48 protein-coding genes, 1 riboswitch and 1 other annotated feature (1 of these 50 running past the window's edge) are annotated in these 57671 nt (G+C 36.2%); of the genes, 39 read left to right on the top strand and 9 right to left on the bottom strand.

Translation table 11 applies throughout. The features are described 5' to 3' along the window. Window positions 1–1290 carry the end of a DNA-directed RNA polymerase subunit beta gene (rpoB, locus tag I6760_RS00240; protein WP_196592533.1) on the top strand. 2445 nt of this gene lie to the left of the window's left edge, so only the last 1290 of its 3735 coding nucleotides appear in the window; its start codon lies beyond the left edge, outside the window; the stop codon is at window positions 1288–1290. Between the two features lie 17 nt (window positions 1291–1307). Continuing rightward, complete coding sequence (gene rpoC, locus I6760_RS00235; protein ID WP_196592532.1) at window positions 1308–5270, top strand: DNA-directed RNA polymerase subunit beta'; 3963 nt, start codon at window positions 1308–1310, stop codon at window positions 5268–5270. Window positions 5271–5389: 119 nt separating this feature from the next. Here rpoC and I6760_RS00230 read toward each other — a convergent pair whose 3' ends face one another. Then, window positions 5390–5980: a peptidoglycan recognition protein family protein gene (locus tag I6760_RS00230; RefSeq protein WP_196592531.1), complete on the bottom strand. Its 591-nt coding sequence runs from the start codon at window positions 5978–5980 to the stop codon at window positions 5390–5392. A gap of 266 nt (window positions 5981–6246) precedes the next feature. Next, the gene (locus tag I6760_RS00225; protein WP_196592530.1) at window positions 6247–7170 is read right to left on the bottom strand and encodes a metal ABC transporter solute-binding protein, Zn/Mn family; all 924 of its coding nucleotides are present in this window, start codon (window positions 7168–7170) and stop codon (window positions 6247–6249) included. A 123-nt stretch (window positions 7171–7293) separates the two neighbouring features. Between I6760_RS00225 and I6760_RS00220 the strand changes: the two genes are divergently transcribed. From I6760_RS00220 to I6760_RS00200, 5 genes are all read left to right on the top strand, one after another. Beyond that, window positions 7294–7974, top strand: a complete 681-nt coding sequence (locus I6760_RS00220; RefSeq protein WP_196592529.1) for a metal ABC transporter ATP-binding protein — start codon at window positions 7294–7296, stop codon at window positions 7972–7974. After that, window positions 7961–8761 carry a metal ABC transporter permease gene (locus tag I6760_RS00215; protein WP_196592528.1) on the top strand — a complete coding sequence of 267 codons (801 nt, stop codon included), beginning with the start codon at window positions 7961–7963 and terminating at the stop codon, window positions 8759–8761. Before I6760_RS00220 ends, I6760_RS00215 begins: the two co-directional genes overlap by 14 nt. A 35-nt stretch (window positions 8762–8796) precedes the next feature. Beyond that, window positions 8797–9225 carry a Fur family transcriptional regulator gene (locus I6760_RS00210; RefSeq protein WP_196592527.1) on the top strand — a complete coding sequence of 143 codons (429 nt, stop codon included), beginning with the start codon at window positions 8797–8799 and terminating at the stop codon, window positions 9223–9225. 88 nt (window positions 9226–9313) lie between these two features. Beyond that, window positions 9314–9486: riboswitch (M-box (ykoK) riboswitch) on the top strand. A gap of 121 nt (window positions 9487–9607) precedes the next feature. Then, window positions 9608–11344 (top strand): ABC transporter permease, encoded by a 1737-nt coding sequence (locus I6760_RS00205; protein WP_196592526.1) that lies wholly within the window; start codon window positions 9608–9610, stop codon window positions 11342–11344. A 17-nt stretch (window positions 11345–11361) separates the two neighbouring features. Continuing rightward, window positions 11362–12654 carry an ABC transporter ATP-binding protein gene (locus I6760_RS00200; RefSeq protein WP_196592525.1) on the top strand — a complete coding sequence of 431 codons (1293 nt, stop codon included), beginning with the start codon at window positions 11362–11364 and terminating at the stop codon, window positions 12652–12654. A gap of 71 nt (window positions 12655–12725) precedes the next feature. On the opposite strand, the gene leuS is transcribed toward I6760_RS00200, so the two are convergent. Beyond that, the gene (gene leuS / locus I6760_RS00195) at window positions 12726–15194 is read right to left on the bottom strand and encodes a leucine--tRNA ligase (protein ID WP_196592524.1); all 2469 of its coding nucleotides are present in this window, start codon (window positions 15192–15194) and stop codon (window positions 12726–12728) included. A gap of 42 nt (window positions 15195–15236) precedes the next feature. Next, window positions 15237–15496 (bottom strand) — a binding site (T-box leader). Window positions 15497–15679: 183 nt separating this feature from the next. On the opposite strand from leuS, the gene I6760_RS00190 reads away from it, so the two are divergent. The 3 genes from I6760_RS00190 to I6760_RS00180 all read left to right on the top strand — a co-directional run bounded on the left by I6760_RS00190 (window position 15680) and on the right by I6760_RS00180 (window position 21143). Beyond that, complete coding sequence (locus I6760_RS00190; RefSeq protein WP_196592523.1) at window positions 15680–19096, top strand: DNA polymerase III subunit alpha; 3417 nt, start codon at window positions 15680–15682, stop codon at window positions 19094–19096. Window positions 19097–19196: 100 nt separating this feature from the next. After that, entirely contained in the window at window positions 19197–20816 is a 1620-nt protein-coding gene (locus tag I6760_RS00185; protein ID WP_196592522.1) for an MBL fold metallo-hydrolase RNA specificity domain-containing protein, read from the top strand. An 18-nt stretch (window positions 20817–20834) separates the two neighbouring features. Further along, window positions 20835–21143, top strand: a complete 309-nt coding sequence (locus I6760_RS00180) for a DUF1292 domain-containing protein (RefSeq protein ID WP_196592521.1) — start codon at window positions 20835–20837, stop codon at window positions 21141–21143. Between the two features lie 7 nt (window positions 21144–21150). Here the strand turns inward: I6760_RS00180 and I6760_RS00175 are convergent, their stop codons facing one another. Further along, window positions 21151–22392, bottom strand: coding sequence for a tRNA(Met) cytidine acetate ligase (locus I6760_RS00175; RefSeq protein WP_196592520.1), 1242 nt, complete (start codon window positions 22390–22392; stop codon window positions 21151–21153). A 137-nt stretch (window positions 22393–22529) separates the two neighbouring features. Here I6760_RS00175 and I6760_RS00170 point away from each other — a divergent pair, with 137 nt between their 5' ends. The 11 genes from I6760_RS00170 (at window position 22530) to rnc (ending at window position 31685) form a co-directional block, all read left to right on the top strand. Next, entirely contained in the window at window positions 22530–23033 is a 504-nt protein-coding gene (locus I6760_RS00170) for a YceD family protein (protein WP_196592519.1), read from the top strand. A 180-nt stretch (window positions 23034–23213) separates the two neighbouring features. Next, window positions 23214–23390, top strand: a complete 177-nt coding sequence (rpmF, locus tag I6760_RS00165; RefSeq protein WP_196592518.1) for a 50S ribosomal protein L32 — start codon at window positions 23214–23216, stop codon at window positions 23388–23390. Window positions 23391–23645: 255 nt separating this feature from the next. Beyond that, window positions 23646–24671 carry a phosphate acyltransferase PlsX gene (gene plsX, locus I6760_RS00160; protein WP_196592517.1) on the top strand — a complete coding sequence of 342 codons (1026 nt, stop codon included), beginning with the start codon at window positions 23646–23648 and terminating at the stop codon, window positions 24669–24671. Continuing rightward, window positions 24655–25656, top strand: a complete 1002-nt coding sequence (locus I6760_RS00155; RefSeq protein WP_196592516.1) for a beta-ketoacyl-ACP synthase III — start codon at window positions 24655–24657, stop codon at window positions 25654–25656. The genes plsX and I6760_RS00155 overlap by 17 nt, the downstream gene beginning before the upstream one ends. A 1-nt stretch (window position 25657) precedes the next feature. Next, window positions 25658–26605, top strand: coding sequence for an enoyl-[acyl-carrier-protein] reductase FabK (gene fabK, locus I6760_RS00150; RefSeq protein ID WP_196592515.1), 948 nt, complete (start codon window positions 25658–25660; stop codon window positions 26603–26605). A 47-nt stretch (window positions 26606–26652) separates the two neighbouring features. Then, the gene (gene fabD, locus I6760_RS00145) at window positions 26653–27597 is read left to right on the top strand and encodes an ACP S-malonyltransferase (protein WP_196592514.1); all 945 of its coding nucleotides are present in this window, start codon (window positions 26653–26655) and stop codon (window positions 27595–27597) included. Between the two features lies 1 nt (window position 27598). After that, window positions 27599–28342, top strand: coding sequence for a 3-oxoacyl-[acyl-carrier-protein] reductase (gene fabG, locus I6760_RS00140; RefSeq protein WP_196592513.1), 744 nt, complete (start codon window positions 27599–27601; stop codon window positions 28340–28342). Between the two features lie 32 nt (window positions 28343–28374). Further along, window positions 28375–28605 (top strand): acyl carrier protein, encoded by a 231-nt coding sequence (locus tag I6760_RS00135; RefSeq protein WP_196592512.1) that lies wholly within the window; start codon window positions 28375–28377, stop codon window positions 28603–28605. A 152-nt stretch (window positions 28606–28757) separates the two neighbouring features. Further along, on the top strand, window positions 28758–29702 hold the full coding sequence (locus tag I6760_RS00130) for an NAD(P)H-dependent flavin oxidoreductase (protein WP_196592511.1): 945 nt from the start codon (window positions 28758–28760) through the stop codon (window positions 29700–29702). Between the two features lie 20 nt (window positions 29703–29722). After that, window positions 29723–30964, top strand: a complete 1242-nt coding sequence (gene fabF, locus I6760_RS00125) for a beta-ketoacyl-ACP synthase II (RefSeq protein ID WP_196592510.1) — start codon at window positions 29723–29725, stop codon at window positions 30962–30964. Window positions 30965–30977: 13 nt separating this feature from the next. Further along, window positions 30978–31685: a ribonuclease III gene (gene rnc / locus I6760_RS00120; RefSeq protein WP_196592509.1), complete on the top strand. Its 708-nt coding sequence runs from the start codon at window positions 30978–30980 to the stop codon at window positions 31683–31685. Between the two features lie 199 nt (window positions 31686–31884). Here the strand turns inward: rnc and nifJ are convergent, their stop codons facing one another. From nifJ to I6760_RS00100, 4 genes are all read right to left on the bottom strand, one after another. Further along, entirely contained in the window at window positions 31885–35409 is a 3525-nt protein-coding gene (gene nifJ / locus I6760_RS00115; protein WP_196592508.1) for a pyruvate:ferredoxin (flavodoxin) oxidoreductase, read from the bottom strand. A gap of 87 nt (window positions 35410–35496) precedes the next feature. Beyond that, the gene (locus I6760_RS00110; protein ID WP_196594694.1) at window positions 35497–36450 is read right to left on the bottom strand and encodes a TIGR01212 family radical SAM protein; all 954 of its coding nucleotides are present in this window, start codon (window positions 36448–36450) and stop codon (window positions 35497–35499) included. Continuing rightward, on the bottom strand, window positions 36447–38189 hold the full coding sequence (locus tag I6760_RS00105) for a B12-binding domain-containing radical SAM protein (protein WP_196592507.1): 1743 nt from the start codon (window positions 38187–38189) through the stop codon (window positions 36447–36449). Before I6760_RS00105 ends, I6760_RS00110 begins: the two co-directional genes overlap by 4 nt. A 50-nt stretch (window positions 38190–38239) precedes the next feature. Then, window positions 38240–38854: a phospholipase D family nuclease gene (locus I6760_RS00100; protein ID WP_196592506.1), complete on the bottom strand. Its 615-nt coding sequence runs from the start codon at window positions 38852–38854 to the stop codon at window positions 38240–38242. A gap of 203 nt (window positions 38855–39057) precedes the next feature. Between I6760_RS00100 and I6760_RS00095 the strand changes: the two genes are divergently transcribed. The 18 genes from I6760_RS00095 to sdhB all read left to right on the top strand — a co-directional run bounded on the left by I6760_RS00095 (window position 39058) and on the right by sdhB (window position 57464). Beyond that, window positions 39058–40713 (top strand): DUF4127 family protein, encoded by a 1656-nt coding sequence (locus tag I6760_RS00095; RefSeq protein WP_196592505.1) that lies wholly within the window; start codon window positions 39058–39060, stop codon window positions 40711–40713. Between the two features lie 204 nt (window positions 40714–40917). After that, entirely contained in the window at window positions 40918–43179 is a 2262-nt protein-coding gene (locus I6760_RS00090; protein ID WP_196592504.1) for a DNA topoisomerase 3, read from the top strand. A 172-nt stretch (window positions 43180–43351) separates the two neighbouring features. Further along, window positions 43352–44701, top strand: coding sequence for a hemolysin family protein (locus I6760_RS00085; RefSeq protein WP_196592503.1), 1350 nt, complete (start codon window positions 43352–43354; stop codon window positions 44699–44701). Window positions 44702–44854: 153 nt separating this feature from the next. Further along, window positions 44855–45817, top strand: coding sequence for a 6-phosphofructokinase (pfkA, locus tag I6760_RS00080; RefSeq protein WP_196592502.1), 963 nt, complete (start codon window positions 44855–44857; stop codon window positions 45815–45817). A 336-nt stretch (window positions 45818–46153) separates the two neighbouring features. After that, complete coding sequence (locus I6760_RS00075) at window positions 46154–46561, top strand: acyl-CoA thioesterase (RefSeq protein ID WP_196592501.1); 408 nt, start codon at window positions 46154–46156, stop codon at window positions 46559–46561. 29 nt (window positions 46562–46590) lie between these two features. Then, window positions 46591–47400 (top strand): glutamate racemase, encoded by an 810-nt coding sequence (gene murI / locus I6760_RS00070; protein ID WP_196592500.1) that lies wholly within the window; start codon window positions 46591–46593, stop codon window positions 47398–47400. A 16-nt stretch (window positions 47401–47416) separates the two neighbouring features. Further along, a complete protein-coding gene (locus tag I6760_RS00065; RefSeq protein WP_196592499.1) occupies window positions 47417–47956 on the top strand; it encodes a hypothetical protein in 540 nt (179 codons plus the stop codon). Between the two features lie 21 nt (window positions 47957–47977). Then, window positions 47978–48631: a coenzyme F420-0:L-glutamate ligase gene (locus I6760_RS00060; protein WP_196592498.1), complete on the top strand. Its 654-nt coding sequence runs from the start codon at window positions 47978–47980 to the stop codon at window positions 48629–48631. A 114-nt stretch (window positions 48632–48745) separates the two neighbouring features. Continuing rightward, window positions 48746–49249 carry a macro domain-containing protein gene (locus tag I6760_RS00055; RefSeq protein ID WP_196592497.1) on the top strand — a complete coding sequence of 168 codons (504 nt, stop codon included), beginning with the start codon at window positions 48746–48748 and terminating at the stop codon, window positions 49247–49249. 433 nt (window positions 49250–49682) lie between these two features. Next, complete coding sequence (locus I6760_RS00050) at window positions 49683–50471, top strand: metallophosphoesterase (protein ID WP_196592496.1); 789 nt, start codon at window positions 49683–49685, stop codon at window positions 50469–50471. A 78-nt stretch (window positions 50472–50549) separates the two neighbouring features. Then, window positions 50550–51296 (top strand): ribonuclease PH, encoded by a 747-nt coding sequence (gene rph, locus I6760_RS00045; protein ID WP_231036007.1) that lies wholly within the window; start codon window positions 50550–50552, stop codon window positions 51294–51296. A 1-nt stretch (window position 51297) separates the two neighbouring features. After that, window positions 51298–51888, top strand: coding sequence for an RdgB/HAM1 family non-canonical purine NTP pyrophosphatase (rdgB, locus tag I6760_RS00040; protein WP_196592495.1), 591 nt, complete (start codon window positions 51298–51300; stop codon window positions 51886–51888). A gap of 11 nt (window positions 51889–51899) precedes the next feature. Beyond that, window positions 51900–52370 (top strand): metallophosphoesterase family protein, encoded by a 471-nt coding sequence (locus tag I6760_RS00035; protein WP_231036005.1) that lies wholly within the window; start codon window positions 51900–51902, stop codon window positions 52368–52370. Between the two features lie 169 nt (window positions 52371–52539). Beyond that, window positions 52540–53382 carry a fumarate hydratase gene (locus I6760_RS00030; protein WP_196592493.1) on the top strand — a complete coding sequence of 281 codons (843 nt, stop codon included), beginning with the start codon at window positions 52540–52542 and terminating at the stop codon, window positions 53380–53382. Between the two features lie 23 nt (window positions 53383–53405). Next, window positions 53406–53963 carry a Fe-S-containing hydro-lyase gene (locus I6760_RS00025; RefSeq protein WP_196592492.1) on the top strand — a complete coding sequence of 186 codons (558 nt, stop codon included), beginning with the start codon at window positions 53406–53408 and terminating at the stop codon, window positions 53961–53963. Between the two features lie 330 nt (window positions 53964–54293). Next, window positions 54294–54914 carry a succinate dehydrogenase gene (locus tag I6760_RS00020; protein ID WP_196592491.1) on the top strand — a complete coding sequence of 207 codons (621 nt, stop codon included), beginning with the start codon at window positions 54294–54296 and terminating at the stop codon, window positions 54912–54914. A 34-nt stretch (window positions 54915–54948) separates the two neighbouring features. After that, the gene (sdhA, locus tag I6760_RS00015; protein ID WP_196592490.1) at window positions 54949–56706 is read left to right on the top strand and encodes a succinate dehydrogenase flavoprotein subunit; all 1758 of its coding nucleotides are present in this window, start codon (window positions 54949–54951) and stop codon (window positions 56704–56706) included. A gap of 5 nt (window positions 56707–56711) precedes the next feature. Continuing rightward, complete coding sequence (sdhB, locus tag I6760_RS00010; RefSeq protein ID WP_196592489.1) at window positions 56712–57464, top strand: succinate dehydrogenase iron-sulfur subunit; 753 nt, start codon at window positions 56712–56714, stop codon at window positions 57462–57464. A gap of 59 nt (window positions 57465–57523) precedes the next feature. On the opposite strand, the gene ruvX is transcribed toward sdhB, so the two are convergent. Continuing rightward, the coding region (gene ruvX, locus I6760_RS00005) for a Holliday junction resolvase RuvX (RefSeq protein ID WP_196592488.1) at window positions 57524–57671 on the bottom strand (148 nt) is incomplete at its 5' end.

Here is a 57671-nt window from a genome sequence, read left to right as displayed (position 1 = left end):
CTTGTAGGTAAAGTTACACCTAAAGGAGAAACTGAACTTACGGCAGAAGAAAGATTATTGCGGGCAATTTTTGGTGAAAAAGCACGGGAAGTGCGTGATACTTCATTGCGTGTACCTCATGGTGAAGCAGGTAAAATTGTCGATGTTAAAATTTTTACCAGAGAAAACAATGATGAGTTACCACCGGGTGTAAATCAATTGGTACGTGTTTATATAGCGCAGAAACGTAAAATATCAGTTGGCGATAAAATGGCTGGCCGTCATGGAAATAAAGGGGTAGTATCCCGTGTAATGCGTGAAGAGGATATGCCATTTTTACCAGATGGTACACCAGTTAATATTGTTCTAAATCCATTAGGGGTGCCATCTCGTATGAATATTGGGCAGGTACTGGAAACACATTTAGGCATGGCTGTCCGTGAGCTTGGTATGCAGATTAAAGCCGGAGATCCGACAGTTGAAAAACGGTTACGGGAAATAGGATATGACTATGATGCCTATGGAATGCCTAAACCAGATGAAGCGGGACTTCATATTGCTACACCAGTTTTTGATGGGGCAAAGGAAAATGAAGTATTTGAAACATTACATGCATCAGGTTTTTCTGATGATGGTAAGACGATACTTTATGATGGCCGTACAGGTGAGCCGTTTGAAAATCCAGTAACAGTTGGCTGTGTTTATATGCTTAAACTGCATCATTTAGTTGACGATAAAATTCATGCTCGCTCTACAGGTCCTTATTCCCTGGTTACACAGCAGCCGCTGGGTGGTAAAGCACAGTTTGGTGGTCAGCGTTTTGGGGAAATGGAAGTATGGGCCTTGGAAGCATATGGTGCAGCATATACATTGCAGGAAATTTTAACTGTTAAATCTGATGATGTTGTAGGTCGTGTAAAAACTTATGAATCAATAGTCAAGGGGGAAAATATACCTGAACCAGGGGTACCGGAATCATTTAAAGTTTTGATAAAGGAACTTCAAAGTATTGGTCTGGATATAAAAGTCCTTTCGGAAGATGCACAGGAAATAATGATTCATGATACTGATGATGATCCTATTGAGCCTAATGCGGATAAATCAGCGGCTCCAGGGCTTCCTTTACCTCATGAGCCAGCAGTAGGACATGATGATAAAAAAACTGATAATAAAGATTCTGATGACAAAAAAGAAGATTTAACTGATGATGATATCATTGCGGAACTTGGTAATATGACTAATGAAGAGGATTTGAGCAGCACTGATAAAGGTAATTCATCAGATAATGATAATGACGATTATAATGAGTAGAGGGGAGTGACTACCCTTTGTTGGATGTCAATAATTTTGATTCCATGCGCATAGGGATTGCTTCACCAGAAAAGATAAGAGAATGGTCTTATGGTGAAGTAAAAAAGCCGGAAACTATAAATTACCGTACATTGAAACCGGAACGGGATGGCTTATTCTGTGAAAGAATATTTGGGCCTACACGTGACTGGGAATGTCATTGTGGTAAATATAAACGTATTCGTTATAAAGGTGTTATATGTGATCGGTGTGGTGTTGAAGTTACGCGAGCTAAAGTACGCCGTGAACGTATGGGGCATATTGAACTGGCAGCACCTGTATCACATATTTGGTATTTTAAGGGTATTCCAAGCCGCATGGGGCTTATTCTTGATGTATCACCTCGTTCTTTGGAAAAGGTATTGTATTTTGCATCATATATAGTTCTTGATGCCGGGGATACACCACTTATGAAAAAGCAGCTTTTGACTGAAAGTGAATATCGTGAGTATAGTGCAAAATATGGCAGTAATTTTAAAGTTGGCATGGGAGCTGAGGCAGTCAAGCAACTTTTGCAGGAACTAGATCTGGATAAGATGAGTGTTGACTTACGGGCTGAGCTGCATTCTTCTAGCGGGCAACGCAAAGTAAGAGCTATTCGCCGTTTGGAAGTTGTTGAAGCTTTTCGTAAGTCAGGCAATAAGCCGTCGTGGATGATAATGGATGTAGTTCCGGTAATTCCTCCAGAGCTACGTCCAATGGTACAGTTAGACGGCGGAAGATTTGCCACATCCGATTTAAATGATTTATACCGTCGTGTTATAAATCGTAATAATAGGTTGAAAAGACTGCTTGACTTAGGAGCTCCGGATATTATTGTCAGAAATGAAAAACGTATGTTGCAGGAAGCTGTTGATTCCTTAATTGATAATGGTCGTCGGGGTCGTCCAGTAACAGGACCGGGAAATCGTCCTTTGAAGTCATTAAGTGATATGCTTAAAGGTAAGCAAGGACGTTTCCGCCAAAACTTACTTGGTAAACGTGTTGACTATTCAGGTCGTTCGGTTATTGTAGTAGGACCGGAACTGAAACTGCATCAATGTGGTTTACCAAAAGAAATGGCGTTAGAACTATTTAAGCCGTTCGTTATGAAGAAACTTGTTAATGCTGGTATTGCTCATAATATAAAATCAGCAAAGCGTATGGTAGAACGTGTACGTCCTGAAGTGTGGGATGTTTTGGAAGAAGTTATTAAGGAACATCCGGTTCTTCTTAACCGGGCACCAACACTGCATCGCCTTGGAATACAGGCTTTTGAACCAGTTTTGACAGAAGGACGTGCGTTAAAGCTGCATCCTCTAGCATGTACAGCTTATAATGCCGATTTTGATGGTGACCAGATGGCTATTCATTTACCTTTATCTGCTGAAGCACAGGCAGAGGCGCGTATCCTAATGTTGGCTGCAAATCATATACTGGCACCTAAAGATGGACGCCCGATAATTGTTCCTACCCAGGATATGGTTTTGGGGTCATATTATCTTACGATATTAAGACCAGGTGCGCTTGGGGAGGGTAAAATTTTTACTGGTATTAATGAAGCACTGTTGGCTTATCAGGAAAAAGTTTTGGCACTGCAAGCAAAGATAAAAGTGCGTTTTAAAAAGTATGGAATGGTCAATACTTCACTCGGACGAATGATATTCAATGAAATACTGCCAGAACCGTTACAGTATTTTTATAAGGATAAAAAGACTGATGAATGGTGTTTGGGTATTCGGATGGACAAAAAAGAGCTTGGTAAACTGGTAGCAAAATGTTATAAAAAATTAGGCGGCAGCCAGACAGCTGTTGTTATTGATGGCGTTAAAAACTTAGGTTATCATTATGCATGTATAGCCGGTATGACAGTTGCTATTTCTGATATAATTGTACCACCAGAAAAGAAGAAAATTATCACAGCTACAGAAGGCGTAGTAAATGGGGTAGAACGTCAGTTCTCTCGTGGATTGATAACGGAAGAAGAACGCCATAAAAAGGTCTGTGATCTCTGGACTAAGGCAACTGAAGATGTAACAGATGCTATGATGAATAATATGAGTCCGTTTAATCCTATATTTATGATGGCTGATTCTGGGGCTCGTGGTAATAAACAACAAATGCGTCAATTAGCAGGTATGCGCGGACTTATGGCTGATCCGTCTGGGAATATTATTGAACTGCCGATCAAAGCTAATTTCCGTGAAGGGCTAACGGTATCTGATTACTTTATTTCATCACATGGTGCCCGCAAGGGGCTGGCAGATACAGCACTTCGTACAGCTGATTCTGGTTATCTTACACGTCGCCTTGTTGATGTGGCACAGGATGTTATAGTACGTGAAGAGGATTGTGATGTCGTAGGCATAAATCTTGTACGCGAAAGGGCAAAACTTGCTACATCATCGTCAAATGCTGTTTCTATGTTGGCACCTACTCTTGTGGGGCGTATACTGGCACAGGATGTGGCAGATCCCAAGACGGCGGATATTTTGTTCAGCGCAGATACAGTTCTTGATAATGCTATGCTCAAATCAATTGGCGAACATGGTGTATCACAGATAACTGTAAAAGGTTCATCGAATGCAGACATTTGTGGTAGTGCAGCATCCAGTGAAATAATTTCGCTGGGCGCGCCAGAAGAACATGCCCGCGCAGCTATTAAAAAAGCTATGATGCGGGAAATGCTCGGTAAAAAAATAACAAAAGATGTTTATACGGGAAATGGGGATGTCCTGGTTTCAGAAGGAACGGCCCTTACAGAAAAAAATATAGAAACTATATTACAAAGTGATGCTAAAGAAGTAAAAGTTCGTAATAATAGTATTCGCGGTATTGAAGTTGAAGCAATAAAAGAAGGCAATGGCGTTATCGAGCCATTAAAAGAACGTATTGTTGGTCGTGTACTGGCAGAAGATATAGTTGATCCTAAGACAAATGAAAAAATAGCTTCATTAAATGAAACTATTACAGATGAATTAGCAGATAAAATATGTGCTGTACGGGAAAAAGTTTCAATACGAAGTGTACTGACATGTAAATCACAATTTGGTGTCTGCATAAAATGCTATGGTCGTGATTTGGCTAATGCGACTGAAGTTAATATTGGTGAGGCTGTTGGTATTATTGCAGCACAGTCTATTGGAGAACCAGGAACACAGCTGACTATGCGTACATTCCATACTGGCGGTGTGGCAGGTGAAGATATAACTCAAGGTCTGCCGCGTGTCGAAGAATTATTTGAAGCACGTAAACCAAAACATCATGCGATTATTGCTGAAATAGCAGGAGATGTAACTATTACAGAAGATAAGGGTATGCGTGTTGTCGTTATAACGCCGGAAGAAGGAGAACCGCGTGAATATCAGATACCTTATGGGGCACGCTTGGTAGTTCGTGATAAATCTACAGTAAAACCAGGAGACAAGCTTACTGAAGGATCTATCAATCCGCATGATATTTTACGGGTGTGTGGCTTGAAAGAAACACAGCGGTATCTTGTTTATGAAGTGCAGAAAGTTTATAAATCACAAGGTGTTGAAATAAATGATAAGCATATAGAAGTAATGGTAAGACAGATGTTGCATAAGGTAAAAATAGAAGACTCTGGTGACACTGAATTTTTGCCAGGGGAATATGTTGATATAAATACATTTGAGACAGCTAATGCCAAGACAATAGAAAATGATGGTATGCCAGCTGTAGCACATCCTATACTGTTAGGGATAACTAAAGCTTCGTTAGCAACGGATTCATTCTTGTCTGCAGCTTCTTTCCAGGAAACGACACGCGTTCTTACTGATGCAGCCATAAAAGGAAAGGTAGATCCTCTTATTGGATTGAAGGAAAATGTAATAATTGGTAAACTTATTCCGGCAGGAACGGGCATGAGTCGTTATCGCAATATTGAAGTAAAAGAGCTTGATAAGATCGATGATGCAGCTAATACAAATACTAAATAGTTTTATTGTAGATATATTTAAATGTAAAAGCCCTCTAGCTGTAAAATTCACAGCTAGAGGGCTTTTACGCATTTGTTTAAGCAAGAAAATCCCAAAGGTTATCAAAATAGTGTCTTATCCTATAACAGTTTAAAAACATTTTGGCGAAAATCGTCTAATTGGGCATAAAAATTTTTCCCCGGGCATAAAGTTTGGTTAAAATCTTTGTGTCCAAAGATAATATTATCACTGGGGGATAAGCGATAAAACTGACAGAGAAAGGCAGTTAACTGTATCGCTGACGCCAGTTGCGGCTGAGTAGGAAAGAAGCGTTCAAAATCTCCTACGATATTGATGCCGACAGATGTTTCATTGTGTCCATAACAATGGGCTCCAATAGTATCACGGGGACGACCTCTTTCTATTGTTCCATCTTTGCGGATAACATAATGATAACCAATTCCTGCCCATCCTCTAGCAAGATGCCATTGATGGATTTCTGCAGCAGATACGTCTCTGTTCGTATCTCCAATATGATGGAGAATAATCATATTAGTTTCGGTACGGTTTTCTAACGGCATGACAAATTTTAAATATGTTTCTTTTACATAAGGAGAAGATACCATATGGCTGCTTGAAGCAAAAGCTTTGGCAGTAAAATGTGAATTTGATGCTATTAGCAAGCCAGTAAGGGAAGATAGTGCATAATAGATAAATTGTCTACGATTCATAAATTAAAAACCTCTTAGGATTTCTGCGGAAATAACCAGTGCAGATTTTTAAGTAAATGATACTGATATTTTATTGACAAAACATACTTGTTAATTATATTATGTCTAAAGTGTATCTTACTACTATATATGATAATAAAACAAAAAAATAAAATTATCAAATATAATTTTATTTTTGTATAAAATATGGTGTCATCATGAAACTTAGAAATTTTGATGACACCACATTTATGTTTATATTATGAAAATTTTATTTTACAAGTAAGTTAATTCAAGCTTTTATATATTTGTTCCAAGTCATACCGCAGGGCGTCTATATAACTGAGTTTATCAGGAGAGCTTTCCAAGGTGTAGATTTTAACGGCCTTGGCATTAACTTCTTTGGCTAATGTTTCTGAGACTTTAGGGCTTACCATATCTTCAACAAATATTGTAGTGACTTGATTCTTTTTACAGTAATCAGTCAGTTCTTTTAATTTTTTAGCACTGGGTTCTCCTGAAAGAAGAGCATCAGATATACTTTTTTGTTCTAACCCAAAATCTTTTGCCAGATAACCGAAGGCAGCATGACCGGTAACAAAATCTTTTCTTTTGGAATCAGCAAATTTTTTACTGTATTCTTTTTTCAGAGATTCAAGTTCATTATAAAATGTTTGGTAATTTTTTTCATAATCTGCTTTGTTTTTAGGATCTGCTTTAACCAAGGCATCTTTTATATTTTTAGCTTCAAGCTCAGAACCATTAATACTTACCCAAAAATGTGGATCATCAACATTTTTTCCTTTATATTCAGGGGTATTAAGTAATAATGGTTTTCCCCCTTTTGAAGCTTCTACTAATACAAGATCCTTGTTATCCGATGCAGCATTAGTAACTTTATTCAGCCATGCATTTTCTAGTCCAAAACCATTGTAGATAAATAATTTTGCGTTGTGAAGTGCCATTAAATTTTTTACAGTTGGCTGGAAATTATGTGGTTCGCTGCCGTCAGGAATTACAGATTCAACAGTTATGTGATCTTTGCCAATAGCTTCAGTTAGTCCTTTCATAGCTTGAAAAGAAACGGCTACTTTCAATTTATTGGAATCAGGAGTAGCTGCTGATTCTGGTTTGGAATGATTTAAGGAACAACCGGATACCACAAAGAGAAATAATGCCGAAAGGGCAAAAATGAGTATCTTTTTTTTCATTATTGTGTTTCCACCTTTCAAATTATACATAATATCAGTTAATGCAAATAATTCGCATTTGCGTTAACACTAATATAAAGATATAATAATAAAAAAGAAATGTCAAGATTAATGGGGGATTTTATGTTAAAAATAGAACATTTATATTTTTCCTACAGCAATAAACCTAATTTATTAAATGACATAAATTTTACGCTGCAAACGGGAGAATATGTTTCAATATTAGGTGTAAATGGTTCAGGTAAAAGTACTTTAATACGTTTAATTTTAGGGCTGATAATACCTACATCAGGAATAATAAATAGTGATTTTAAAAATATTGCTTATGTACCGCAACGGTTTAATCAGTTGAATACGCATTTTCCCATAACAGTTCGGGAAGTTTTATACTGCTATAAGGCAGTAAAGAAAAAAAGAAATTATAAAAATATATCACAAGTTCTAAAATTACTTAATTTGGAAAATGAACAGGAAACTCTTATTGGGCAGCTTTCCGGTGGTCAATGCCAAAAACTGTTTATTGCCCGCGCTCTTTTAGGTAATCCTGATTTGTTGATTTTAGATGAACCATCGAATGGAATAGATAGTATAAGCCGCACAGAAATATATAATCTTTTAGCTGAACTAAACAATAAGCAAAAAATGACAATCATTTGTGTGGAACATAATTTGCGGGCAGCTGTGAAAAATTCTACTATAATATATCATATTGAAAAAGGGCGAGGACATTTATGCCTGCCTAAGCAGTATATAAAGGAAAATATAAAAAATAATTTAGGAGACATAACTGATGTTGACTTATAATTTTATGCAAAATGCGTTTCTTGTTTCAATTTTTATAGCGGTCCTGTGCCCGGTAATTGGGATGTTTCTTGTATTAAGACGATATTCGATGATGGGGGATACATTATCGCATGCTTCTTTAGCAGGAATTTCGGTAGGAATGTTATTCCAGCAAAATCCAGTGTTAAGTGCGTTTGTAGTTGTTTCTATTTTTAGTGTGATAATTGAGTGGCTGCGTAAGCATTTTAGAACTTATGCTGAATTAATCCTGGTGGTTATTTTATCTCTTTCGATCGGTATAGCAATTACTTTACTAAGTTCTGGTATGGTACATGCAAATATTGATTCATTGATGTTTGGCAGTGTTTTGACGGTTACGAAATCTGATTTTTATTGGGTACTGTTTTTTAGCATTATTTCCCTGTTTTTAGTTTATCGTTATTATTATGAGCTAATGTTTATTGTATTTGATGAAGAAGGCGCAACAGTAGCAGGTGTGGATGTAAAAGTAATAAACTATCTGTTTGCCATTTTGGTTGCGGCAACAATTTCTATCTCTATAAGGATCGTAGGTATCCTTGTAATTAGTTCATTGATAGCATTACCTATTGCCTCGGCATTGCAGCTAGAAGTCAGTTTTAAGAAAACCTTATTATATGGTATATTATTCAGCTATATAGATATATTTGCTGGGATAATTATATCTTACTGGATAAATGCAGCTCCAGGTGGAATAATAGCACTGAATTCTGTACTTTTACTATTGATAGTTTTATTTTATAAACATAAAATAAAGAAAAGAAGTTAATTATATTTTTGGTAGTGTGTTAAGGAAAGGTAGATATGGGCGATTATAAAGAATATCTTAATAAAAATGGGATGAAAAGTACAAAACAACGCAATTTACTGTTGACTATTTTAAAAAATAGTGAAAATCCTCAGACCGCAGAAAATATTTATCTACTAATGAAAAAAAACGATTCTTTAGTAAATTTATCCACAGTATATAGGATTCTGGAAAAGTTTACAGCAAAAGCAATTACGGTGAAAACATCATTTTTTAATGAAAAATCTGTCTATGGATTGAAACCTGTTGCACATCGGCATCAGTTAATATGCCTGCGCTGTAAGAAAGTTATTTTTTTAAAAAATTGTCCCTTATATGATTTTGAAAAAGAAGTAGAACAAGATACACAGTTTTCTGTAGTGAGCCATCGTTTGGAGTTATATGGATATTGCAGGGAATGTCAAAAAATCATAGCTGGTTCTTAAAGTTAATTTATGGTTAAATTTAATAATTGTTAAAATTTAGCTTGCATTTTATTTTTTCTGGTGGTAATATGAATCGACATCAAAAATTGCATAATTTTGTTAGGTGAGGTTCCTGCAATAAACACAGGCTATTGCCCGGAAACATCGAGAGATGCCAATGGGTAGGACAGGTATTATCGAAATAAGGTATTACCCAAGATAGCTGAGTAATTTATTTACTCTACGTTATGCAGTGCTAAAGCTCTTACGATTGAATTGAGGGATTACTGAACCTTTCTGCGCTTTTGTAGAAGGGTTTATTTTTTTGGGAGGTGAGTAAATATGGAGGATGGCGAGACCTGGACTAAAAATTTTATAATATTTTTCTGGGAGGAGTGTAAAAATGTTTACTCAAACCTTGGTAGAACGAAAATTTACTGCAATGGACATTGTAGTATTAGCTGTTGTCTTTATGATTTTTTATATTGTTTTAAAGTTAAGTATGGGGATGGATATCCCATTTTCCCTTGATACCGATATCTCCATAAGTCTATCACCTGAAATGCTTCCCTATTACGCGGGAAGATCATTGCTGCGAATGTTCATTGCGCTAGGTTTTTCTTTTTTATTTACATTTATTTATGGTTATATTGCAGCTAGAAGTAAATGGGCTGGTAAAATAATGATTCCTCTTTTAGATATTTTGCAGTCAATACCTGTTTTGGGTTTTTTGTCAGCGACAATAGTTGCCTTTATGACGATATTTCCCAATACTTTGTTAGGTGTGGAATGTGCTTCAATCTTTGCAATTTTTACTGGGCAGGCTTGGAATATGACTTTCAGCTTTTATCATTCGTTGACGACACTGCCTAAGGATTTAGAAGAAGCATCACAAATGCTTCATTTTAATAAATGGCAAAAATTTACCAAACTGGAATTACCTGTTAGTATGATAGGATTAATATGGAATGCGATGATGTCATTTGGCGGCGGTTGGTTTTTTTTGGCGGCCAGTGAAGCTATAAGTGTTCTGGGAAAAGATATTCATCTTCCCGGAATAGGCTCTTATTTGGCTGTGGCAGCAGCTTCAGGTAATATAAGAGCTATGGTATACGCAATGCTTACTATGCTTATAATGATTTTATTAGTGGATCAGGTTTTTTGGCGGCCGCTTGTTGTATGGGGACAGAGATTTAAATTAGAATCTTCAAAGGGAAATGAACAGCCGACATCATTTGTTTATAATCTGTTATATAGGTCATTTATAGTTTTCTGGATATATAGAAAAATTTTTATGCCTATAGGTCGGTTTATAAATAAAAAAATAGTAAAAACATCTGATCGAATAGAAAATAGCCTGGATATATATAAGAAAATAAAAGTTAGTGCTTTTTTCCAGGCAATAATAAAAATATTTATTTTAGCAGCATTTTTATATGAAATATATATACCTGTAAAAGATGCAGTATATATGCTGTATGAGATGGGTTTTGACCAATTATGGCATGTTTTTAACCTGGGATTGCTTACAGCTGCCCGTGTTTTTATGGCAATTTTACTGGGAGCTATTTGGACAATACCAGCAGGAGTAAAGATAGGCATGCAACCGAAGCTGTCACAAAAAATTCAGCCTTTAGTACAGGCGGCATCTTCTTTTCCAGCTAATATGCTGTTTCCTTTTATTACAATGCTTTTTATTCAATATGGCATAAATTTTCAATATGGGTCGATAGTGTTAATGATGCTGGGAACACAATGGTATATTTTGTTTAATGTTATCGCGGGAGCAGCCAGTATCCCTAATGATTTAGTAGAGGCTGCTGCTGTTTTGGGAATAAAAGGATGGAAAAAATGGAGGGTGCTCATACTGCCAGCCATTTTTCCCTATCTGGTGACAGGATTCATAACTGCCTCTGGTGGGGCATGGAATGCTAGTATTATTTCTGAAATAGTAAAATGGAAACAAATCGTTTTGACTGCTTCCGGTATAGGGGCATATATAAGCATGGCAACAACTCTTGGTGATTGGAGTAAAATTTTGCTGGGTATAATTGTAATGTGCATTATGGTTGTAGTAATAAATCGTTTTATTTGGCATAGATTATATTATATAGCGCAGACAAAGTATCATGTTGATTGAAAGAAGGATGGCAGATTATGAAAAATTTACTGGAATTAAAGTCAGTAGGTAAAAATTTCCCGATAAAAGGCAGTGACGATGCTGTAGTTTTGGAAAATATTAATCTTCAGGTAAAAGAAGGGGAATTTCTGGCTGTCTTAGGACCATCAGGTTCTGGGAAGTCAACATTGCTGCGCATAATTGCTGGACTGATTCCCAGTTCAAAAGGAACGGTATCATACCTTGGTAATGAAATTAATGGTGTGAATCCCGGAGTAGCAATGGTTTTTCAATCATTTGCGTTATTCCCGTGGTTGACTGTTTTAGAAAATGTGATGCTTGGTTTAGAAAAAAAAGATATTTCTTTAGAGTACAAGAAAGAAAAATCTATGCAGGTTCTTGATATTGTGGGACTGGATGGATTTGAGAATGCATATCCTAAGGAATTATCAGGTGGTATGCGCCAGCGTGTAGGTATTGGCAGAGCTTTAGTTAGTGAACCAGATATTTTGCTTATGGATGAAGCTTTTTCTGCACTTGATGTATTAACGGCAGAAAATTTAAGGCGTGATTTGTTGGAATTGTGGTTAGAAAAGAAAATACCTACAAAATCGATAGTTTTGATTACACATGGGATCGAAGAAGCTGTATATATGGCTGATAGGGCAATTATACTTTCTTCGGGACCAGCGACAATAATAAGAAATATTGATATAGCTCTGCCACGTTGGCGCGATAGAAAATCAATAGAATTTTTAAAGTATGTAGATGAAATTTATTCAATAATGACTAAAAAGAAAACAGTGATAGAAGAAACTGCACTTCAGGTTAAAAAGGACATGATTATTCCTCAGGTATCTGCTGGAGCACTTACTGGTTTTTTAGAGTTACTGGAAGATTTGAATGAAAAAGTAGATCTATATAAGCTTGCTAACCGTTTTGCTATAGATATGGAGGACTTTCTGCCACTTATAGATGCCTGTAGTCTGTTGCATTTTACTAAGGTCACTGAGGGTGATATTGAGCTTACAGCTTACGGTATAGAATTTGCACAGGCCACAGTTCTCGAGCGCAAAAATTTATTTAAGCGGCAGATTATGAAACATGTTCCCTTTGTAAAAAAAATGATAAGTATTCTGCAATCAAAGTCGAATCGACAAATGAATATAGATTTTTTTGAAGAATTATTGGTACAACCTTTAGGAGAAGAAGCGGCAAAAAAACAATTAGATTTACTTATTGGTTGGGAACGATATGCTGAGCTTATAGAATATGATGATAATAAAGAAATAATCTATTTGGAAAAATCCATGGAAGGGGTAACTATCTGAAAATCCCAAAAGGGGCTGTCGTACTTTTAATGTACGACAGCCCCTTTTGGGATTATTTTAGCAGAAATAAGTTATCTGATGACAATATTTACTATTTTTTTAGGCACATAAATAGTTTTTATTATATTTTTTCCTTGGATTAATTTCTGGATGCGGTTTAATGTTTGAGCCTGTTTTTTTATTTCATTTGGATCTGTTTGTGCCACAATGGTCATTTTATCGCGAACTTTGCCGTTTATCTGAACAACTATTTCCAATTCGTCGGCAGCAAGTGCTTTTTCATCATATTTAGGCCATATTGCTTTATGAATACTACCCGGGCGACCTATTCTCTGCCAAAGTTCTTCTGTGATATGCGGAGCAAAGGGAGCTAAAAGCAGTAATAAGGAGTTAATAGTTTCATTTATAAGACCCGGTTGTATTTTTTCTTCTCGTATGGAATAAAAGGCATTTACTAGTTCCATAATGGAACTTATAGCTGTATTGAAGTTGGAACGGACTGCAATGTCTTCAGTCACTTTTTTTATAGTTGTGTGGACAATACGGCGCAGGTCTTTTTCTTTATTATTTAAAATGGCAGTATTAATGGCAGGGTTATCTTTTACCATATTTTCATAATGGAGGACTATGCGCCAAATGCGATTTAAAAATCTCCACGCACCTTCAACACCTTGGTCACTCCATTCGAGATCACGTTCTGGCGGAGCAGCAAACAATATAAATAAGCGGGCGGTATCAGCGCCGTATTTACTGATTATTTCTTCTGGAGAAACAACATTGCCGAGCGATTTACTCATTTTAGAACCATCTTTTATAACCATACCTTGAGTTAAAAGGTTGGTAAAAGGTTCATCAAAGTTTACCAGCCCGGCATCTTTTAAAACTTTAGTAAAAAATCTGGAATAAAGAAGATGCAAAATGGCATGTTCTATGCCGCCAATATATTGATCTACAGGAAGCCACTTATTTACGATGTTTTTATCAAATGGAGCCGTAGTGTTTTTGGCATCGGCAAAGCGCATGTAGTACCAGGAGGAGCATATAAAAGTATCCATTGTATCTGTTTCTCGTTTTGCGGGTCCGCCGCATTTAGGACAAGTGCAGTTTACAAAATCACTGCTGTGGGCCAAAGGTGAAACGACACCAGGTTCAAATTTAACATCTTCTGGTAGCTTAACAGGAAGATCTTTTTCTGGCACAAGGACAGTACCGCATTTTTCGCAGTAAATCACAGGGATGGGGGCCCCCCAGTAACGCTGACGTGAGATAAGCCAGTCACGCAGGCGGTAATTGATACGACGTTTACCACATTTGTTTTTTTCCAGCCAGTCAATTATTGCCGGAATTGCCTGGCGGTTATTCATACCAGTAAATTCACCAGAGTTTATTAATATACCATCATCAGTATAAGCATCGCTCATTTTTTCAAGGCATAAAGATTTGTCTTCGTTAGTTATAACAATTTTTTTCTTAAGATTGTATTTACCGGCAAACATCCAGTCACGGCTGTCGTGTGCAGGAACACCCATAACAGCGCCTGTCCCATATTCAAATAATACATAATTGGCAATCCATATGGGAACTTTTTCACCATTAAAAGGATTGATGGCATATGCTCCGGTAAAAATACCCTCTTTTTCTAATTTATCCGAAGTCCGTTCCAATTCACTTTGATTATGGACATGTTCAATAAATTTATGTATTTGTTCTTTATTAATAGAATTTTTTATAAGTTTTTCTACTAAGGGATGTTCAACAGCTAAAACCATATAACTGATGCCGAAAGCAGTATCAGGTCTTGTTGTATAAACAGTAATATTTTCCTTGAAATTAGGAACAGTAAAAGTTATTTCTGCCCCCTCACTGCGTCCTATCCAGTTTTCCTGCATTGTTTTGACACGGGTCGGCCAATTGGGTAATTTTTTTAAGTCTTTTAATAAAACATCGGCATAATCAGTTATTTTTAAAAACCATTGTTCCAAGTCTTTTTTTATTACAGGAGAATCACATCGCCAGCAGCAGCCATCAATTACCTGTTCATTAGCTAAGACTGTTTTACAGGAATCGCACCAGTTAACGGTAGCTTTTTTCTTATAAGCAAGACCCTTTTTATAAAAAATTTCAAATAAATATTGAGTCCAGCGGTAATAATCAGGATTACAGGTCTGGACTAATCTGTTCCAGTCGTAAGACAGTCCTATCTGCTTTTGCTGGCGGATCATGTTATCCATATTAGAATATGTCCAGTCAGAAGGTTTAACACCATGCTTTATAGCTGCATTTTCTGCAGGCATGCCGAAGGCATCAAAGCCCATAGGATGTAGTACATTAAATCCCTGCATAGTTTTAAAACGAGCGATTACATCACCGATAGAATAGTTTCGCACATGTCCCATATGCAGATTGCCTGATGGATAAGGAAACATTTCCAAAACATAGTATTTTTCTCTGGTATCATCTTCATTAGTAGTATATACCCCATTACTTTCCCAGTTATCCTGCCATTTTTTTTCGATTTTACCTGGGCAATATTTATCCATTAAAAAAAGTCCTCCTTAAAAATAAAAAATCCCTGGCTTTAAGCCAAGGACGAAAATTTCGCGGTACCACCCTGATTGACAGTAAAACTGCCCTCTTAAAATATTAACGCTATTAACGCCGATCAACCTGTTGTTATATTGAGCAGGCTAAGGTTTTTTTAATATTAATAAAATATATTTAATATTAAATTCCTTATCGGAAGCTTCAGCAGTGAGTTCAAAAAAGACAAATACCAATTCACATCAGCCATTGGCTTTCTGAAAAATGCCTAAAATTTACTACTCTGCATCATAAGCTTTAACTTATCCAATTATAAAACTGTTTTTTATTATAATAGGTGTAATGTTGAAAGTCAAGACAGTCATTGTGAGCTAATATTGAAAAAATAAATAATAAAGTTTTTCAATGATGTTTCCACTTCATTTTTGTATATGATAAAATGGTATTATTAAATATATAATATTTTTAAGAAGGAAATCTTTATATGCAGGAAATAAAAAATCAGGAACAGTTTGTTCATTTACATGTTCATACTGAATATAGTCTGCTTGATGGGGCAGCCAGAGTAAAAAAATTAGTTGCAGCTGCTAAGGATATGGGTATGCCAGCGATTGCCATAACAGATCATGGTAATATGTACGGAGCAGTGGAGTTTTATAAAGAAGCAAAAAAAGCAGGGATAAAACCTGTTATAGGGTGTGAAGTTTATGTAGCGCCACGGGACAGACATGAAGCATTTGAGGTAGATGGAGTGAGGTATTATCATCTTATCCTGTTAGCAGAAAATTCAACTGGCTATAGAAATTTGGTAAAACTTGTTTCATTGGCAAATATTGAAGGAATGTATTATAAGCCACGTATTGATAAGGAGCTTTTACATAAGTATCATGAGGGAATAATTGCACTCAGCGCCTGTATAGCCGGAGAGCTGCCTCATGCGATTTTATATAAAGATATTGCCGAAGCAGAGAAAATACTGCAGGAATATGTAGCTATTTTTGGCAAAGACAATTTCTTTTTGGAAATGCAGAATCATGGGCTGCCGGAGGAAGCAAAAGTAAATGATAATTTAGTAAATTTGGCAAAAAAATATGATTTGGGATTAGTTGCCACAAATGACATCCATTATTTAAATAAAACGGATAGTGAATTCCATGATGTATTATTATGTATACAAACTGGTAAGACACTCAATGATGCTGATAGAATGAAATTTTCCAGTGATGAATATTATCTTAAAACGCCGAAAGAAATGAAAATGCTGTTTTCTGCGACGCCGGAAGCTATAAGTAATTCTCTGAAAATTGCTGAAAGATGTAATGTTGATTTTGAATTTGGTCATTTGCATTTACCATATTTCCCTTTACCAGAAGGCATTACGGATAAGGAATATTTAAGAAAATTATGTGAAGAAAATTTACCTAAAAGATATCAAGTTGTTACTAAATCAGTACGGGATCGACTGGAATATGAGTTGGGAATAATAAATAAAATGGGATATGACAGTTATTTTCTGATTGTATGGGATTTTATTAATTTTGCTCGCAATAATAATATAGTAGTTGGTCCGGGACGAGGCTCTGCTGCTGGGAGTATCGTAGCATTTCTGCTGAGGATAACTGATATAGATCCATTAAAATATGATCTGCTTTTTGAACGTTTTTTAAATCCAGAACGTGTTACAATGCCTGATATTGATATTGATTTTTGCTATATAAGGCGGGAGGAAGTAATTGAATATGTAAAAAGACGTTATGGCAATGATCATGTAGGACAGATAATAACCTTTGGAACAATGGCTGCCCGTGGAGCGATAAGAGATGTCGGGCGTGTTATGGATATTCCCTATAATGAAGTCGACAAAGTGGCCAAAATGGTACCAACGGAATTAGGGATGACTTTGGATAAAGCATTGAAAGAATCTAAAGAATTCCGTAAAGTATACGATACTGATGCAACTATGCACCGAATGGTTGATTTTGCCAGGGATATCGAAGGAATGCCTCGCCATTCCTCTACACATGCGGCTGGAATAGTTATTGCTCGGCAGCCGTTGACAGATTATCTACCTGTTCAGATGTCAGAAGGAACTTTAGTAACACAGTATGATAAGGACTATGTTGAAGAGTTAGGTCTGCTGAAAATGGATTTTCTGGGATTACGGACACTGACTGTTATAAGCGATGCTATAAAAAATGTAGAAGATAATACTGGAAAGAAAATAGATATAAGTCATATTCCACTGGACGATGAAGAAACAGCAAAAATGCTTTGCCGGGGAGATACCTGTGGTGTTTTCCAGATGGAATCATCAGGCATGACAACTTTAGTAAAGGATCTTCAGCCCCAGAATTTTTCTGATTTAATACCACTTGTAGCTTTATATCGTCCAGGTCCTCTAGGAAGCGGCATGGTTACGGATTTTATAAATGGTCGCCATGGTAAGAAAAAGGTAAAATATATGCATCCTTTATTAGAACCAATTTTAAAAGAAACCTTTGGTGTTGTTTTATATCAGGAACAGGTAATGCAGATTGTTCAGGTGCTGGCAGGTTTTACTCTGGGGCAAGCGGATATTTTACGCCGGGCAATGGGAAAAAAGAAACACGCGGTGTTGATTGCCCAAAAGGAAAATTTTTTAGCCGGAACTAAAAAAAATGGCATAGATAAGCAGCTGGCAGAAAAGATTTTTGATCTGCTGATCAATTTTGCCGATTACGGGTTTAATAAATCACATAGTGCGGCTTATGCGCTTGTAGCATATCAGACAGCATATTTAAAGGCACATTATCCACATGAATACATGGCAGCTATGTTGACAAGTTTTATGACCAATGCTGATAAAATAAAAACTTATATTGAACATTGTCAGCACATGGGTATAAAAATTTTACCACCCGATATAAATTTAAGTGGAGCAGCGTTTACAGCAGACCCAGAAAAAGGTGGCATAAGATTTGGCTTGGCAGCTATAAAAAATGTCGGGGAAAGTGCGATGAAAACTATAATCGAGGTAAGACAACAGGATGGCCCGTTCAAATCATTAGTCGATTTTTGCAGCAGAGTAGATAGTAAAATTGTTACTAAGCGGGTATTAGAATATTTAATACGTTCAGGAGCTTTTGATTCATTTGGCAATAAAAGGTCACAGTTGCTGGCTGTATCAGAGCAAGTTATAGAAACCGCTTTAATAAAACAAAAGGACATCAACAGTGGTCAGATGTCTTTGTTTGGGGAAGAATCTATTGAACAGGAAACAATAAAACTGCCAGATATACCAGAACTTTCTACGATGGAAAGACTTAATTCAGAAAAAGAAATTACTGGTTTTTATATAACAGGGCACCCGCTCGATATATATAGAGATAAATTAAAGCATATCAAATCACTTTCCCAGCTCACGGAAGAAAAACTCAAAGATAGTTCATATGTAAAAACAGCGGGAGTTATTACTGGATTAAAGAAGATGAATACACGTAAGGGTGACACTATGTGTGTACTTCAGATGGAAGATTTCACTCAGACTGTTGAAGTAGTTGCTTTTCCTAATATTTTTTATGAAGCTGTTAATGTTTTAGTACCAGAATCTGCTATAGTAGTTTCTGGAAAAATAAATCTTTTGGATAATGGTTTTAAAATAATTGCCAGACAAATAAAATCTCTAGCAGATTATAGGGAAACATATTGGATACAAATAAATGCTATGCAGGAAAAACCAGAGTCTTTAAAGAAGTTAAAGAGTATATTAAAAAAATATCATGGTGATCATATAGTTTGTTTTTATTTTATTGCTGGTAACAAAAAAATAAAGGCACAGGAGCAATATTGGATAGATGGTAGTGAGGCAGCGCTGGATAGTATAGCAGCGTTGCTGGGGGAAAATTCGATAAAGATTACCTGAAAGGATTAATATACAGTCTGTTTCGCATGGCGGTAATTGTATATTATTTTTTATCATCGCAGGCGAAATTAAAGATATATTATTATTAGGGGGTATCATTATGAACTTGCAATTTTTAGGAGCTGCACACACTGTTACTGGTTCATGCTTTCTACTGGAAGTCAATGAGAAAAACATACTCATTGATTGTGGAATGTTTCAAGGTGGCAGGCAGTTACGGGAACGTAATTACGAGCCCTTCCGTTTCTCACCGCAGGAAATTGATTCGGTACTTTTAACACATGCCCATATTGATCATTGTGGTCTTATCCCTAAACTTTGCCGGGAAGGATTTAAAGGCAAAATTTATGCCACGAAAGCTACCTGTGATTTAGCGAAAATAATGCTTCCTGATAGTGCCCACATTCAGGAAAGTGATGCTGAGATCATGAATCGTAAGGGTCTGCGTGTAGGAAGAATACCAATTGCCCCGTTATATACGATAGCTGATGCTGAAAAATCATTATTACAATTTAAAGCAATTGAGTATGATAAAAAAATTGAAATAAATGATAATATATCTGCTGTTTTTTTAGATGCAGGACATATATTGGGCTCAGCAATAATTGAAGTCTATGTGAGAGAAAATAATGAGAAACCAGTAAAATTCGTTTTTTCAGGAGATATAGGACAGCCGGGACAGCCTATTATAAAAGATCCCTCTTATGTTGACAACACAGATTATTTGATAATTGAATCAACATATGGAGATAGATTACATGAAATATATGATAAAGAATCGGCTTTAGCAGAAATAATAAATGATACCATAGAACGTGGAGGTAATCTTATTATTCCTGCGTTTGCGGTTGGTCGCACCCAAAAGCTGTTATACTATATATATAGGTTATGGAAACAAAAGCGTATAGATGATATTCCTATAGTAATAGACAGTCCACTGGCTGTTGCGGCAACAGAAGTTTTTGCGGCTAATATGAAAAACTTTGATAAACAGACGATAGAAATGCTCAAACGTAGCGGTAAGTTGTCAGAAATGCCACAGCTTAAAATGTGCCGGACAGCTCAGGAATCAAAAGCTTTAAACAGTAGTGAGGGATCGGCGATAATTATTTCTGCAAGTGGCATGTGTGATGCAGGACGTATTCTGCATCATTTAAAACATAATCTTTGGCGGCCAGAATCAACAATATTATTCGTGGGGTATCAGGCTGAAGGAGCATTGGGCAGAAGACTTGTAGATGGAATTAAGCGGGTAAAGATTTTAGGAGAAGAAGTAGCTGTACGGGCTAGAATTTTTCAGTTGGATGGTTTTTCGGCCCATGGTGATTATAAGCAAATACTGGATTGGGTGAGTCATATTCATATGAATGAACCTCAACAGATATTTTTAGTACATGGTGAACCGCTGGGAATACAATCTCTGCAAGAAAAAATTAAGAAAGAATATAAGAAATATAACATATATGCGCCATTTTATGCGGATACAGCACATATAGAAAATACTAAATGTACTATTATATCGACTGATATACCAGAAGTAGCTGTAGAAAAAGAAATGGAAGAATTCTTACAGTTGATTGATTCTGAATATCGGCAATGGCGCAAAAAACTGTTGGCAGCAGTTATTCGTAATCCGCAGATCATGGAAAGTTCGATGCGTCAGGCGCAAAAAGGCTGGCGGTATGTAAAACGCATATTTAAGGATTTCGGAATAAATTAATAATAAGGAGCATCAAAAATGGAAGATGATTTCAAAATAGAACAAAATAATAATGATGAGGGAAATATCATTGAAATGACTGATGAGGAAGGAAATAAGCATTATTTTTATGAAGAGATGCAGTTTTCCGCCGGAAATAATAGATATGCCCTGTTGAGTGTTTTGGATGAAGAAAGAGAGGCTCCTGAGGGATTGGAGGAGAATGATAATACTATTGCGAAAGTAATTATTAATGATGCGGGAGAAGAAGAATACTATTCTCCAAAAGATGATGAATTTGATATGGCAGTGAGTGCATATGAAGCATTAATGCAGGAAAATGATTGATAAAATTTTAAGAAATGTATATAGGTGAAGTATAAAAGTCCCTACCGCCATTTTGGATGTTTTGAAAACACAATCCATATAAATCAGTGGCTGCTATGTCATATGAAAGCATTTGCTGTAAATCAGTTTCAGGAGATTGCCACAAGCACTTCTGTGATAAAAAATGGGTGGTCTTTAATACGACGGGAATTGTTGCCTGGCTGTTTATTTTTCGTAGTATTTTCCTACCATTTTTGTTGAAAGCAAGCACACGAGCATAGCAGGGACCTATCTTGTCAAAATAGGATAAAACAGTTGTATTCATATGCATAAGAATATAAAGCAAACTTCTACTCAAACGGCTGTGATGATAGTGTTTGCTTTTTAAACTGGACATTATATCATCAATGCTTTTACCAGAAACAGCACTGTGAAGCAGCTTATATTCCAAACCGTTGGTTACCCCTGGATAGTCAGTGAGAGTTTTGATGTTACTAAGACGTAGTTTGGCAAGTAATACACGTGACAATCTATTCAGTCGGGCTATATCATTGGAGGACTTTAAGATCTTTATCATATAATCATAGCAGATTTCAGGGACAGATTGTTTGACTTCCATATGTTTTTCAAAATGATTGAGGAGAATATTTCTGATAGCTGTAGCACTAGAAATTTCTCCGTTTAACTTTGTATCATTATGATGCGCTGTTTTTCTTTTTATAGCGATGGGAGTAAAAGTGGTTTCTAACTGATGCATTGCTCTTAAATATTCTACAGCTAAGATTATATTGGGTTCCTTTAATAATGTAGCGGCCTGGGGGATATACTGGCTTATAATTTCTGCTATAGCTGCTGCATAAGGAAGTCCTTTTTTTAATTTTGGTGGCAGCAAAGTATGAAGTAGCAAAGGAGTGTCTAGAAGAGCCGCAATTTTGTTTAAAATAGTGATATCGGCGTTTTCACTGCCAAAACATATATTATCTATGCAATTTAGTTTTTGGAATAAATTTACTGCCCCATGGCCAAAAGCTTCAGCACTTCTTATGACAAAGACAGACGGAAGTTCTATTACCAGATCAGCACCTCCTAATACAGCCATTTTAGCTCTATGCCATTTATCGAAGAGAGCAGCTTCTCCACGTTGAGTAAAATTTCCACTCATAGCTACAACAAATACACTATTAGGCTGTTGTTTGCGCATAGTATCAAGTAAATATTTATGTCCATTGTGAAAAGGGTTAAATTCTGCAATAATGCCACATATTTTCATGAAAAATCCTTTCTAAATATACTATAATAACTTTATTATTATAGTATATTTAAATAAAAAAATCTTAAAAAAGTTTTTTTAAAACTAATTTGACAAAATATATAGTGCCAGCTATAATAAATTGAGGTCGTTATCATATGATGAGAATAAAGTTATCTGATGTAAACAATACCAGTGGCAGGAGATACGAATTTGCTTTTGATATACCTGCTGGCAAATTTGATTTTCCTACTAATAATTATCGTATTGACGGCATGATAAAAGTAGGCGGTATAGCTGAAAACACAGGTGCCGGATATCATTTACAAGGCAGTGTAAAATGCCGAAGGCATTTTGTATGTGATCGCTGCTTAGAAGAGGTTACAGAAAATCAAGTTCACAATTTTGATGAGATTTATGCTAAAAAGTCGATTGAAAATCAAAAAGATGTGAATATCTTCAGCGGAGATTTTATTGATATCACTGATTTAATACATGATATTGTAATTGTTGGTCAACCAATAATTAATTTGTGTAGACCGGATTGCAAGGGTTTGTGTCCCAAGTGTGGTACAAATTTAAATAAACATAGATGTTCTTGTGATAACACAGTGATAGATCCTCGTTTGATGGTATTAAAAAAACTGCTAGAAAAAGATTAGTTTGACTAATGTGATGGGTTTCCTTATTGTAAAGTATGATGATAAATAATCATCGCAGCTTAAAATAGCAGTTCATAGAGGGAAAGTACAGTAGTAACTGTAAAAGGTGCTTTTCTTTTTGCTGTTATTAAGTATTTAGGGTGCATGCGTCACTATTGGTTTTTTAAGGAGGTGTTTTTGATGGCAGTACCAAAGCGTAAAATGTCTAAAGCTCGCCGTGATAAGCGCCGTGCTAATTGGAAATTAGAAACTCCGGGCTATGTATCATGTCCACAATGTCATGAACCTAAAATGCCGCATCATGTTTGCACAGAATGTGGATATTATGATGGTAAGGAAGTAATTTCTGCGGAATAATAATTTTAATGAGCAAGGTATAATTGTCTATATCTTGCTCATTATTTTTTATGCATAATTTAGTAAAATTCATAAATGCTATTTATTAAAACAATACTAAGATGTTATATCTATAAAAAACATAATGATGTTTTTTATATTATGTCTAAATTATAGCTTTCTACTTGATATTTTATATTAAAGCCAGTATAATAACAAAACGATGATTTAAAGTTTCTAAATATCATATTTTGACAGGCAATAGGGAGGCTGGACATGAAGATAGCGCTAGATGCAATGGGTGGAGATTATGCTCCTGAACAAATAGTCGCTGGCGCGATTGATGCTGCCCGAAATTTTGATTGCGAAATAGTACTTGTCGGTAATCAGGCAAGCATATATAATGAATTAAATAAAGTTGCTGACTGGAATAAATTACGAATTTCTGTACATCATGCAACTGAAGTCATAGAGATGGGTGAGCATCCTGTTGCTGCTGTACGCAAAAAGAAGGACTCTTCGTTAGTAGTTGCAGCGCAACTCGTTAAAAATGGTGATTGTGATGCAGTTATTTCAGCAGGAAGTACAGGTGCTGCAGTTACATCGGCACTGTTTACCTTAGGACGTATACCGGGGATCGACAGGCCGACAATAGCTACTCCTATCCCCACCGGACATGGCGTTACCCTGCTTATGGATTCTGGGGCTAATGTAGATAGTAAACCAAAGCATCTTTTGCAAAGTGCGATTATGGGTTCAGTATATAGTGAATGTGTTTTTGGGACTAAGAATCCGCGTGTTGGACTTTTAAACATTGGTGAAGAAGCAACAAAAGGTAATGAACAGGTTCTTAATACATATCCATTATTGGAAAACATGAGTACTATCAACTTTAAGGGAAATGCTGAAGGACGCGATATTACAAATGGTAATTTCGATGTTGTTGTTTGTGATGGATTCGTTGGCAATATTGTATTGAAGTTTGCTGAGGGATTAGCAAAAACATTGATGAAACTCATGCGGGAAACTATAATTAAGAGTGGCATGATGGCAAAGTTGGGAGCACTATTATTATCTCCGGCATTAAAGAAATTTGCCCAAAAAATTGATTATGCCGAGTATGGTGGTGCACCTTTACTAGGTGTTAATGGATGTTATATAATAGCACATGGAAGTTCAAATAAAAAAGCAATCAAAAGCGCTATTGGTGTGGCTTGTGAATATATAAAACAGGATGTTGTGAGTCGCATACGGGAAAATATACAGAAAGAGGAGATGCTGGCTAATGACAGAGAAAAATAGCGCCGGTATACTTGGCACAGGTTTTTGTGTACCAGAAAAAAAATTAACTAATTTTGATCTGGAAAAAATGGTCAATACTAGTGATGACTGGATAGTAGAGCGAACTGGAATACATGAACGGCGTATAGTATCTAGGGACATAGCTACCTCGCATTTGGCTTTTAAAGCAGCTCAAATGGCATTGGAAGATGCAAATATCCAGCCTGAAGAACTGGATTTGATAATAGTAGCGACGATCACGCCTGATAGAGTAGTACCTTCTGTGGCTTGTGTGCTACAAGACAGACTGGGGGCTAGAAATGCCGCAGCATTTGATTTGACGGCAGCTTGTTCTGGATTTATATATGCATCTTCAGTAGCAGCACAATTTATTGAAACAGGTGTATATAAAAAAGTACTGGTAATTGGAGCGGAGGCTTTATCAAAATTTGTTGATTGGCAAGATCGTAACACCTGTGTCATATTTGCTGATGGGGCAGGAGCAGCTGTTTATGGCCAAGTGGAAAAAGGTTATGGAATGCTTTCCTTTGAACTTGGAGCTGATGGTTCCGGCAGTGAGTATATAAATATACCAGCAGGAGGCAGCCTGAATCCTGCGTCAGAAGAAACTGTAAAGGAAAGAATGCATTATTTGCATATGAATGGTAAAGAAGTTTATCGCTTTTCTGTTAAAGTCATGGGAGAAACTATATTAAGATCGTTAAAGAAAGCAGATATGGAAAAAGAGGATATAGATTGGCTGGTGCCGCATCAGGCAAATATCCGAATAATAAAAACTGGTGCTAAACGTCTACGCTTACCCATGAATAAAGTTATTGTAAATATAGATAAATATGGCAATACATCTGCGGCATCTATTCCCATTGCCTTAGCTGAAGCGGCTCATAATAAGAAATTCAAAAAAGGGGATATACTAGCTTTTTCTGGATTTGGTGCAGGGCTAACGTGGGCGTCCTGTATTCTTAAGTGGGCTAGGGAGGAATAATATGTTTGAGAACAATAGATTATGTAAATTACTTGGCATAAAATATCCGATATTTCAGGGTGGTATGGCTTGGATAGGAACATCTGAACTGGCTTCAGCTGTATCTAATGCTGGCGGCCTTGGAATAATTGGTGCGGGCCATATGCCCCCTGATTTACTGCGTATAGAAATTAAGAAAACTAAAAACTGGACCCAAAAACCATTTGGCGTAAATATAATGCTTATGTCGCCTTTTGTTAAGGAAGTTATGCAGGTAGTATTAGAAGAAAAAGTTCCTGTTGTTACTACTGGTGCTGGTAATCCGGGCGAATATATTCCTGCTTTAAAGAAAATAGGAAGCAAAGTTATTCCAGTTGTGGCATCTGTAGCATTAGCTAAAAGATTAGTACGCACTGGAGTGGATGCTGTTATTGCTGAAGGTCTGGAAAGCGGCGGTCATATAGGGGAAATTACGACAATGTCTTTAGTTCCTCAGATTGTTGATGCGATAGATGTTCCTGTTATTGCTGCCGGTGGTATTGGTGATGCAAGAGGCGTTTTGGCCGCTTTTTCTCTTGGAGCATCAGGAGTACAGATGGGAACTAGATTTGTCCTTTCTAACGAATGTATTGCTCATGAAAATTATAAGAAAATGGTATTAAAGGCCAGAGATCGTTCTACTGTGGTGACAGGACGTGCAACAGGGCATCCTGTGCGTGTACTTACTAATAGGCTGACACGTAAATTTCAGGAATTGGAAAAAGCAAAAGTTGATGTCAGTGAATTAGAAAAACTTGGAGCAGGTAAGCTAAATCTAGCTACACATAAAGGTGATGTCGAAAATGGGTCTGTAATGATAGGGCAGATAAGCGGCATGCTCAATGAAATAAAGCCCGTAAAGAGCATTATTGCTGATATAATAGCTGAGGTTCAGCCAGCACTGGAAAATATAAAAAATAATTGTAAATAATAAATATTTTAATTTAAGTAGGGTAATGAAAGAAGGATTAGTTCATTATGAATAAACTTGCATTTATTTTTCCTGGACAGGGATCGCAGACTGTCGGAATGGGAAAAGAATTTTTCGATAATTACGATGTTGCTAAAAAAATATTTAAGGAAGCAGATAAATCTTTAGGCTATTCTATAATGGACATGTGTTTTAATGGTCCTGAAGAAGATTTGAAATTAACGGCAAATACCCAGCCGGCAATATTGACTGTTAGTGTTATTGCAGCAACAATACTTCAAGAACACGGAATAAAACCGGAAATTACAGGTGGACATAGTCTGGGAGAATATTCCGCATTAGTTGCAGCCGGAGCATTAAAATTTGCTGATGCTGTATATTTAGTTAACAGACGTGGTTCTTTTATGCAGGAAGCTGTTCCTGTAGGACAGGGTGGAATGGCAGCTGTGATCGGGCTTGATAGAAATATTATTATCGATATTTGTGAAGATATTACCAAAAATAAAGCATTGGTACAGGCGGTTAACTTTAATTGTCCTGGACAGGTAGTTATTGCAGGTACGACCGAAGGTGTTGGTATAGCCGTTGAAAAATTAAAAACTGCTGGTGCTAAAAAATGTGTGAATTTACCGGTAAGTGCACCGTTTCATAGCAGACTTATGGAACCTGCAGCAAAAAAATTAGCTGTGGAGCTAGATAAAATAGAAATTCATGATGCAGTGATTCCAGTAGTTGCTAATGTTACGGGTAAAGCCTTGACAAAGGCTGCTGACATAAAAGAAAGTTTGATAAAACAGGCGTCAAGTCCTGTAAAATGGGAAGATTGTATAAATTCTATGAAGAATTTTGGTGCTGATGTCTATGTAGAAGCAGGCCCAGGAAAAGTTTTATGCGGTTTTAATCGTCGCATTGATAAAGATTTAAAGTCCTTAAACGTAGAAAATATTGCGTCATTGCAAAAAACGCTTGATTATTTTCAGGAGGTCCGCTAAAATGCTGTTAGAAGGTAAGGTGGCATTAGTCACAGGTGCTTCCCGTGGTATAGGTCGTGCTATTGCTTTAGCATTGGCTAAAGAAGGAGCCTTTATAGCAATAAACTATGCAGGAAATGTGAAAGCGGCTGAATCAGTAAAACAGGAAATAGAAGGACTGGGCAGCAAGGCTGTTCTTGTTAAAGCTGATGTTTCTGATAGTACATCTGTAGATGAAATGCTAAAAATTGTTGTTGATACATTTGGTACTGTCGATATATTGGTTAATAATGCAGGGATAACCTGTGATACTTTGCTTCTTAGGATGAAGCAGCAGGATTGGGAACGTGTCATCAATACGAACTTAACAGGTGTATTCAACTGCACCAAAGTAGTTTCTAAATTGATGATAAAGAAGCGTACCGGATGTATAATAAATATGGCTTCTGTTGTCGGTTTGACGGGAAATATAGGCCAGTCAAATTATGCAGCAGCAAAAGCCGGAGTCATTGGTTTTACTAAATCAATAGCACGTGAACTAGCAGCACGTGGAATAACAGTTAATGCTGTTGCCCCTGGATTTATAGCCACAGATATGACAGCAGTAATTCCAGATAAAGCTAAGGAAGATATATTAAATAATATACCGTTAAAAAAAATGGGAAAACCAGAAGATGTTGCTAACGCAGTATTGTTCTTGGTTTCTGATAAAGCGGCCTACATAACAGGACAAGTTATAAATGTTGATGGTGGCATGGTCATGTAATAATATATTTTATGGGAGGAGGTGAGCAACATATGTCAACATTCGAAAAAGTTAAAGACATTGTTGTAGAACAATTAGGAGTTGAAGCTGATGACGTCAATATTAATTCTACATTTATTGATGATCTAGGTGCTGATTCACTGGATATTGTTGAATTGATTATGGCTTTTGAAGAAGAATTCAGTATTGAAATTCCTGATGAAGCTGCTGAAAAAATCAAAACTGTCCAAGATGTTGTAACCTATATAGAACAGCATAAATAAGATTCTTAGTTAGTTTAGATGGGCCTTTGTTTATAGAGTGGCATTATATTCAATAAATACCTTATATTGGATATAATGTCACTAATCCAATATAAGGTATTTAGTAAATTCTTTCTAAGCTGATAAAAGCGAAATTGATAGGAGGAGTTATTTTGAAGCTTCCGGAGCTTAAGATTGGCGATAAAATCGCAAAAGTACCGGTTATTCAAGGCGGCATGGCGATAAGACTTTCGACAGCACGTCTTGCTGCAGCAGTGGCAAATGAAGGCGGTATTGGTTTAATCGCTGCATCCGGTATGACAAATGACGAATTACGGTATGAAATTCGCTTAGCACGTTCTTTAACATCTGGAATTATTGGTATCAATGTAATGGTAGCTGCGAAAAAATTTAGTGAATTAATGAAAACAGCTATTAAAGAAGGTATTGATTTAGTTGTTGCAGGGGCAGGATTTTCTCGTGATATGTTTGGTATAGGCAGAGAATCTGGTACACCTATTGTTCCAATTGTATCTTCTGCTAAACTAGCGAAAATTTCTCAAAATCTTGGTGCGTCTGCTGTGGTTGTGGAAGGAACAGAAGCAGGAGGTCATTTAGGAACAACAGTATCTATAAAGAAACTTATTCCTGAAATTCGTGCTGCTGTTGATTTACCAATTGTTGCAGCAGGTGGAGTACTTACCGGTCAAGATATTGTTGATTTTATAAATATGGGTGCTAATGGTGTTCAAATGGGTTCAAGGTTTGCTGCAAGCGAAGAATCAAATGCAGCTCCAGCCTTAAAAGAATTTTATTTGAAAGCAGCACCGGACGATATAGTTGTGATACGCAGTCCAGTAGGACTTCCCGGTCGTGCTGTGCGTAATCCATTTTCAGAAAGAATAATGCAAGGACCTGTTCCAATAAAGCATTGTGATAACTGTTTGAAAAATTGCAAACATAATTTTTGCATCATAAAAGCGTTGGAACGGGCTCAACAGGGGGATGTTGAAACCGGTTTGGTTTTTGCGGGGGAATATATCCATAAGATAAAGGAAATATTGCCAGTAAAAGAAATATTTGCGCGGCTGAAACAACAAGCTGCCGAAGCAAATTAAATGTGAGGTGTAATATTATTTTGGCAAATAGAGTAGTTATTACCGGTCTAGGTGCAGTTACGCCTATTGGTATTGGCAAAGATAAATTTTGGAAAGGGTTATTAGCCGGGAAATCAGGCATAGGTAAGATTACACGCTTTGATGCTACTGATTTTAAGGCACAGATTGCTGCTGAAGTTAAGGATTTTGAATCAGATGATTTTATAGATAAAAAAAAGGCAAGACGTATGGATCGTTACACACAGTTTGCCATTGCTGCTACAAAATTAGCTTTTGAAGATGCGGCTATAGATTTAGTAAAAGAAGATAAAGATCGTATAGGTGTTTTCATCGGAACTGGTATTGGCGGTATAGAAACTATGCATGAACAATATAAGGTAATATTGGAAAAAGGACCTAATCGTGTAAGTCCTTTCTGCGTGCCGATGATGATTGCTAATATGGCTACAGGGCAGACGTCTATTACGTTTGATCTGCACGGACCCAGCTGTTGCCCTATTACAGCATGTGCAACAGGAACTAATGCAATTGGCGATGCTATGCGTGTCATTGAAAGAGGAGAAGCTGATGTGATGGTTGCGGGAGGGACAGAAGCATGTATTTCACCGTTGCCGGTAGCAGGATTTGCATCGATGAAGGCGTTATGCACAGATATGAATGATAATCCAGAAAAAGCATCTCGCCCATTCGATAAGAATCGCAGCGGTTTTATTATGGGCGAAGGAGCGGGAATTGTTATTCTGGAAAGTTTGGAACATGCATTGGCTCGTGGTGCTGAAATATATGCAGAAGTCGGTGGTTACGCATCAACTTCGGATGCTTATCATATTACTAGTCCTGATCCAGAAGCAAGACAGCCGGCAAGATGCTTTACTTTGGCGGTAAAGGATGCTGGCCTACAGATGGAAGATATTGATTATATAAATGCCCATGGTACTTCCACACAGCTAAATGAAAAAACAGAAACAGCAGCTATTAAAAAAGCTTTTGGTGTACATGCTTATAAATTATCAGTAAGTTCTATTAAATCCATGATCGGTCATTTATTGGGAGCTGCTGGCGGTATCGAATGTATAGCAACAGCCTTAGCTGTTAAACATGATATTATGCCGGCAACCATAAATCTGGATACACCAGATGAAGAATTGGATTTGGATTATGTTCCTAATGTTTCACGCAAAAAAATCATTAATGCAGCTATTTCTGATTCATTGGGATTTGGTGGACATAATGCAGCTATTCTTCTGAAAAAATTTAAATAAATCAGGTTTTGTAATGAATATTTCAAAGAAACGCAAGGAAAAATTACTAACGTTATCTTCGTGTCTTGGTGTGGATTTTAATGATATAGCTTTACTAGATACTGCTCTTACACATACTTCCTATGCTAATGAAGCTAAAAATTCTATTATCCATAATGAAAGATTGGAATTTTTAGGTGATGCTGTTTTAGAACTGGCATCCAGTTCTTATTTATTTAATAAATATCCTGAAATGCCTGAAGGTGAAATGACAAAGGCACGTGCTAGTGTAGTTTGTGAAACTACACTAGCACGTTTGTCGGCTAAGCTGGAAGTGGGACAATATCTTTTATTGGGAAAAGGTGAGCGGCTAAGTGGGGGGAGTACCCGACCGTCAATTTTAGCAGATGCTTTTGAATCTATTATTGGAGCTATTTATCTTGATCAGGGATGGGATACTGCTTATAAATATATTTTAGATAAACTGCATGATGATTTTATAGCTGTTGAAAAAGGCTATAATCTAAAAGATTATAAGACAATTTTGCAGGAAATAGTTCAAAGTGAAAATAAACATATTGAATATGAGCTTATTTCGGAAATTGGACCTGCACATGCGAGGCAATTTCGTTTTGCTGCAATTGTTGATGGTGCTGTAGAGGGCCTTGGCGATGGCAATAGCAAAAAGGAAGCTGAGCAGCATGCGGCGTTGGAGACTTTAAAAAAGTATAAAAGAATATAATAATAGAAAAGATATCGCTGCCAGTTATTTCTGGCTGGCAGCGATATCTTTTCTATTATTTTAAAATCAACATAATTAATATGTTATTGTTATATTAGATTTATTTCTTGCTTTGAGTATTAGAGTTTCATAATACTTTAAAATCCCCTGTGATAGGTTACTATCACAGGGGATTTTTTTCCAGATGATAAATTTATTCTTATTTACCAGCTAATTTTTTATAGCCTGCCAAACGTTCTTTAGCATCCTGTTCTGTTTTTTCAAATAAAGCATCAGCTTTATCAGGGAAACCTCGTTTTAATGAGTTGTAACGAACCTCACCCATTAAAAATTCCCGGAAATTAGCAGTAGGTTCTTTGGAATCAAGACTAAATGGATTCTTTTCACTGCCGCGTAATGCTGGATTATAGCGATAATTAGCCCAGTATCCCGCTTCTACAGCACGTTTTGATTCTATTTGACTCTTACCCATACCAATTTTTATACCATGATTTATGCATGGTGCATAAGCAATAATTAAGGAAGGTCCTTTATAACTTTCAGCTTCGACAATAGCTTTTAGTGTCTGGTTTTTATCAGCACCCATATTAATCTGGGCAACATATACATAACCATAGGACATTGCCATCATACCAAGATCTTTTTTCTTTGTTTTTTTACCAGTAGCAGCAAATTGAGCAATTGCTGCCGTCGGAGTTGATTTAGAGGATTGGCCGCCAGTATTGGAGTATACTTCAGTATCCATAACTAAAACATTGACATCTTCACCAGAAGCAAGAACATGATCAAGTCCACCGTAGCCGATATCATAGGCCCAGCCATCACCGCCGAAGATCCATTGGGAGCGTCTTACAAAAAAGTCTTTCTGATCATAGATTCTATTGAGTAATTCATTAGAACCTTTTTCCTTTTCTAAAAGGGCTGTTAAAATATCTGCACGATCACGCGTACCTTCGCCGTCATCGATTTTTTCCAGCCATTCTTCCATAGCAGTCTTTAATTGTGCACTTACACCGTTGGCAATGGCATCCTTCATATTAGACGCCAAGGTGTCACGTACAGCCTTGCTGCCAAGATGCATACCAAAACCAAATTCAGCATTATCTTCGAACAGTGAATTTGCCCAAGCAGGCCCATGTCCCTTTACGTTAGTAGTATAAGGCATTGATGGTGCAGCAGCTCCCCAGATTGAAGAACAACCTGTAGCGTTGGCTACTATCATACGATCACCATATAACTGTGTAATGAGTTTTACATAAGGTGTTTCACCACAACCAGCACATGCACCGGAGAATTCAAGCAATGGTTTTTCGAACTGACTGCCCTTTAATGTTGTCTTTTTAAGTGGATTTTTCTTTGGTGATACTTTTTTAGGATCAACAGCATAATCAAAAGTAGGCTGCTTAGGAGCCTGAGTGTCAAAAGGCTTCATTTCCAATGCTTTTCCTTTTGGTGCAGGACAGATTTGTGAACAGTTGCCACAACCGCTGCAGTCGTAAGGAGATATAACAATACTGAAATACATATCCTTCATACCTATAGCAGGTTTGAATTTCATGCCTTCTGGAGCATTGTTCTTTTCTTCTTCTGTTAAAAGAGCCGGACGAATTACAGCATGAGGACAAACAAAGGAACATTGATTACACTGGATACAGTTATCAGCGATCCATTCAGGTACATTTATAGCAATGCCACGTTTTTCGTAAGCAGCTGTTCCTACTGGGAAAGTTCCATCTTCCATTCCCTTACTGAATGTGCTTACAGGAAGCTTATCGCCTTCTTGACGATTCATCGGGACAAGAATGTCTTTTACAAATGCAGGAACCTGTTTTTCTTTTTTAGTTTCATCAGGTGCATCAGCCCAGTCTGCTGGTACGTTGATTTTTACAACAGCTTCGATACCCTTATCTACAGCGCCATTATTCATATCAACGATATTCTGGCCCTTTTTGCCATATGATTTAACTATGGCATCTTTTAGATAACCAACGGCTTTTTCAATAGGAATAATATTTGTAAGTTTAAAGAAAGCAGCCTGCATAACCATATTGAAACGACCGCCTAATCCTAATTCCTGCGCAATTTTAACGGCATTTACAACATAGAAATTAATTTTATTTTTGGCGATATAGCGTTTCATATAACCAGGAAGTTCATTAGATAAATTTTCTTCTGTCCAATGTGTGTTGAGAAGGAATGAACCACCAGGTTTAAGACCTGCTAATAAATCATACTTATGAACATATGATTCTTGGGAGCAGGAAATAAAATCAGCTTTATTTATGAGATAAGGAGATTTTATGGGCAGTTTACCAAAGCGCAGATGTGACATTGTAATCCCGCCTGATTTTTTAGAATCATAAGCAAAATATGCCTGAGCGTACATATCAGTATTATCACCGATAATTTTTACTGCACTTTTATTAGCGCCAACAGTACCATCGGAACCCAATCCCCAGAATTTGCAGGCAGTAGTACCTTCTGGTGTAAAATCAAGATCCTTAGGATATTTTTCCAAAGATGTACCAGTTATATCATCGTCAATACTAATAGTAAAGTCGTTTTTCGGTGTAGCCTTTTTAAGTTCTTCATAAACAGAAAGAACATGGTCCGGAGTGACATCTTTACCACCTAGACCATAACGTCCGCCTACAACTATTGGATGGATATCACTATCATAAAGAGCATTTTTAACATCAATATATAAAGGTTCGCCGTGTGCACCAGGTTCTTTAGTACGATCAAGCACGGCTATTTTTTTAACAGTCTTAGGAATAGAACTCAGTAAATGTTTTATTGAGAATGGACGGTATAAATGAACTGTGAGAATACCTGTTTTTTCTCCTTGGGAGTTCAAATAATCAACTGCTTCTGCTGCTGTTTCGCAGACAGATCCCATAGCAATTATTAAGCGATCTGCATCTGGAGCACCATGATAATTGAAGAGATGATATTCGCGTCCAGTAATTTTGGAAATTTTCTGCATACTTTCTTCTACTAAATCAGGAATAGCATCATAATATTTATTTACAGCTTCTCTTTCCTGGAAATAAATATCAGGATTTTGGTTAGTACCACGAATAACAGGGTGATCAGGATTAAGGGCATTATGACGGAAGGCGTTTACTGCTTTCCAGTCGAGTAATTTTCCTAAATCATCATAATTTATAACTTCAATTTTTTGAATTTCATGGGATGTTCTGAAACCATCAAAAAAATTCACAAAGGGAATACGTCCCTTAATGGCAACGAGATGAGCTACAGCACTTAAGTCCATTACTTGTTGTACGCTGCTTTCAGCAAGCATTGCACAACCGGTCTGGCGCACTGCCATAACATCCTGGTGATCACCAAATATGTTAAGTGAAGATGTTGCTAATGCACGTGCACTTACGTGAAATACACCTGGTAAAAGTTCACCGGAAATTTTATACATGTTAGGAATCATCAGTAAAAGTCCCTGTGATGCTGTATAAGTTGTTGTTAAAGCACCGGATTGTAAAGAACCGTGAACAGTTCCTGCGGCACCTGCTTCAGATTGCATTTCCACAACTTTGACTTTCTGACCGAAAAGATTTTTAGCACCTTTCGCAGCCATTTCATCTACAGCTTCCGCCATAGGGGAAGACGGAGTGATCGGATAGATAGCAGCAATATCAGTAAAAGCATATGAGACATATGCGGCTGCGGTATTGCCATCCATTGTCTTCATTTTTTTATTCATTGTATTCTCTCCCTTGCATTATAATATTAAATATACACCGCGAATAAGAATAACATACAATTATAATACACCTTTTTAGAATTATTATCAATTATACGGGTCAAATTTTTTCAATGCAGGCCCATTAAGATAGTTGCATAGTTTTCCTTGGTACAAATTATTTTTTTCCATTTCGGTAATTATTTCATCGCGTATTTTCCACCAGCCGGTATGCCAGTTGGAAAATAAGGTGTTTTCTGCTGGTGCCCGCCCGATTAAGCGCTGTAGGACAATATCTGATGATAAATATTCTAGAAAAGTTATTACTCTTTTTTTATAATCGTCTAATGATATTAATTTTATTTTATCATGTAAATAATCATCAGCCATTTTGGTATTTTTTATTATATAAAGGGCATGTAATTTTACTTGGTCCAATTTTAATGCCGACATGATTTTGGCGTTTTCAATAACATCATCCATGTCATCCCATGGCAGATCTAAAATGATATGGGCGCAGGTCAGCATATTATATTGCTTTATTTGTAAAACGGCATCGATAAATTCAGCTAAACTATGGCCGCGGTTTATTTTTTTTAAGGATTTATAATTGACTGTCTGTAAGCCGAGTTCGATGCAGATATCAATATTATATTGCTTTTTTATTGCATTTAACCGTGAAAGATAATATTCACTTATGCAGTCGGGCCGGGTGGCTATATATAAGGCCACGATATCTTTGTCTTGTACTGCTTCAGTGGCACATTGCACTAATTTTTCTATAGGCATATATGTGTTGGTAAAATTTTGTAGATAAGATATAAATTTTTTGGCCTTGTATTTGGGAACTATATGAGCTTTATTATTGGCAATTTGTTCAGATATAGTCATAGAAGAAGGCAGATTTTCATAGCCAGCGCCTATTTCACCGCAAAAAGTACAGCCGTTTGTGCCGCGCGTACCATCACGGTTGGGACAGGTAACTGGCAATGCAATAGGAAGTTTATATACTTTTTCACCATAATGATGTTTTAAATAATCAGAAAATGGATAGTAAATTATTTTAGGTCACCTGATTTCATTGGTATTTTTTTTACGAAAAGTCCATTGTATATAAATAAAATTATGCATGGATTGTCTATTATTTCATGAGTTTCTGCAAAATGCAATATATCAATGGAAAAATATTCTATATGATAGTTGTTTCTTATAGTACGCCAGTCAGCAAAAACATATGCGGTGATATATTTTTTTACCACAGGTGTGTTTTTCCAAAAATTTTTAATAGTACTATGCTTATCTTTTTCTGACCAATTTAAAAATAAAGGACGAAAATGTCCCTGATCTGAGGATAAAGCATCGAATCTAAGCAGATTGTCAAGTATTTGCGGTGAGGAGCTTTTATTATTGCTGGCAAAATCATTAAGATATTTATATAATGCTTTTGGCGAATGTGAGGCTTTGTCCAGTAAGCGTATATGCCAAAAAGAAGCTAAGCTGGTAAAAAAAGAAAAAGCGTTAAAATTATTTTTGTTAATAAGATACTGCAGTGTAAGGGAAAAACGGCCGGAATTGTAATATACTTCAAAAACATCGACAAATATCCGTAATTGTCTTATTTCCTTAACAGATAGGTATTTATTTGCTAAAACTTCATAAGGAGCGGTATCCATAAATTTATATCTATGCGGCTTAACTAAATTTTCCATGGCAGAACCTTTGAGTAGTTTTAAAAAGCCAACCTGTAGCATGTGAGGATATAATTGGTATACAGTATTAAATGATTTTTCAAATGAAACTATATTTTCAAGTGGCAGTCCGATTATAAGATCAGCGTGTATATGAATATTTTCGAAGGATTTTATGGCATTGATATTGTTGACAATTTTTTGCCAGTGATTAGTACGGTTTATTTGCTGTAGTGTCTCAGTATTAGTGGATTGTATACCTATTTCGAGCTGTACACGGCCTGGCGGCATTCTTTGCAGTATGGATAATGCTTCTGTATCAAGATAGTCTATAGCGGCTTCAAAATGAAAATTAGTCCGACAATTTTGTTTGGCTAAGAATTCTAATATGGGGAGAAAGTGTTTTTTGCTGGCATTAAATGTTCTGTCAACAAATTTCACTTGTTTAACGTTATGTCGGACAAAGAAGGATAATTCTTTGAGCACTTTATCAAGGCTGCGGTAACGTACTCCCTTTGTAGCACAGGAAAGGCAGTATTTGCAGGAGAAGGGGCAGCCACGGGAACTTTCATAATATATTATGCGTTCACCCAATTGTTTTATGTCTGAGTCTGTATAAGGAAAAGGCAGTTCGTTTAAATTTGCTAAAACTACAGGAAAACTTTCCTGAATGGTTTTTTCTTCTGTATATTGGGCAAGTCCGGGAATATCAGTTGTTGATGTATCTGCCAGTATATTTTTTAATAATGAAAATAAAACTTTTTCTCCCTCACCTCGTATAACATAGTCTACTATGGGAAAAGCTGTCATGAATTCTTTTGTTTTATATGAAACTTCCGGTCCACCACAGATTATTTTTGTGTGTGGCAGCATTTTTTTTATGAGCGGTAGTAATTTTTTTATGAGTTCTATATTCCATATATAGCAATCTATGCCTAGAATATCAGGAAATTCATCAAATATTTGATCAGCAATTTCTAATAGATGGTTATTTATAGTGAACTCGGTAAGTTTTATTTCACAGGGTAATTTATCACAATAGGTTTTTAAATATCTAATAGATAGTGATGAGTGAATGTATTTAGCATTTATGGCAATGAGCAGTAATTTCATATAATTCTCCCTAAAAAAATATAATTAATATTATTTATAAGTTAATAGTTTTAAGTATAATTTTGCGTTTGGCTCCAACGCCATAACCAATTTTTTACATACAACTGAGCTAGTTCAGGATTATTTCTAATAATTAGTACATTTTCAGCATTTTTAGTTTCCGCAGATTTAGTAAAATTGTATGAACCAGTAACAATATTGATATCATCGATAATTATTATTTTACTATGGGCAATGGAAAATTGATGATCTATTTTGGTGGGAATGTGGTTATTGGCAAAAAATCTAGCAGAGGAATATTTATCTGTTTCCTGGCTTTTGTCAAGAATAATTTTAACATCGATACCACGTTTTTTAGCTTTTAATAATGCCTTGGCAATGTTGTGATTCGTAAAATTATATGCTTGGACTTTTATTGATTTTTCAGCTGCATTAATCGCTTTGATGATAGCTTTTTCTGCTCCACCATCGGGGCTGAAGGCAACTTCAATGGTACCTGTTGCCTTGACAATATGGGGTTGGTTTATGTCTGGTGGTAATTTGTCAGAATATGTGGTGACAGCAGGAGCGGAAGAAGTGTTATTAGGCAGATTTTTGCAGCCATTTAGAAAAATTATAGTAAAAATGGTTAAAATACATGTGAGAATAATTTTTTTCTTACACATAACATGGTCTCCTTGATTGACAGTATTTAAATAATTATAAGTTTAAAAATAAATTTAAAAATTTTTGTAAAATATTATCATTATTTGTTATTCTAAATAATAATAATACAAATGAAACAAAGATAACAGGCTTAGTGATTTATTTTTCTCGTTTTTTATGGTATTCTAATAACCTGAGAATTTAAATTGTTGAGGTGGAGTTTTTGTATAAATATTTGTCAGTAGAAAATTGGGATAAAATACTGGCTGTTTTTGTTGTAGGAATAATTGTATTAGGAATATGCAGTGGAAACGCAGCAGCGAAGAAACCCAAACAAAAAATTATTTTATACGTCCCACATGATGATAGACCTATTTCTAATAGGCAGACAGTACAAGTGGTACAAAAAGCTGGGTTTGTTATAAAAGTGCCGCCGGATAAACTTTTGGGGAATTGTACCACATATGGCAATCCCGATGGACTATATGAATGGATAATTGATAATGCCAAGGGAGCAGATGCGGCGGTTATTTCATCGGATGCTATGCTATATGGCAGTCTTGTAGCATCTCGCAAGCATGAACTTGATAAAAATGTCATCTTACAGCGGGCAGGACGATTTGTAGAAATACATAGAAAATACCCCAAGCTGCCAGTATATGTTTTTTCTTCAATAATGCGGACGCCTAAAAATGCTGCTGCATCAGGAACAGAAGAACCAGAGTATTATCAGAAGTACGGTAGTAGTATTTTTAATTATACGGCATTATTGGATAAAGACAATAATGCCGTTTTGACAGATGATGAACAAGCCCGACTAGATAACTTAAAAAACAGTATACCACGATCTGTTTTTGCTGACTGGTTTGAGCGCCGACAAAAAAATTTCACAGCCAACAGAGCTTTGCTGGAATTGATTCGCAATAATATAATATCCTATTTAGCCCTTGGTTGCGATGATAGTGCACCGTTTTCACAAACACATGCTGAAAGTGTACTTTTGGCTGAAGATGCTGACGATTTGTCAAGAAATGATTTCAGAATTATATCAGGTGTTGATGAATTAGGACTGCTGTTACTTACTAGGGCAATAAACAAAATCAATAAGTATAATCCTTTGGTGGCAATTGGTTATGCGGATGGTTATGGTGGAGCAACTATACCGGCATATTCTGATGAACCCATAGATGATTCGGTGCGTTCTGAAATTTATCTTGCTGGTGGCAGGCCAACGACAGCTGTTGATAAGGCAGCAATGCTCGTATTAGTTAACACTAATGTGAGTGGATGGACTTATGAAGCAGGTGAAAGCGTAAATTCGTTTGCGCTGAGAGCAAATACATTGTCTTTTGCAAATGAAATTCAAAATTGCATAGAGAGAAAAATTCCAGTAGCTGTTGGTGATATAGCTTATGCTAATGGTTCAGATAATGCACTTATGAAAATACTGCTGGAAAAGAACTTATTGTTTAAGCTGACATCATATGCCGGTTGGAATACTGCTACTAATAGCACGGGCTGGGTAGTCGGTGAAGGGATTTTATCTTTGAGAATGAAACAGACCGATAAAAACCAACTTCTGCTCACAAGATATATTGATGACTGGATGTATCAGGCTAATGTACGACAACAGGTAGCTAGACAGCTCAATATTTTTCCAGGAAGAGGAACTAAATTGGCACTGGGAGATAAGACTGAACCGGCGGAAATTGATGCTAAAGAAATGGCACAGCAGTTTTTTGATGAATATATGCCTTTTTTACATATAAAATCAGTTAAAGTTACCTTTCCGTGGGACAGACTTTTTGAGGCTTATGTACAGGTTTCTAATAATCCCGATGAGTATGAGGAAAGATTTTTTCACAGTTATAAAAAATGAATGAATTTAGTTGGGCATCCTTATATTTAATTCTATGGATATAAGGATGCTTATTTTTTATAATTAAGTTAAAAAATGATATTGAAGAAAGCTTGCATTGTACGGGTAAAATAGTTTAGACTATATATAAAATTTGTGTTATACCAATAAAATAATTAATAATAATTATCAATAAATAAGTAATTGGGAAATGGAGCGGAAAGTTTGCGTTTATATATTGCGGAAAAGCCTAGTATGGGAAATGAAATAGCAAAATGCCTGGCAGGTCCAATAAAGAAACATGATGGATATTTAGAAACTGCCGGAGGAATTGTCACATGGGTTTTTGGTCATATTTTACGCCAGGCTGAGCCAAATGAATATGATAAGAGGTATAAAATATGGCGCGCTGAGGATCTGCCGATAATACCCAAAGAATGGCAGATGGTCATAGATAAGAACTGTGAGAAACAGTTTAATATAATAAAATCTTTGCTTAGTAAAGCTGATGAAATTGTACATGCAGGAGATCCAGATAGGGAAGGGCAGCTTTTGATCGATGAGATTTTTGATTTTGTTGGTAACAAAAAACCAGTTAAAAGAATATTATTAAATGCATTGGATGAAAAAAGCATAAAAAAGGCTAATGCATCGCTTTGTGATAATAAACAATTTCTGTCGCTAAAAAAATCAGCATTAGCACGGGCAAGGGCAGATTGGCTTATAGGAATGAATTTATCACGTGCTTATACACTGGCTGCAAGAAGATCGGGACATATGAAAGTGGTTTTACCTGTGGGACGTGTTAAAACACCTACACTGGCTTTAGTAGTTAGACGGGAAAGAGAGCTAAAAGATTTTAAGCCGGTTGATTACTACACTCTAAAAGTTATTTTTGAGCATGAAAATGGGCAGTTTTCAGCTAACTGGAAGGCAGGTAAAACACAAAAGGGACTTGATTATGAAGGACGGCTTGTTGCCAGAGAAGAAGCTGAAATACTCCTGGCTAAATTAAAAAGGGTGCAGGAAAATGGAATAATAACTGCTTACAGTAAACAAGAAAAAAAAGAGGCACAATCCCTGCCGTTTTCATTGTCGGCATTGCAGGTTTATGCGGGCAGGTGTTTTGGTTATGAGCCACAGCAGGTATTAGATACAGCCCAAAATCTATATGAGAAAAAATTGACGACATACCCGCGTTCTGATTGTGAGTATCTACCACAGAATCAATTTAATGATGCAAAGGTTATTCTGCATAATCTATTGTTGTGCGGCAATAGGGAACTGGCAGATTGGACAGAAAAAACTGATTTTACAATACGAAGCAGGGCATGGAATGACAAGAAAATATCTGCCCATCATGCTATAATACCAACACAGGTAAAAGTAAATTTAGCTAAGCTGCCGATAATGGAAAAAAATATTTACTTTTTAATAGCCCAAAGTTATATTGCGCAATTTTATCCTCTGCATATATTCAATCAGATAAAATTGACTGTGAGTTTTGCAAAGGAAAAGTTCCAGACTACAGGTCGGGTTGAAAAACAATATGGCTGGAAAAAATTATATATATCAGAAAACAAAAAAAATGATGAGGGAGATAATAAGGTGAATGTCATTCCTGCGATGAAAAAGGGGGATGACGCAGTATACCGGGATGCAATACTGGATAAAAAAGCCACAAAACCACCAGTGAGATTTACGCCGTCTACATTACTGGCGGGTATGAAGGAAATTCATAAATATGTGAAAGATGAGGCAGTTAAGAAGAAACTTCGGGCGATATATGGGATCGGAACGGAAGCTACACGGGCGTCAATAATAGATGATTTAATAAAACGTAAATTTTTAACAACGGAAGGGAAAAAGAAATACCTTGTTCCTACCGCGATGGCATATATGCTAGTGGATTCCTTACCAGAAGAATTGTTATATCCTGATTTTACAGCAATGTGGGAGGAATATTTAAATAGTCTTTCTAACGGAGAAGGAACACTGGAAGATTTTTTAGCAGGACAGATAAGGTTTACGAGAATTTTATGCCAAAAAGCTGCTAATATTGTAATGACTCCGAGTCAAAATGATTATATATGTCCGCGCTGTCATAAGGGAGTCTTATTGAAGCGAAACGGGAAAAATGGTTCTTTTTGGGGCTGTTCTAATTATCCAAGATGTCATATGACTTGTAATGATAAAGAGGGCAGGCCAGATCTTGATGTGGCAAAAAAGTCAAGGGAAGATCAATATGAAAGAAATGAGAATGCAAATATTTCAGTTGGTATGATTTCAGCAATGGATCTTATACATCAGCAGAAAACTGTACATAAGAAAACAGTACAGGACAAAAAGTATTTGTGCCCGCGTTGTAAAGAAGGTTTTCTGCGAAGAATAAAGGGGAAAAATAGTTATTTCTGGAGCTGTTCTAACTATCCTCATTGCACGGCTAATTTTGATGATAGAGATAAAAAGCCGGTACTGAACAATTAAGGAATGCATAAAATATTTAAAAATAAGGTATTGATTCAGCAATTTGTTTTTAGAAAAAAATTATGATTTTTTAATATTACTTGAGAAAATAAAGGATTTTGCGGTCCGGTTTTGAATATATTAATAATATATTTATATTGTGGAGGTGAATACCTGCTAACGCAGGTGGTTATTGGATATTTTTTCTATACTTCTAAAATTTGCATTAGTTTGCTTTTTAGTTTTTATGAATGGATTTTTCGTTGCTGCTGAATTTGCTATTGTAAAAATCAGAACTACGCGATTGAACATCCTTATTCAAAATGGTAATAAACGGGCTAAATATGCTAAAATGCTCACTGATCATATGGATGCTTCATTGTCTGTTACACAGCTTGGTATAACTTTAGCATCACTGGGACTAGGCTGGATTGGTGAACCGGCTATATCAGAAGTAATAGAACCAGTATTGCGGCTGCTGAATATAAATGTGGCCTTAAGCCATTCTATTTCTTTAATTATAGGATTTATATTTATCACAGCATTTCATATTGTTTTGGGTGAGTTAGCTCCAAAATCAATGGCAATTCAAAAAGTTGAACCAGTTGCTTTGGGTATAGCATTACCAATGCTCATATTTCATAGGATGATGTATCCTGCGGTATGGTTCTTAAATCATGTGGCAAACTGGGTCATAAGAAGGTTGGGGTTTGAACCGGCAGCAGAAGAGGAAGTCGCACATACTGAGGATGAAATCCGTATTTTAATGGAAGAAAGTCATAAACATGGATATATTAATAAAACAGAATTGACTTTTGTAGATAATGTATTTAATTTTTCTGATAGAAACGTCCGGGAAATAATGATTCCGCGAACGGATATGGTCTGTTTATATTTGGAAGATACTTCAGACGAGAATATAAAAACAGCATTAGAATGTCATCTTACACGCTACCCCATATGTCGTGAAAATAAGGATAATATAATTGGATTTTTACATATAAAAGATCTGTTGCGTTCTTTATATATAGGAAAAAAGCCAGAACTGTTATCATTTGTGCGTTCAGTGCCATTTGTTCCGGAAACAATGCCTATTAGTAATCTGCTGCATACTATGCAACAGCATCGTGTGCAATTGGCAATTGTAGTAGATGAATATGGTGGAACAGCGGGAATGGTTACTATTGAAGATATTATTGAAGAAATTGTCGGGGAAATCCAGGATGAATTTGATGAAGAACGACCTTTTATAGAGAAAAAGGGAGATTGTTTATATTCTGTTGATGGAAGAATGTTGTTGTCTGAACTCAATAATATTTTATCGATAAAGATAGATGCAGAAAATGTCGATACTATTGGTGGCTGGCTTTCTAATAAGGTTGATACGCCACCTAGAGTGGGGCAACAGGCATTTTTTGCCATGAATGTTTTTTTTGTTGAAGAAGTTGAAAATGTACGTATAGTAAGGGTATTAATAAAAACAGATGTTGAACTCAATGAAGAACCGGATGAAATAAAGGAGCAGCAAAAATACAATAAATAACGATTTATGATAAGTATAATTTTATTGTATATCATAATAATGTCAGCAGGGCTTTTTATAAAAATACTTTACATTTTCTCAGTAATTATCTAAAATAATAATATGATTTATTATTAATATTAATGATCAGTGAAAATAAGGGAGAGTGGGACGATGTTAAAATCCATTGCAGTATTAACTAGTGGCGGTGATAGCCCGGGCATGAATGCGGCTACCCGCGCAGTTGTTCGTACCGCAATATTCGAAGGCGTTAAAGTATGGGGTGTTTATAATGGATATCAGGGAATGATTGAAGATGATATCCATGAACTCAGTTCACGCAGCGTCAGCGATATTATTCAACGCGGAGGTACTTTCCTTGGCACTGCTCGCAGCGATGAATTTAGAACAGAGGAAGGCCGAAAAAAAGCTTTGGCAAATTTAAAAAGCCATGCAATAGAAGGCCTTGTTATTATTGGTGGCGATGGTAGTCTCACTGGTGGAGCCCTTTTGAGCAAATTGGGTGGAATGCCTATAGTTGGCTTGCCAGGAACTATTGATAATGACGTATGGGGTACTGATTATACAATTGGAGCGGATACGGCAGTAAATACAATTCTTGATGCTATTAATAAGTTACGTGATACTGCTTCTTCCCACCGTCGTATAATAGTAATTGAAGTTATGGGACGTAAATCAGGCTGGTTGGCAATGATGTCGGGTATTGCTGGTGGAGCCGAATATATTTTGGTTCCGGAAGCTAAATTTAATTTAGATCAGATTTGTCATGAGTTAAAAGAATCTTATACAGATGGTCGCCGTTACAGTATCATTGTTGTGGCTGAGGGAGCTGGCAGCGGCATTGAAATAGGCAAGGAAATAGGTGAAAAAACAGGAATTGATACACGTGTATCAGTTTTAGGCCATATTCAAAGAGGCGGTTCACCAAGCGTTGAAGATAGACTAAAGGCCAGTATTTTAGGAGAAAGAGCTGCACTTGCGGTTATTTCTGGTGTGTCTAATGTCGTATTTGGCTTTAATTCAGGAAAAGTTGTTAGCATAGATTTATTTGATTCAGTAAATAATACAAAGACACTTGATCCTGAACTTGTGCGTTTAGCACGTGTTTTGGCGTGATATATAAAACGGCCTGTATGACAATTTGTCATACAGGCCGTTTTATATATCACATTTTGCATTGTTTAGATAGGCAACAGTTTTGAATGAAAATATTATAATTATCATGACAATTTTTATTTATTATACTATAACATATATTTATAAATATATGTTATTTATTGTTTACTGATATTAATAGTATGTAGAAAAAGGATGGTTATTTCATAAATTTTCAAAATAACTTGAGCTAACAGCGATCAGATACTTTATTTTTTATTTAGTATGTGATATATTGGAATATGCTTGTTTTAGGCAATATAATAAGATTGCTTTATATTAGTTGGAGGGAAAAATGTGATTACAGAAGTTACGCATAGAGTTAATTTTTTTGATACAGATGCCATGGCAGTTGTGCATCATGCCAATTATATAAAGTGGTTTGAAATAGGCCGGGTTGATTTTTTGCGTAAAAATAAGATAACACTAACTGAGATAATGGCCGATGGATATATATTTCCAATAACTAATGTAAGTGCTAAATACATTTCTTCTGCCCATTACGATGAAGTGCTAGTGATAAAGACAATTCCAACTGCATTAACAAAAGCTAAAATGGAATTTAATTATGAGATATATAGACAGTGTGATAGTGCTGTTTTGGTTAAAGGGTATACACAAAATGTTTTTACGCATAGGGACACAGGTAAAATAACTCGTCTGCCAGAAAAATATTATAATAGATTACAACAGGCATTAAACTAAAAAAGTCAGCAGGATTAGGAGAGGATTAGATGCAGCCTTATGCGCCCATTGGCGTTTTTGATTCTGGTTCGGGTGGTCTTACCGTTGTTAAACAGTTACATAAAATTTTACCTAATGAGGACATTATTTATGTTGGTGATTTGAAACGCTTACCTTATGGTCCGCGTGACCCGCAGGAGATAATAAAGTTCATGTATCAGTTTTTAAATTTTTTTGCTGTAAAAAAAGTAAAAATGGCTGTATTTGCTTGCAATACAATGACTTCATGGGGATATGACAAGATTGATGGTAAGCTGCCATATCTTTCAGTTCCAATGAGTACGGCAATTGGGCAGGCTTTATTACATGCACCAAATAAAAAGATAGGAGTTATAGCCACGGAAGCCACGATAAATAAAGGTTTTCATCGTGAGATGGTTAACAAGACTGATAAGGAAGCTAGTATAGTGGAATGCTCCTGTCCTGATTTTGTACCACTTATTGAAGCAGGACATATAAATGACAGCCATATAGATAAAGCTGCTGAGAAATACCTGCAGATTTTTTCTGGAAAACATATTGAATCATTAATTTTGGGATGTACACATTATCCTATTATAAAAAGAGAGTTAATAAAATATTTGGATCAGGAAGTTACTTTAATTGATCCAGCAGTAGATACGGCATGGCAGGCAAAAGCCACTTTAGAAAGAAATAATCTAAAGAATAATAGAAAGAAGAAAGGAAGAGTTGAGTTTTTCTTTTCCGCATCACTGCAGCATGCTGCTGCAATGGTAAAAATTGTTTTAGCGATGGAAAATCCCATCATAAGTGAGATAAATTTAGAAAAATTTAATTGATTTTGGAGGAAATTTAATGCATATATTAAGTATAATTATAATTGCTATAATAATATTGGCTTTAGCTTTATATTTAGCTTGGAAAAGTATAGGTGATGCCGATATTCAGTTTCGCATAGAAGAGCATTCGCCGTTTGCATTGGAAGAGCTTAATACACAGAAGGCAGTATTTACAACAAAATTTGAGGTTGCTAATGAGGGAAAACAATGTGCAACGATTATGGATTGTTTTGTCCGTTCGCAGCTGCCACAGGAACAGTTTAATAAAATAAGAGTTCGTGCGAAAGCGGAGCTGGCAGGCAGTCCGCGTGAAGATGATTATTTTGAGGCTGTGCTTATCGAAAAACATAAGAAAATCAGTGTAATAATAAAAATAGAATTAAGTGTATGTGGAAATGAAGAAGAGAACATAAAAGAGGTACTAAAAAATGTTGTAGATATACCTGTAGATGTTGTTTATCAGCATACAGCACGTCACGAAGCTTCTTTATCCAAAAAAAGATTGGTTTTACCGGCAGATGAAATCAATAAGCTATGCGGAGAAAAGAGCTGCTAATAAAAAAAGAAGGTGAAGCTAATGGACAATATTGAAATAATTTCTGTTCCGACAAGAATATTGACAGAAAAAGATGATATTATAGATACTATTGAAAAATATGCTAAGGATAAAATTACTGAGAATGATGTAATTTCAGTGGCAGAAAGTGTAGTTGCTATTACTCAGGGTAGATTTGTGCGGCCGGAGAACTTAAAAATTTCCAAATTGGCCCTTTTTTGTTGTCGGTTTATACCTGACTATGGTAGTTTGGCAAGTCCACATGGTATGCAATCGCTAATGGATGTTGAAGGGAAATGGCGTGTTGCTTTTGCTCTGCTTTTGGGATTTATTGGCAAACTGGTGGGACAAAATGGCCTTTTTTATAAATGGGGCGGAGAACAGACAGCTTTGATTGATGATGTAACAGGTACTATGCCGCCTTTTGATAAATGTATAGTTTATGGGCCGAAAAATCCTAATGATGTGGTAAGACGGCTAAAAGAAAGATTGAATTGCTTTGGCGCAGTAATAGCTGATGTCAATGATTTGCAACGCTCGCGTATTGTAGGAATTACCAATGGCATAGATGGTGGTAAAATAGCAAAATTGTTATTGCATAATCCATTTGGTAATGCTTCGCAGAAAACACCTATTGTTATTATAAAAAACTTTAAACAATATCAGCAGAAGTAAAATATTGTGGTGTATAATATTTTTTATTGACATAAGATGGTGCCGACGAAATATTCGGCACTATTTTAGTATATACCAGAAAATTTTTTAATATTTTATTAAAGGGAGAAAAAAATGCCATTTTCTATTGTAAAAGAAAATATTGTTAATATGAAAACAGAGGCTATTGTTAATGCTGCTAATAATGATCTTTGTCAAGGCAGCGGCGTCTGTGGCGCTGTTTTTAAAGCAGCTGGGGCAAATAAGCTGCGGACTTATTGTCAGGCAATAGGTCATTGCTCTACTGGTAAGGCTGTTATTACACCGGGGGGAGAGCTATTTGCTGATTATATTATTCATACAGTTGGTCCTGTCTGGCATGGCGGGAAAAAGAATGAAGCAGTGCTGCTACGGGATTGCTATAAAAATTCTTTAAATTTAGCACGAGAAAATTATATAAAAAGTATAGCGTTTCCTCTTATTTCTGCAGGAATATATGGCTATCCTCTTAAGGCGGCACTGACAATAGCAATAAAAGAATGCAGCCGTTTTTGTGTTGACAACAGTATAGATGTTTATTTATCGTTAATAGATCCTAAGGTAATTATACTAGCACAGAAAATAGATACATATATTTAATAAATAGTGCATGATATAATTGTAATAAATCTATATAGGAAAATTACTATGACATTTGCAATTTGATAGGATGAATTAAATGTTTACTATTTTTTTAACCTGCGTTTTCGGAACACTCATATTATTTTCGTTACTTTTTGCTTATACTTTAAAGCAGATTGTACCTAACATGATTAAAAAATTTATTTATGGGAAAATTTTTTTTATCAATTTGTTGTTATTACTATTTTTGTATTTTAGCAGATTTATACCTAGAACTTTTGTTTATTTGTGGCTGTTCCAGCAAATAATAATCGTTATTTTCATATCAGAAATATTTTTGTCATTGTTGAATATTATCAGGTTGATATGTTGTTTTCTGAAAAAATTTTTTATCACTAAAATTATCGATAAACCAACTGACTTGGGGAGAAGAAATTTTCTTTTTAAATCAATGTTACTTCCTATTGAGGGAGTAGTATTGTATGGAAGTTTTGTTGAAAGAAACGATATTATTGTAAAAAAATACAACATTAAGATGGCGAATGCCGGAACTTGGTCGGGCTTGAAAATAGCTCATTTAACAGACGCCCATGTAGGTAGTTTTTTTTCTCTGGAAAAATTGAATAATACATTAAAACATTTAGCAGCGATGAATGCTGATATCTTAGCAGTAACAGGTGATATTTTTGATGATGACGTCCTTAATGTCCAGGCAGTGAAAATACTAGGTAAATATGTAGATAAATTCACTTATGGAATTTATTTTTGTTGGGGAAATCATGAATATATGCATAATATGAAAAATATAAAGATGGCTTTAAATGCTACGGCGATAAAAGTATTAGATAACAGGTGTAGTATCATTAATAAAAATGGAGAAAAATTATGTCTGATGGGAGTGGATTACCCACATGACAGAAGTAAATTTCAACAGCAGGCGCAAATATATATGAAGAAAGCTGTTAAGAATGCACCTGATTCAGCAATAAAAATATTGTTGGCACATCACTCCGATTTTATTGATAATGGTTTTGAGTATCATATTAATTTAACTTTAACAGGACATACACATGGTGGACAGATCGGTATTTTTGGTAAGCCGCTGTTTCTCGGATTTAAATATGTGCGGGGTATGTTCCGAAAAGGCTATTTATATGGTTATGTGAGTACGGGGGCAGGAAGCTGGTTTCCGTTTAGGATAGGATGTCCACCGGAGATTACCTTATTTACATTGGTATAAAATTGGTATAATGGTGTGAAAAACTGAAACTAAAAATTATATATCAGAGCGCAGATAGTAAGTTTTGAGGAGGATTTTATGATAAGGGCAGATGGACGCAGTGACGATGAAATGCGCCGTGTAACAATTACAAGACATTATTTAAAACATCCCGCTGGATCTGTTTTAGTAGAATTTGGCGATACAAAAGTTATTTGTACAGCAAGTATCCAGGAACGAGTTCCTAAATTTTTACGGGGAACAGGCAGTGGGTGGCTTTCTGCTGAATATTCATTATTGCCGGCATCTACTGAGGTCAGAGTGGCAAGAGAAGCTTCACGCGGTAAAATAAGCGGGCGTACGCAGGAAATTCAGCGACTCATTGGAAGAAGTCTTAGGAGTGTGATGGATTTAAAGGCTCTGGGAGAACGTAGTATAATAATAGACTGTGATGTTATACAGGCTGATGGCGGTACTAGAACGGCTTCAATAACAGGAGCTTTTCTGGCTTTGGTAGATGCGATGGAAACTATTTATGACCCGCAAAAAATTTTTCCTATAAAAGATTTTCTGGCTGCTGTGAGTGTGGGAGTAATAAATGAAGATGATGTTTTTCTGGATTTATGCTATGAAGAAGATAGCAGAGCAGTCGTTGATATGAACGTTGTAATGACAGGTAATGGAGAGTTTGTGGAAATACAAGGAACAGGAGAAGAACATCCTTTTTCACATACTCAGTTGACACAGCTTTTAGCTAAAGCAGAAAAGGGAATAGATAAGTTAATTTCCTATCAGAAAGATATTTTAGGAAATTATCTTGGATGGCGGATAGGAAGGGAACCTTAATATGAAAACAATAGTCATAGCAACAAAAAATAAGGGAAAAATTAAAGAAATGATAAAAGAATTTGCTGATTTGCCGGTAAATGTCAGGGCGTTAACTGAATTAGGCAACTTGCCTGATGCAATAGAAAATGGTAATAGTTTTGCAGAAAATGCGTTGCTGAAAGCAAAATTTTATGCAGAAAAAACAGGTACGGCTTGTATTGCTGATGATTCCGGGCTGGAAATAGATGAATTAGATAAACGTCCGGGAATTTATTCTGCCAGATTTGCCGGGGAACCATCAAATGATATGGCTAATAATAAAAAAATGCTTAGTGAATTGAATCGGAAAAATGTTAAAGAATCTTCTGCAAGATACAAGTGTGTTTTGGTTTTTTATGATATTGACGGAACCAAACTGCAAGCTGAAGGAATATGTGAAGGGAAAATACGCTTGCTAAAAAAAGGAAATAATGGTTTTGGCTATGACCCGTATTTTTTTATTGGTGACAAAAGCATGGCTGAATTATCTATAGAAGAAAAAAATAAAATAAGTCATAGGGGAAAGGCGATAAGGAAAATAAAACAATTATTGTCCGGATATTTGTTATGAGAGTGGGAGTAATGAGTGACAGTCACGGTAATATAAAACCTATAGAAAAAGCTGTGAATGCAGCAGGAGTAATTGACATATGGCTCCATGCTGGTGACTATATACAGGATGCAGAATATTTGCAGGAACTTACGGGCAGGCGTGTTATCAGAGTTGCCGGAAACGGAGATTGGAACTGTCTGGATAGTAAAGAAGATGTTTACTTTACAATTAAAAATAAAAATGTATGGTTGACACATGGGCATAAATACAAAGTAAAGTGGGGTATTGAAACTTTACGTGAAGAATCCATAAAGAATAAGGCTGATATAATAATTTTTGGGCATAGCCATATTTATATGGAAAAAAAATTAGCTAATCAGGTATTTTTGAATCCTGGCAGCATTTCTTTACCGCGTGATGGAAAATGTGGAACATTTGCAGTAATTAATTTTCCAGAAAATAAATCATTTTTTTATATAACAAAGTATACAATTAGATGATATTTAATATTTATAATGGAGAATATCAACTATAAATATTGTAAAGCAAAAAAATGAATCTGTTTCACCTTTTAAAATCTGCAAATACTTGTCATTATAGGCTTGAAAGCATTTTAAAAATGTGATAACATTTATTTCATTGGGGATATTATATTCTAGGAGGGTTTATATGCGTACTATACAGGTAGAACAAATTACAGAGGCAGTAGCACAGATGTGTAAAGAAGCTGCTTATTATTTGCCTGAAGATGTTTATCAAGCATTAAAAAAGGGGAGAGAAACTGAAGAATCTCCTGTAGGCCGAGATGTTCTTGATCAAATTATCAAAAACGCAGAAATTGCAAAGGCGGAAGATCGTCCTATCTGTCAGGACACAGGAATGACTATTGTATTTCTAGAAGTAGGACAGGACCTTCATATTGAAGGGGGCAGTCTTAATGATGCTATTAATGCCGGAGTAGCCAAAGGATATACTGAAGGCTATTTAAGAAAATCAGTAGTAGCTGAACCGCTATTTGATAGAAAAAATACACAAAACAATACGCCTGCTATTATTTATACTCAAATGGTTCCTGGAGATAAACTAAAAATTGAAATTGAACCAAAGGGCTTTGGCAGTGAAAATAAATCTGATATAAAAATGCTTGTACCTGCTGATGGAGTTGAAGGTGTAAAAAAAGCTGTTATGGATATTATTTTACATGCGAGCTGTAATCCGTGTCCTCCTATGGTTGTTGGTGTCGGTATTGGCGGCACAATGGATAAGGCTGCGTATTATTCTAAGAGAGCACTTCTTCGTCCGCTGACCGTTCGTAATGAACATCCAAAATATGCACAATTGGAAAAAGATCTTTTAGATATGATTAATAAGACGGGTATTGGCCCACAACTTGGCGGTACTACTTCTGCACTTGCGGTCAATATTGAATGGGGGCCTACTCATATAGCAGGACTTCCTGTTGCTGTAACCATTTGCTGTCATGCAACGCGCCATAGTAAACGTGTATTATAATATTTTAAGGAGGAATGTTAATAATGGCTGAAAAAATTCGTATTACAACACCTTTGACGGAAGAAGCATCCCGTAAATTAAAAGCAGGAGATAGTGTTTTAATAAGTGGTGTTATTTATAGTGCACGCGATGCTGCTCATAAAGTAATGACAGAAGCTTTGGCTAGAGGAGAAAAGCTTCCAATAGATTGGCATAATCAGATCGTTTATTATTTAGGGCCTACACCGGCAAAACCTGGTAATCCGATTGGATCATGCGGTCCAACGACTGCCGGCCGTATGGATGCATATACACCTACGATGCTTGAACAAGGTATAAAAGGAATGATTGGCAAGGGTTCCCGTGAACCAGAAGTTATTGAATCAATGAAGAAAAATGGTGCTACATATTTTGCCGCTGTAGGCGGGGCAGCAGCATTTATTTCTAAATCAGTAAAAAAATACGAAGTAATTGCTTATCCTGAACTTGGACCTGAAGCACTAGCAGCCCTTACGGTAGAAGATTTTCCGGCAATTGTTGTTATTGATTCTGAAGGCAATAACTTTTATGAAATAGGTCAGAAACCTTATCGCAGACTTTAATGAATATAACAAAAATTTACCGTTTTGTAGATGTTGGATGGATAACTAAAATACTTGAATGGTAATTACTGTAAAATAGAAAGCAGGAAGTTTTCCATCTTTAACCTAAACAGATGGTGAGTAACTGTAAAGCCATGATCACACTAAGGTAGCTTGCATATGCCTTACATGGACAGATTAGGTTATACGGTAAGATATATTATTAATTTGTTAGTTTGGAGGAGCTAATAATGGATGAATCTGTTAATTTATTCACAGGTAAATTTATTATTAGATCTTTCCTTATTAAAAAATTTCCCGCAGAGGGAATAAATAATTAGGAGGTTTACAATGTTCAATGTAACATTTTACATTCGTCGACTGCATTCAATTTGCGGCATTGTTCCGATGGGATTGTTTTTGTTAGAACATATTATGACTAACGCAGAGGTACTTGGCGGACCACAGGCTTTTAATGAAGCCATTGAAAGAATTGAGCTTATTCCACATAATATCATGTTAGTAATTGAAATTTTTGGTCTGGCAATTCCTTTCTTGTTCCATATGCTTTATGGTTTGTATATAACTCTGCAGGCAAAAAATAATCCAACACAATACGGATATGCCCGTAACTGGCAGTTTGCCCTTCAAAGATGGACAGCTGTTTTCTTATTTGTTTTTCTTATTATCCATGTAGTCGACCTGCGTATTTTTACTAAAGGCGGCGGTACTCCGATTTCCTATGCTTTATTAGATCAGATGTTTAATAATATGGGTTGGTTTGTTCTCTATTTGGTTGGCATGATTGCTGCGATATTCCATTTTTGCAATGGTGTGACCACTCTGTGCATGACATGGGGTATAGCTAAAGGTCCTCGTATACAAACATTCGTAAGCAGAGTAATGATGGCTGTTTGTGTATTATTATCCGTTGTTACTGTTGTATTTATGGCAGCTTACAAAATGCAATAACTAGGTTTTAACTAAAAATAAGGAGAGAAGCTACGTGAGTAAAAAGAATATAATCGTTGTCGGCGGTGGTCTGTCCGGACTTATGGCAACAATTAAAATTTGCGAAGCAGGCGGCGAAGTAAAATTGTTTTCGTATTGTCCTGTAAAACGTTCACATTCTTTATGTGCACAGGGCGGTATAAACGCCTGCATGAATACAAAGGGACAGCACGATACAACATGGGAACATTTTGATGACACAGTTTATGGCGGAGATTTCTTAGCAGATCAGACAGCTGTTAAAGGTATGTGCGAAACAGCTCCTAAACTTATAAAGATGTTTGATCGCATGGGGGTACCTTTTACACGTACTGCTGAAGGTGTACTGGATCTGCGTAATTTCGGCGGGCAAAAAAATAAACGTACGGTATTTGCTGGTTCTACAACTGGTCAACAGCTATTGTATGCTCTTGATGAACAAGTTCGTAAATGGGAAGTAAAGGGCAAAGTTAAAAAATATGAGTTCTGGGAATTTATAAAAATTATAAAGAACGATAAAAAAGTTTGTCGCGGTATTGTAGCACAAAACATGAATTCAATGGAAGTTGAAGCATTCCGTGCTGATGCCGTAATATTGGCAACCGGTGGTCCGGGAGTTATTTTCGGTCGTTGTACAGCATCTACTATATGTAATGGTTCTGCAGTATCTGCTGTTTATCAGCAAGGTGCTGAAATTGGCAACAGTGAATTCATTCAAATTCATCCAACAGCAATTCCAGGCAGTGATAAGAATCGGCTTATGTCTGAAGCTTGCCGTGGTGAAGGTGGTCGTGTATGGACTTATAAAGATGGTAAACCATGGTATTTCCTGGAAGAAATGTATCCAGCTTATGGTAACTTAGTTCCTCGTGATATTGCGGCACGTGCTATATATGATGTATGTGTAAATCAGGGATTAGGTATTAACGGCGAAAATCGTGTATATTTGGATCTTTCCCATATTCCTGCTGAATATCTTGAACGTAAACTTGGTGGTATATTAGAAATGTATTCGGAATTTGTAGGCGATGATCCTCGTAAAGTGCCAATGCAGATATATCCTTCCGTTCATTATTCAATGGGTGGTATCTGGGTAGATATCAAACACAATACAAATATTCCGGCACTGCTCGCTTCTGGAGAATGTGATTATCAGTATCATGGAGCTAATCGTTTGGGAGCTAATTCACTTCTTTCGGCAGCTTATTCTGGAACGATATCAGGTCCGGAAGCAATTCGTTGGTCAGAAAGTGATGAAATAGGCGAAGAATTAACTGATGAACAGCTTACCGTTGCAAAACAGGAATGTGTAGATCAGTTTGAAGATATTATTAATATGAATGGTACAGAAAATGCGCACAAACTTCACCATGAATTAGGTGATTTAATGAATAAATATTGTACAATTGTTCGTGTTAATAAAGAACTTGATTACTGTATGGGCGAGTTGAAAAAGATTTTAGCACGCTGGAATGATATCGGTGTAAGTGATAAAGGCCATTGGGCAAACCAGGAAGCTATGTTTGTTCGTCAGTTGCGCAATATGATCCTTTATGCAATGGTTATCTGTAAGGCTGCTCGCAAACGTGACGAAAGCCGTGGCGCTCATTATAAACCGGAATTTCCTGATCGCAATGATGAAAAATTCCTTAAAACTACTATTGCAACATATAATCCTGAAACAAATGAACCTGAAATTACCTATAGAGATTTTGATCACTCCTTGATTAAACCGCGTCCGCGTCGCTACGATGTTGCTAAGGGAGGTAAATAATAACAATGTCAGAACAAAAAACAGTACATTTTATTATAGAACGTCAGGATAGTCCTGACAGTAAACCTTATACAGAAGAATTTTTAGTACCATATCGTCCGGCTCTTAATGTTGTTGCTGCGTTAATGGAAATACAAAAAAACCCAGTAACTAAAGATGGTAAAAAGACAACTCCTGTTGTCTGGGAATGTAATTGTCTGGAAAAAGTTTGTGGTGCTTGTATGATGGTTATTAATGGAAAAGCTAAACAAGCTTGTGCTACTTTGGTAGACCAGATTTCGCAGCCTATACATTTGGCTCCGGCACGTACTTTTCCTGTTATCCGTGATTTACAAATAGATCGTTCCGTAATGTTTGAAAGCCTTAAACGTATTCAAGGCTGGATTGAAGTAGATGGCAGTTGGGAAGTAAATGATGCTCCTATCCAAAACCCTTACACTGCTGCAACTGCTTATGAAATTGCTCATTGCATGACATGTGGTTGTTGTTTGGAAGCCTGTCCTAATGTTGGTCCTCAGTCTGATTTTATTGGACCGGCACCTACTGTACAGGCATATTTATTCAATCTTAATCCACTTGGCAAATTTGATAAAGAAAAACGTCTTAATGCCTTAATGCAAAAGGGCGGTATTACAAGCTGCGGCAACAGTCAAAACTGTGTTGAAGTTTGTCCTAAGGATATAAAATTGACTACGTATCTGGCACAGCTTAATCGTGATGTAAATAAACAAGCTTTAAAGAATATTTTTAATAAATAATTAATAATAGTTTAAAAAAAGTTCGTCATAGGAGATTTTTTCCTATAACGAACTTTTTTTTAATATAATTTTTGCGGATTACTGTCTAGATATCCCTGTAAAATAAAGACAGCAGCCATTTTATCAATGACTTTACGGCGTTTTGCTCTGCTTACATCAGCAGCGACTAGATAACGCTCTGCTGCTACAGTAGATAAGCGTTCATCC

It is taken from the genome of Pectinatus sottacetonis (genome assembly GCF_015732155.1).
Taxonomy (GTDB): Bacteria; Bacillota; Negativicutes; order Selenomonadales; family Selenomonadaceae; genus Pectinatus; species Pectinatus sottacetonis.
Note: the sequence above shows the minus strand (reverse complement) of the source record. Positions and strands in the feature narration are given on the sequence as shown.

Excerpts from the sequence above, each read along its gene's own strand:
- fabD (WP_196592514.1), top strand. The coding sequence starts at position 26,653 with ATGAATAAACTTGCATTTATTTTTCCTGGACAGGGATCGCAGACTGTC.
- rdgB (WP_196592495.1), top strand. The coding sequence starts at position 51,298 with ATGAAAACAATAGTCATAGCAACAAAAAATAAGGGAAAAATTAAAGAA.
- I6760_RS00175 (WP_196592520.1), bottom strand. The coding sequence starts at position 22,392 with ATGAAAATATGTGGCATTATTGCAGAATTTAACCCTTTTCACAATGGA.
- I6760_RS00230 (WP_196592531.1), bottom strand. The coding sequence starts at position 5,980 with ATGAATCGTAGACAATTTATCTATTATGCACTATCTTCCCTTACTGGC.
- rpmF (WP_196592518.1), top strand. The coding sequence starts at position 23,214 with ATGGCAGTACCAAAGCGTAAAATGTCTAAAGCTCGCCGTGATAAGCGC.
- rph (WP_231036007.1), top strand. The coding sequence starts at position 50,550 with ATGATAAGGGCAGATGGACGCAGTGACGATGAAATGCGCCGTGTAACA.
- I6760_RS00050 (WP_196592496.1), top strand. The coding sequence starts at position 49,683 with ATGTTACTTCCTATTGAGGGAGTAGTATTGTATGGAAGTTTTGTTGAA.
- I6760_RS00055 (WP_196592497.1), top strand. The coding sequence starts at position 48,746 with ATGCCATTTTCTATTGTAAAAGAAAATATTGTTAATATGAAAACAGAG.
- I6760_RS00190 (WP_196592523.1), top strand. The coding sequence starts at position 15,680 with ATGCAGGAAATAAAAAATCAGGAACAGTTTGTTCATTTACATGTTCAT.
- I6760_RS00220 (WP_196592529.1), top strand. The coding sequence starts at position 7,294 with ATGTTAAAAATAGAACATTTATATTTTTCCTACAGCAATAAACCTAAT.
- I6760_RS00135 (WP_196592512.1), top strand. The coding sequence starts at position 28,375 with ATGTCAACATTCGAAAAAGTTAAAGACATTGTTGTAGAACAATTAGGA.
- sdhB (WP_196592489.1), top strand. The coding sequence starts at position 56,712 with ATGTCAGAACAAAAAACAGTACATTTTATTATAGAACGTCAGGATAGT.
- I6760_RS00210 (WP_196592527.1), top strand. The coding sequence starts at position 8,797 with ATGGGCGATTATAAAGAATATCTTAATAAAAATGGGATGAAAAGTACA.
- leuS (WP_196592524.1), bottom strand. The coding sequence starts at position 15,194 with ATGGATAAATATTGCCCAGGTAAAATCGAAAAAAAATGGCAGGATAAC.
- murI (WP_196592500.1), top strand. The coding sequence starts at position 46,591 with ATGCAGCCTTATGCGCCCATTGGCGTTTTTGATTCTGGTTCGGGTGGT.
- plsX (WP_196592517.1), top strand. The coding sequence starts at position 23,646 with ATGAAGATAGCGCTAGATGCAATGGGTGGAGATTATGCTCCTGAACAA.
- I6760_RS00180 (WP_196592521.1), top strand. The coding sequence starts at position 20,835 with ATGGAAGATGATTTCAAAATAGAACAAAATAATAATGATGAGGGAAAT.
- I6760_RS00035 (WP_231036005.1), top strand. The coding sequence starts at position 51,900 with ATGAGTGACAGTCACGGTAATATAAAACCTATAGAAAAAGCTGTGAAT.
- I6760_RS00060 (WP_196592498.1), top strand. The coding sequence starts at position 47,978 with ATGGACAATATTGAAATAATTTCTGTTCCGACAAGAATATTGACAGAA.
- I6760_RS00155 (WP_196592516.1), top strand. The coding sequence starts at position 24,655 with ATGACAGAGAAAAATAGCGCCGGTATACTTGGCACAGGTTTTTGTGTA.
- fabG (WP_196592513.1), top strand. The coding sequence starts at position 27,599 with ATGCTGTTAGAAGGTAAGGTGGCATTAGTCACAGGTGCTTCCCGTGGT.
- I6760_RS00225 (WP_196592530.1), bottom strand. The coding sequence starts at position 7,170 with ATGAAAAAAAAGATACTCATTTTTGCCCTTTCGGCATTATTTCTCTTT.
- I6760_RS00170 (WP_196592519.1), top strand. The coding sequence starts at position 22,530 with ATGATGAGAATAAAGTTATCTGATGTAAACAATACCAGTGGCAGGAGA.
- I6760_RS00185 (WP_196592522.1), top strand. The coding sequence starts at position 19,197 with ATGAACTTGCAATTTTTAGGAGCTGCACACACTGTTACTGGTTCATGC.
- pfkA (WP_196592502.1), top strand. The coding sequence starts at position 44,855 with ATGTTAAAATCCATTGCAGTATTAACTAGTGGCGGTGATAGCCCGGGC.
- rnc (WP_196592509.1), top strand. The coding sequence starts at position 30,978 with ATGAATATTTCAAAGAAACGCAAGGAAAAATTACTAACGTTATCTTCG.
- I6760_RS00025 (WP_196592492.1), top strand. The coding sequence starts at position 53,406 with ATGGCTGAAAAAATTCGTATTACAACACCTTTGACGGAAGAAGCATCC.
- I6760_RS00205 (WP_196592526.1), top strand. The coding sequence starts at position 9,608 with ATGTTTACTCAAACCTTGGTAGAACGAAAATTTACTGCAATGGACATT.
- I6760_RS00215 (WP_196592528.1), top strand. The coding sequence starts at position 7,961 with ATGTTGACTTATAATTTTATGCAAAATGCGTTTCTTGTTTCAATTTTT.
- I6760_RS00065 (WP_196592499.1), top strand. The coding sequence starts at position 47,417 with ATGCATATATTAAGTATAATTATAATTGCTATAATAATATTGGCTTTA.
- I6760_RS00100 (WP_196592506.1), bottom strand. The coding sequence starts at position 38,854 with ATGTGTAAGAAAAAAATTATTCTCACATGTATTTTAACCATTTTTACT.
- I6760_RS00105 (WP_196592507.1), bottom strand. The coding sequence starts at position 38,189 with ATGAAATTACTGCTCATTGCCATAAATGCTAAATACATTCACTCATCA.
- nifJ (WP_196592508.1), bottom strand. The coding sequence starts at position 35,409 with ATGAATAAAAAAATGAAGACAATGGATGGCAATACCGCAGCCGCATAT.
- I6760_RS00200 (WP_196592525.1), top strand. The coding sequence starts at position 11,362 with ATGAAAAATTTACTGGAATTAAAGTCAGTAGGTAAAAATTTCCCGATA.
- I6760_RS00020 (WP_196592491.1), top strand. The coding sequence starts at position 54,294 with ATGTTCAATGTAACATTTTACATTCGTCGACTGCATTCAATTTGCGGC.
- fabK (WP_196592515.1), top strand. The coding sequence starts at position 25,658 with ATGTTTGAGAACAATAGATTATGTAAATTACTTGGCATAAAATATCCG.
- I6760_RS00030 (WP_196592493.1), top strand. The coding sequence starts at position 52,540 with ATGCGTACTATACAGGTAGAACAAATTACAGAGGCAGTAGCACAGATG.